This window comes from Pseudomonas sp. PH1b (assembly GCF_000633395.1).
Lineage (GTDB): Bacteria > Pseudomonadota > Gammaproteobacteria > Pseudomonadales > Pseudomonadaceae > Aquipseudomonas.
This window is the reverse complement of the sequence record NZ_AYMU01000009.1, coordinates 226,048-283,718: the sequence shown is the minus strand read 5'-3', so window position 1 is coordinate 283,718 and position 57,671 is coordinate 226,048. Positions and strand designations below refer to the sequence as shown.

Annotated in this window: 43 protein-coding genes and 1 pseudogene (1 of these 44 running past the window's edge); 24 read left to right on the top strand and 20 right to left on the bottom strand. The window is 58.7% G+C overall.

Annotated features, from left to right (window positions below):
- The 7 genes from nusB to U873_RS0116760 all read left to right on the top strand — a co-directional run.
- Window positions 1-331, top strand: partial view of a transcription antitermination factor NusB gene (gene nusB / locus U873_RS0116790; protein WP_025129362.1) — the 3' portion only. 170 nt of this gene lie to the left of the window's left edge; only the last 331 of its 501 coding nucleotides appear in the window; the start codon falls outside the window, past its left edge; it ends in the stop codon at window positions 329-331.
- 18 nt (window positions 332-349) lie between these two features.
- Entirely contained in the window at window positions 350-1,315 is a 966-nt protein-coding gene (gene thiL / locus U873_RS0116785) for a thiamine-phosphate kinase (RefSeq protein ID WP_025129361.1), read from the top strand.
- Window positions 1,312-1,815 carry a phosphatidylglycerophosphatase A gene (locus U873_RS0116780; protein ID WP_025129360.1) on the top strand — a complete coding sequence of 168 codons (504 nt, stop codon included), beginning with the start codon at window positions 1,312-1,314 and terminating at the stop codon, window positions 1,813-1,815. The genes thiL and U873_RS0116780 overlap by 4 nt, the downstream gene beginning before the upstream one ends.
- A 10-nt stretch (window positions 1,816-1,825) precedes the next feature.
- Window positions 1,826-2,584 carry an ABC transporter substrate-binding protein gene (locus U873_RS0116775; RefSeq protein ID WP_025129359.1) on the top strand — a complete coding sequence of 253 codons (759 nt, stop codon included), beginning with the start codon at window positions 1,826-1,828 and terminating at the stop codon, window positions 2,582-2,584.
- 113 nt (window positions 2,585-2,697) lie between these two features.
- Complete coding sequence (gene ribA / locus U873_RS0116770; RefSeq protein ID WP_025129358.1) at window positions 2,698-3,315, top strand: GTP cyclohydrolase II; 618 nt, start codon at window positions 2,698-2,700, stop codon at window positions 3,313-3,315.
- Window positions 3,312-3,731 carry a hypothetical protein gene (locus tag U873_RS0116765; RefSeq protein ID WP_025129357.1) on the top strand — a complete coding sequence of 140 codons (420 nt, stop codon included), beginning with the start codon at window positions 3,312-3,314 and terminating at the stop codon, window positions 3,729-3,731. Before ribA ends, U873_RS0116765 begins: the two co-directional genes overlap by 4 nt.
- On the top strand, window positions 3,731-4,528 hold the full coding sequence (locus U873_RS0116760) for a cobalamin-binding protein (RefSeq protein ID WP_025129356.1): 798 nt from the start codon (window positions 3,731-3,733) through the stop codon (window positions 4,526-4,528). Before U873_RS0116765 ends, U873_RS0116760 begins: the two co-directional genes overlap by 1 nt.
- A gap of 71 nt (window positions 4,529-4,599) precedes the next feature.
- Here U873_RS0116760 and U873_RS34400 read toward each other — a convergent pair.
- The 9 genes and pseudogenes from U873_RS34400 to U873_RS0116710 all read right to left on the bottom strand — a co-directional run bounded on the left by U873_RS34400 (window position 4,600) and on the right by U873_RS0116710 (window position 17,424).
- Window positions 4,600-6,498: pseudogene (locus tag U873_RS34400) on the bottom strand (TonB-dependent receptor domain-containing protein).
- 121 nt (window positions 6,499-6,619) lie between these two features.
- Window positions 6,620-8,521 carry a 1-deoxy-D-xylulose-5-phosphate synthase gene (gene dxs / locus U873_RS0116750; protein ID WP_025129355.1) on the bottom strand — a complete coding sequence of 634 codons (1,902 nt, stop codon included), beginning with the start codon at window positions 8,519-8,521 and terminating at the stop codon, window positions 6,620-6,622.
- Window positions 8,522-8,633: 112 nt separating this feature from the next.
- Window positions 8,634-9,521, bottom strand: a complete 888-nt coding sequence (gene ispA, locus U873_RS0116745; RefSeq protein ID WP_025129354.1) for a (2E,6E)-farnesyl diphosphate synthase — start codon at window positions 9,519-9,521, stop codon at window positions 8,634-8,636.
- Complete coding sequence (locus tag U873_RS0116740; RefSeq protein WP_025129353.1) at window positions 9,518-9,760, bottom strand: exodeoxyribonuclease VII small subunit; 243 nt, start codon at window positions 9,758-9,760, stop codon at window positions 9,518-9,520. The genes ispA and U873_RS0116740 overlap by 4 nt, the downstream gene beginning before the upstream one ends.
- A gap of 376 nt (window positions 9,761-10,136) precedes the next feature.
- Window positions 10,137-11,420 (bottom strand): MFS transporter, encoded by a 1,284-nt coding sequence (locus tag U873_RS0116730; protein WP_025129352.1) that lies wholly within the window; start codon window positions 11,418-11,420, stop codon window positions 10,137-10,139.
- A 21-nt stretch (window positions 11,421-11,441) separates the two neighbouring features.
- On the bottom strand, window positions 11,442-12,380 hold the full coding sequence (locus U873_RS0116725; RefSeq protein ID WP_025129351.1) for a LysR substrate-binding domain-containing protein: 939 nt from the start codon (window positions 12,378-12,380) through the stop codon (window positions 11,442-11,444).
- Between the two features lie 78 nt (window positions 12,381-12,458).
- Complete coding sequence (locus U873_RS0116720) at window positions 12,459-14,468, bottom strand: CocE/NonD family hydrolase (protein WP_025129350.1); 2,010 nt, start codon at window positions 14,466-14,468, stop codon at window positions 12,459-12,461.
- Between the two features lie 59 nt (window positions 14,469-14,527).
- Window positions 14,528-15,829 (bottom strand): OprD family porin, encoded by a 1,302-nt coding sequence (locus U873_RS0116715; RefSeq protein WP_025129349.1) that lies wholly within the window; start codon window positions 15,827-15,829, stop codon window positions 14,528-14,530.
- Window positions 15,826-17,424, bottom strand: a complete 1,599-nt coding sequence (locus tag U873_RS0116710) for a BCCT family transporter (protein WP_025129348.1) — start codon at window positions 17,422-17,424, stop codon at window positions 15,826-15,828. Before U873_RS0116710 ends, U873_RS0116715 begins: the two co-directional genes overlap by 4 nt.
- Window positions 17,425-18,041: 617 nt before the next feature.
- On the opposite strand from U873_RS0116710, the gene U873_RS0116705 reads away from it, so the two are divergent.
- The 7 genes from U873_RS0116705 (at window position 18,042) to nirK (ending at window position 29,697) form a co-directional block, all read left to right on the top strand.
- Window positions 18,042-18,833, top strand: coding sequence for a YfaP family protein (locus tag U873_RS0116705; protein WP_025129347.1), 792 nt, complete (start codon window positions 18,042-18,044; stop codon window positions 18,831-18,833).
- A 37-nt stretch (window positions 18,834-18,870) separates the two neighbouring features.
- Complete coding sequence (locus U873_RS0116700; RefSeq protein WP_025129346.1) at window positions 18,871-20,583, top strand: DUF2138 domain-containing protein; 1,713 nt, start codon at window positions 18,871-18,873, stop codon at window positions 20,581-20,583.
- The gene (locus U873_RS0116695) at window positions 20,568-21,227 is read left to right on the top strand and encodes a DUF1175 domain-containing protein (protein WP_025129345.1); all 660 of its coding nucleotides are present in this window, start codon (window positions 20,568-20,570) and stop codon (window positions 21,225-21,227) included. Before U873_RS0116700 ends, U873_RS0116695 begins: the two co-directional genes overlap by 16 nt.
- A 155-nt stretch (window positions 21,228-21,382) precedes the next feature.
- Window positions 21,383-25,945 carry an alpha-2-macroglobulin gene (locus U873_RS0116685; protein WP_043274582.1) on the top strand — a complete coding sequence of 1,521 codons (4,563 nt, stop codon included), beginning with the start codon at window positions 21,383-21,385 and terminating at the stop codon, window positions 25,943-25,945.
- Between the two features lies 1 nt (window position 25,946).
- Window positions 25,947-27,590 (top strand): DUF2300 domain-containing protein, encoded by a 1,644-nt coding sequence (locus U873_RS0116680; RefSeq protein WP_025129344.1) that lies wholly within the window; start codon window positions 25,947-25,949, stop codon window positions 27,588-27,590.
- Between the two features lie 3 nt (window positions 27,591-27,593).
- Window positions 27,594-28,412 carry a YfaP family protein gene (locus U873_RS0116675; RefSeq protein WP_025129343.1) on the top strand — a complete coding sequence of 273 codons (819 nt, stop codon included), beginning with the start codon at window positions 27,594-27,596 and terminating at the stop codon, window positions 28,410-28,412.
- 193 nt (window positions 28,413-28,605) lie between these two features.
- A complete protein-coding gene (gene nirK, locus U873_RS0116665; protein WP_025129342.1) occupies window positions 28,606-29,697 on the top strand; it encodes a copper-containing nitrite reductase in 1,092 nt (363 codons plus the stop codon).
- 276 nt (window positions 29,698-29,973) lie between these two features.
- Here nirK and U873_RS0116660 read toward each other — a convergent pair whose 3' ends face one another.
- The 4 genes from U873_RS0116660 to U873_RS36695 all read right to left on the bottom strand — a co-directional run bounded on the left by U873_RS0116660 (window position 29,974) and on the right by U873_RS36695 (window position 31,683).
- Window positions 29,974-30,423 carry a DUF3828 domain-containing protein gene (locus U873_RS0116660; protein ID WP_025129341.1) on the bottom strand — a complete coding sequence of 150 codons (450 nt, stop codon included), beginning with the start codon at window positions 30,421-30,423 and terminating at the stop codon, window positions 29,974-29,976.
- Window positions 30,424-30,434: 11 nt separating this feature from the next.
- Window positions 30,435-30,806: a hypothetical protein gene (locus tag U873_RS0116655; protein WP_025129340.1), complete on the bottom strand. Its 372-nt coding sequence runs from the start codon at window positions 30,804-30,806 to the stop codon at window positions 30,435-30,437.
- Between the two features lie 425 nt (window positions 30,807-31,231).
- On the bottom strand, window positions 31,232-31,390 hold the full coding sequence (locus tag U873_RS37585; RefSeq protein ID WP_115658618.1) for a diguanylate cyclase domain-containing protein: 159 nt from the start codon (window positions 31,388-31,390) through the stop codon (window positions 31,232-31,234).
- Entirely contained in the window at window positions 31,363-31,683 is a 321-nt protein-coding gene (locus tag U873_RS36695) for a hypothetical protein (protein ID WP_157838095.1), read from the bottom strand. Before U873_RS36695 ends, U873_RS37585 begins: the two co-directional genes overlap by 28 nt.
- Before the next feature lie 1,223 nt (window positions 31,684-32,906).
- On the opposite strand from U873_RS36695, the gene U873_RS0116645 reads away from it, so the two are divergent.
- The 10 genes from U873_RS0116645 (at window position 32,907) to U873_RS0116605 (ending at window position 48,998) form a co-directional block, all read left to right on the top strand.
- The gene (locus tag U873_RS0116645) at window positions 32,907-33,965 is read left to right on the top strand and encodes a glycosyltransferase family 2 protein (RefSeq protein ID WP_081818674.1); all 1,059 of its coding nucleotides are present in this window, start codon (window positions 32,907-32,909) and stop codon (window positions 33,963-33,965) included.
- Between the two features lie 771 nt (window positions 33,966-34,736).
- Window positions 34,737-35,555: an ABC transporter permease gene (locus U873_RS0116640; RefSeq protein ID WP_025129337.1), complete on the top strand. Its 819-nt coding sequence runs from the start codon at window positions 34,737-34,739 to the stop codon at window positions 35,553-35,555.
- Window positions 35,545-36,894 (top strand): ABC transporter ATP-binding protein, encoded by a 1,350-nt coding sequence (locus U873_RS35275; RefSeq protein WP_081818673.1) that lies wholly within the window; start codon window positions 35,545-35,547, stop codon window positions 36,892-36,894. The genes U873_RS0116640 and U873_RS35275 overlap by 11 nt, the downstream gene beginning before the upstream one ends.
- Window positions 36,887-41,794, top strand: coding sequence for a glycoside hydrolase family 99-like domain-containing protein (locus U873_RS35270; RefSeq protein WP_081818672.1), 4,908 nt, complete (start codon window positions 36,887-36,889; stop codon window positions 41,792-41,794). The genes U873_RS35275 and U873_RS35270 overlap by 8 nt, the downstream gene beginning before the upstream one ends.
- Complete coding sequence (locus U873_RS0116630) at window positions 41,791-42,732, top strand: NAD-dependent epimerase/dehydratase family protein (RefSeq protein ID WP_081818671.1); 942 nt, start codon at window positions 41,791-41,793, stop codon at window positions 42,730-42,732. The genes U873_RS35270 and U873_RS0116630 overlap by 4 nt, the downstream gene beginning before the upstream one ends.
- Window positions 42,733-42,752: 20 nt before the next feature.
- Window positions 42,753-44,309: a hypothetical protein gene (locus tag U873_RS36690; protein WP_157838094.1), complete on the top strand. Its 1,557-nt coding sequence runs from the start codon at window positions 42,753-42,755 to the stop codon at window positions 44,307-44,309.
- A gap of 276 nt (window positions 44,310-44,585) precedes the next feature.
- Window positions 44,586-46,010, top strand: a complete 1,425-nt coding sequence (locus tag U873_RS0116620) for a UbiA family prenyltransferase (RefSeq protein ID WP_029978450.1) — start codon at window positions 44,586-44,588, stop codon at window positions 46,008-46,010.
- Window positions 46,007-47,323, top strand: coding sequence for an FAD-binding oxidoreductase (locus tag U873_RS0116615; RefSeq protein ID WP_025129332.1), 1,317 nt, complete (start codon window positions 46,007-46,009; stop codon window positions 47,321-47,323). Before U873_RS0116620 ends, U873_RS0116615 begins: the two co-directional genes overlap by 4 nt.
- Window positions 47,320-48,060 (top strand): SDR family oxidoreductase, encoded by a 741-nt coding sequence (locus U873_RS0116610; protein ID WP_025129331.1) that lies wholly within the window; start codon window positions 47,320-47,322, stop codon window positions 48,058-48,060. The genes U873_RS0116615 and U873_RS0116610 overlap by 4 nt, the downstream gene beginning before the upstream one ends.
- Window positions 48,057-48,998, top strand: coding sequence for a lysylphosphatidylglycerol synthase transmembrane domain-containing protein (locus U873_RS0116605; RefSeq protein WP_025129330.1), 942 nt, complete (start codon window positions 48,057-48,059; stop codon window positions 48,996-48,998). The genes U873_RS0116610 and U873_RS0116605 overlap by 4 nt, the downstream gene beginning before the upstream one ends.
- A gap of 151 nt (window positions 48,999-49,149) precedes the next feature.
- Here U873_RS0116605 and cysC read toward each other — a convergent pair whose 3' ends face one another.
- The 7 genes from cysC to U873_RS0116570 all read right to left on the bottom strand — a co-directional run bounded on the left by cysC (window position 49,150) and on the right by U873_RS0116570 (window position 57,639).
- Entirely contained in the window at window positions 49,150-51,033 is a 1,884-nt protein-coding gene (cysC, locus tag U873_RS0116600) for an adenylyl-sulfate kinase (protein WP_025129329.1), read from the bottom strand.
- 29 nt (window positions 51,034-51,062) lie between these two features.
- Entirely contained in the window at window positions 51,063-52,484 is a 1,422-nt protein-coding gene (locus U873_RS0116595; protein ID WP_025129328.1) for an FAD/NAD(P)-binding protein, read from the bottom strand.
- Entirely contained in the window at window positions 52,484-53,878 is a 1,395-nt protein-coding gene (cysD, locus tag U873_RS0116590) for a sulfate adenylyltransferase subunit CysD (protein ID WP_256244368.1), read from the bottom strand. Before cysD ends, U873_RS0116595 begins: the two co-directional genes overlap by 1 nt.
- A gap of 691 nt (window positions 53,879-54,569) precedes the next feature.
- The gene (gene ppa / locus U873_RS0116585) at window positions 54,570-55,097 is read right to left on the bottom strand and encodes an inorganic diphosphatase (protein ID WP_011063696.1); all 528 of its coding nucleotides are present in this window, start codon (window positions 55,095-55,097) and stop codon (window positions 54,570-54,572) included.
- Between the two features lie 238 nt (window positions 55,098-55,335).
- On the bottom strand, window positions 55,336-56,148 hold the full coding sequence (locus U873_RS0116580; RefSeq protein WP_025129326.1) for a zinc-dependent peptidase: 813 nt from the start codon (window positions 56,146-56,148) through the stop codon (window positions 55,336-55,338).
- 4 nt (window positions 56,149-56,152) lie between these two features.
- Window positions 56,153-56,809 carry a DedA family protein gene (locus tag U873_RS0116575; protein WP_025129325.1) on the bottom strand — a complete coding sequence of 219 codons (657 nt, stop codon included), beginning with the start codon at window positions 56,807-56,809 and terminating at the stop codon, window positions 56,153-56,155.
- Between the two features lie 371 nt (window positions 56,810-57,180).
- Window positions 57,181-57,639 (bottom strand): N-acetyltransferase, encoded by a 459-nt coding sequence (locus U873_RS0116570; RefSeq protein WP_025129324.1) that lies wholly within the window; start codon window positions 57,637-57,639, stop codon window positions 57,181-57,183.
- Window positions 57,640-57,671: the final 32 nt, after the last annotated feature.

The window sequence follows — 57,671 nt, the reverse complement described above, 5'->3', positions numbered from 1 at the left end:
GGTCGACAACGATTTCACCGACGTCGACGGTGCCTACTTCCGTGAAATCCTGCACGGGGTTCCGGCCAACAAGAACGAGATCGACAACGCCCTCGTGCCTTGCCTGGACCTGGCCATCGACGAACTGGACCCGGTTGAGCTGGCGGTTCTGCGCCTGTCCACCTGGGAGCTGCTCAAGCGCGTCGACGTGCCGTACCGCGTGGTGATCAACGAGGGTATCGAACTGGCCAAGGTCTTCGGTTCCACCGATGGCCACAAGTTCGTCAACGGTGTGCTCGACAAACTGGCCCCGCGCCTGCGTGAAGCTGAAGTGAAGGCGTTCAAGCGCTGATCCGCGCTTGCAGCTGCCATGGGCGAGTTTGAGCTGATCCGCAACTTCTTCGCTGCCGCGCCCTGTGCGCAAGGCGGCGAGGGTGTTGCCCTGGGGATCGGCGACGACTGTGCCTTGCTGGCTGTTCCTCCCGGGGAGCAGTTGGCCGTTTCCACCGACACCCTGGTGGCCGGCGTGCATTTCGCCGACCCCTGCGACCCCTTTCTTCTTGGCCAACGTTCCCTGGCGGTGGCCGTCAGCGACCTGGCCGCCATGGGCGCCACGCCCCTGGCCTTTACCCTTGCCCTGACCCTGCCGACGATCAGTGCCGATTGGCTGCAGGCCTACGCCCGTGGTTTGAACGCCATGGCCCAGAGCTGTGGCGTGCGCCTGATTGGTGGCGATACCACTCGCGGCCCGCTAACCCTGACCCTGACCGTGTTCGGGCGTGTCCCGGCAGGGCAGGCCTTGACCCGTAGCGGTGCTCGGGCGGGCGACCTGCTGTGTGTCGGCGGCGAGCTGGGCAATGCCGCCGGTGCCTTGCCCCTGGTGCTGGGGCAGCGCGATGCCGAACCGGCGGTGGCCGATCCCCTGCTGGCCCATTACTGGTCGCCGCAGCCGCAGCTGGCCATGGGCCAGGCCCTGCGCGGCAAGGCCAGTGCGGCCCTGGATATCTCCGACGGCCTGCTGGCCGACTGCGGGCACATCGCTGCTGCGTCGGCAGTCGCCTTGCAGGTGGACGTCGAGCAGTTGCCCCTGTCGCCAGCCTTGCTGAGCTTCCTCGGCCGGCAAGAGGCTCGCACCGCGGCCTTGAGTGGTGGCGACGACTATGTACTGGCCTTCACCTTGCCCCCGGCCGAGCTGGCGCCCTTGTTGGCGGCGGGCTGGCCGGTGCATGTGGTGGGACGGGTCGTGGCCGGGCAGGGGGTTACCCTGCGGGATGCCGACGGGCAGGACATCACCCCCGGTACCCGGGGTTATCAACACTTTGCGGAGACACCGTGACAGATCATCCCAAACAGGTCCCGGCGGAGTTCGTCCCGCCGTCGGTCTGGCGCAATCCCTGGCATTTCCTCGCGTTCGGCTTTGGCTCCGGCACCTTGCCCAAGGCACCGGGCACCTGGGGTTCGCTGGTTGCGCTACCCTTTATCCCGCTGTGGCAGATGCTGCCGGACTGGGGCTACTGGCTGATGCTCGGCGTGACCATGCTGTTCGGCTTCTGGCTGTGCGGCAAGGTCGCCGACGATCTGCGGGTGCATGATCACGAAGGCATCGTCTGGGACGAAATGGTCGGCATGTGGATCACCCTGTGGCTGGTGCCCGAGGGCTGGTACTGGCTGCTGGCGGGGTTCCTGGTGTTTCGCTTCTTCGACATTCTCAAGCCGTGGCCGATCCGCTGGGTCGACCGGCAAGTCCACGGAGGGGTCGGCATCATGCTCGACGACGTATTGGCCGGGGTGTTTGCCTGGTTGTCGATGCAAGGCCTGGTGTGGTGTTTTAGCTGAGGAGACAGGCATGGGTGTCAGCCGCGGGCTGCTGGTATTGCTGGTTTTCTGGAACGCTCTTGGCGCCCAGGCCGGCGAGCAGCCGCTACTGCCCCAGCAGATCCGCATTGCCAGTGAAGAGTGGAGCCAGTACACCGAAGCCGATGGCGAAGGCCTGGCCTGGGACATCCTGCGGGAGGTCTTCGAGGTGCAGGGCGTCCGGGTCGAGCGCAGCAGCATGCCCTACACCCGCTCGGTCGGCCTGGTACAGCGCGGTGAAGTGGACGCCCAGGTCGGGGCTTATCGTGACGAGTCCCCCGGGGTGCTCTACCCGCAATGGAACTACGACACCGACCATATCTACTCATTGGGCCTGGCGAGCAATCCCGAGCTGACCCTGGCAACCCTGGGCAGTTACCGGCTGGTCTGGGTGCGTGGCTACAAATACCAGGACTACCTGCCCAATGTTCAGCGCTACAACGAGATCCGGCGCCGGGTCGGCATCCTGCCGATGTTGCTGTACAGCCGTGCCGACTACTACATCGATGCCCGGACCGAGATCGACTACGTGCTCGGCCAGGCCCGGGACCCGGCCCAGTTCAAGCGTACCCACCTGACCGAGCTGCCACTGTACCTGGGGTTCGCCGACACGCCCCGGGGCCGTGCCCTGCTTTCCCTGTACGACCAGCGCATGGAACAGTTGGTGAAAAGCGGCAGCCTGCGCCCGATCTTTCTGCGCTGGAAGCAGCCCTATCCGTTTGACGGAGAGCCGCAACCGGCGGTCCGTTGATCAAACTTATCGATCTTTATCTCCGATAATTCAGCCTAAGCACCCAGTGGAGGCTGCTGTTACAATGCCGCCTCTACGAATCTTGAGCCCTCATACAGATCAGGAGCACAACAGTGCCCGTCGTTTTTGTTGCCGCTTGCAAGCTGCCTACGCCTTTTGCGCAATTCACCATGCATGGTTTTCTCGATGAAGCCACCGGCCGCGAGCACGTCGTGCTCAGCCTCGGCGATATTGCCGACGGCGCGCCGGTGCTCGGCCGTCTGCACTCCGAATGCCTGACCGGCGATGCCTTGTTCAGCCAGCGCTGCGACTGCGGTTCGCAACTGGAAGCGGCCATGCAGGCCGTGGCCCGAGAAGGGCGCGGCGTCATTCTTTACCTGCGCCAGGAAGGCCGCGGCATCGGCTTGCTGAACAAGGTCCGGGCCTATGAGCTGCAAGATGGCGGCGCCGATACCGTGGAAGCCAATGAGCGCCTGGGCTTTGCCGCCGACCAGCGTGACTACGCCATGTGCCTGCCGATGCTCGAGCACCTGGGGGTCAGGTCCCTGCGCCTGATGACCAACAACCCGCGCAAGGTCAGGGCCTTGACCGAGATGGGCATCCAGGTGGCCGAGCGCGTGCCGCTGCACACCGGGCATAACCCTCACAACAAGCTCTACCTGGCGACCAAGGCCAGCAAGCTCGACCACATGATGGGCAACGAGCATCAGGGCGAGGTCGACCGCGCGTGACTCGGGGTCAAGTACGGCGGCGCCTGACCGTCAGCTGGTGGCAATACCTGGCGTTGGCCTTGCTGCCTTTGTTCGTGATCAATGCGGTGTTCGGTAAGGGCGAAGCGATCATGCCGGTGCTGGCGATGCCGTTCTTTATCGCCGGCACGGCCTCGATGTTCGTCAGCCTGCGTTTCTTCAACGGCTACAAGCATGCCTTGATCGCCACCGGTAAAGCCCTCGACACCCCTGAAGAGCCGGCTGCCTGGATCACCCTGGCAGCTCGGCGTCGCGCGGCTTTCCTGGCAGCCTCGTTGCCGGCCTGGATCGGTGCCCTGGCGGTATTCGTCGGCCTGGAAGCCGTGCCGCTCATGCTGCTGGCGCTGTCCAGCGCAGTGCTGTTCTACCTTTACCGTATCCCGCGTCAACTCGCCTGATGCTGCGTTGGCTGGCGCTCCTGTGCCTGCTGGCCAGCGTGCCCGCCCTGGCGGCACCGCGGGTGATTAGCCTGGCGCCATCGCTCTCGGAAATCGTTGTGGAGTTAGGCGCCGCCGAGCTGCTGGTCGGCGTGCTGGATGCCGGCGAGCGCCCGCCACAGATCGCCGGTCTGCCTTCGGTGGGACGCTATGGCCAATTGGATATGGAGCGGCTGCTCAGTCTCAAGCCCGACTTGCTGCTGCTCTGGCCGGGCAGTGTGGGCCCGGCCCAGCGCGAACAGCTGTCACGCCTGGGGATTGCCATCTACGTCGCCGAACCCCATGACCTTCAGCAACTGATTGCGCAGATCGCCGAGCTCGGCGAGCGTCTGGGGCGGCCTGCAGCTGGGCAGCAACTAGCGACGCAGTTGAGTCGGCAATTGAGTCGGTTGCGCGCGCGCTATCACCGCGAGCCCCCCTTGGCCGTGTTCTATCAAGTCTGGGACCAGCCGCTGTACACCGTGGGCGGTGGGCAGATCATCAGTGACGCCTTGAGCGTCTGCGGTGCCCGCAACGTGTTTGCCGAGCAGCCATTGCCGGCGCCTCAGGTCAGTATCGAGTCGGTGTTGCAGCGCAATCCGCAGGCGATCCTCGCCACCGCCCAGGGGCAGCTGGATGCCTGGAAAGCCTGGCCGCAGATTGCGGCAGTGCAGCAGGGGCGGTTGTTGCTGGTAAACGACAAGGGCCTGGAACGGCCCAGCGGGCAGATGATCGCGGCAACCGCCAAGTTGTGTGCGCTGCTCGCGCCTGAGCGCTGAGCCCCTTCGCCGGCGAGCCGGCTCCTACGGGGTCGGTGTAGGAGCTGGCTTGCCAGCGAAGGCGGCGGACCTTACAGCTCAGGCGTCCAGGTCACGCCGAGCATCCAGGTGCGGCCTTCTTCGCGGTAGTTGTGGTTGTTCTGAAAGCCTGGGTCCAAGTGGCTGTACCGCGTGCGGGCATAGGTCTTGTCCAGGGCATTGTCGACTTTCAGCGACAGCTCCACCTCGGAGGTCAGTGTCCAGCTGCTGCGCAGGCCCAGCAGTCCATACCCACCCAGGCGCTTTTTGTTGTCCCTCTCCCCGTAACTGCTGCTTACGGCCTGCCAGCTAGCCCCCAGGGCGAGGCGATCGAAGCGCCGATCCAGGTCGAGGCTCAGGGTTCGGCGCGCTCGTTGTTGTAGGGTTTTCCCGGTCTTGCGATCACGGGGATCGATCATCGCCAGCCCCAGATTGCTCTGCCAGCCGAACAGTTCCTGTTTCAACGTCGCTTCAAAACCATTGATGCGAGCAGAGGCGATGTTCTCCGGGTGCCGTACTTCATTGTTGTAGAGAATCGCCTGGTCGATGTCGGTGCGATACAGCGAGGTTTCCAGGCGGCTGCTTGCCGTCAGCTGGCTGCGCCATTGCAGCTCATAACTCTTGGAGTGTTCGGGCTTGAGGTTGGGGTTGCCGTTCTCCGGGTAATACAGGTCCGTGAAGGTGGGGGCGCGGAAGCCTTCGCTGTAGGACAGCAGTACATCATTGTCCGGGTTCAGCGGCAGGGTGAAGGTGCCGCTCCAGGTGTTCTGGCTGCCATATTGCTGGTTCTGGTCGCGGCGCAGCCCCAGCTCAGTGGAGAAGCTGTCGCCCTGGAAGCGATGCTGGATAAAGGCCGCTCGGTTCCAGCGGCTGTCCTCATCGTAGGCGGTGCTGGCATTGACCCGGTCCTCGTACCAGTCGGCACCCAGGATCAGGCTGTTGTGCTCGTCCAGAGTCAGGTCATTTTGCCAGTTCAGCGAATCCCGGTAGGTATTGAACGCGGCACGTTCGTCGCTGAGCTTGTCGTGCTTGAAGTCACGATTCTCGGCGTGGCCGATTTCCACGCGCGATTGCCAGTGCTCGTTGAGCCGCGCATCAATAAAGCTGCTGACACTGCTGACTGTGAAGTCGGTATAGGGCTGCTGTTCTACGCTCCGCCCGGTGGCCATGACATAACGCCCGAAAGGACTGTCGTATTCGCTGCGCCCGCGGTTGTCCAGCAGGTTCAGGCCCGCCTCCACATCCTCATTGAAGGAGTGGCTCAGGCTCAGGCTCAGAGACTGATTGCGGTAGGCGTCATGGTCCTTGTCACTGGGATAGGACTCCCGGGTCGAATCGATCCCGGCAGTTTCATCCAGGCTGGCACCAAGGCTGAAGCGGGTACGCTCATCACCGCCGGAAAGGCCGAGGCTGCGCTCCTAGGTCTGGTTACTGCCGAATCCCACATGCATGCGCCCTTGCAGCCCTTGCTGGGCGCCGCGGCGGGTGAAGATCTGGATCACCCCGCCAATCGCGTCGCTGCCATAGATCACCGAGCGTGAGCCGCGCAGCACTTCCACCCGTTCGATCTGCTGGACATTCAGGTATTGCAGGTTGCTGTCGCCGGACGATGAGCTGCTGATGCGCTGGCCATCCACCAGCACCAGGCTCTGGGCCGATCCGGTGCCGCGCAGGTAGATGCCCGGCAGGCTGCCGCGGCCACCGCTGCGTGCGATCTGCACGCCGGGCACCCGTTGCAGCAGGTCGGTGAGGCTGCTGGGTTGCAGGCGGTCGATGTCTTCCCGGGTGAACACCGTGTTGGCGGCGCTGCTGTCGTTGCGCGCTTCGACCTGGCGGTTGGCGCTGATCAGCATCTCGGGCAGTTTCAGCGCCTGATCACGGTCGGGGGTGTCGGCAAAGAGTTCAGCGCAGGGCAGAAGGCAAAGCGGCAGGGCCAGGCGAGCAAGTTTCATGGCTATTCCGTTAGCGCGGCTCGGCCTTCGCCGCAAGGTATGAGAGGCCGGGAAAGGGACGGCTGGAAAGCACCGCCCGCATGGCGGGCGTGCAGCAGCGGCTACAGCTAGCCGCTGTGGGTCAGGCCAGGCCCAGCAGCTGTAGGCGCTGGCGTACCGAGGCTTCGATGCCGGCTTCGTCGAGGCCGCATTCGGCAAGCATCTGCGCTGGCTTGGCGTGTTCGACGTAGGCGTCTGGCAGGCCCAGGTGCAGGATCGGCTTGAGGAGGCCTTCGCGAGCCAGGAACTCGCTGACCGCGCCGCCGGCGCCGCCCATGATGGCGTTCTCTTCGACGGTCACCAGCAGTTCGTGGCTGGCGGCAATCTCGCGCACCAGGGCTTCGTCCAGGGGTTTGACGAAGCGCATGTCGACCACGGTGGCATCGAGTTTCTCGGCCACTTGCAGGGCTTCGGCCAATTGCACGCCAAACACCAGCAGCGCCACTTGCCGGCCCTGGCGACGGATCACGCCCTTGCCGATCTCGATCGGCTCCAGGTCTTTGTCGATCGGTGCATTGGGACCGGTGCCGCGCGGGTAGCGCACGGCGGCCGGGCCGTTGTACAGGTGGCCGGTGCTGAGCATCTTGCGCAGTTCGTTCTCGTCGCTCGGGGTCATCACCAGCATGCCGGGGATGCAACGCAGGTAGGACAGGTCGAAGCTGCCGGCGTGGGTCGGACCGTCTTCACCCACCAGGCCGGCGCGGTCGATGGCAAACAGCACGTCGAGGTTCTGCACCGCGACATCGTGGATCAGCTGGTCATAGCCACGCTGGAGGAAGGTCGAATAGATCGCCACCACCGGCTTGGCGCCCTCGCAGGCCATGCCGGCCGCCAGGGTCACCGCGTGCTGCTCGGCGATCGCCACGTCGAAGTAGCGCAGCGGGAAGCGCTCGCTGAAGGCCACCAGGTCCGAGCCTTCCTTCATCGCCGGGGTGATGCCCACCAGGCGCGGGTCGGCAGCGGCCATGTCGCACAGCCATTCGCCGAATACCCCGGAATACTTCGGTCCGCCGGCCTTCTTCGGTGCGGCCGCCGGAGCGTCCAGGGGTTCGAGCTTGGTGATGGCGTGGTAGCCGATCGGGTCGACCTCCGCCGGAGCGAAGCCCTTGCCCTTCTTGGTCACCACGTGCAGGAACTGCGGGCCTTTAAGGTCACGCATGTTGCGCAGGGTGGCGATCAGGGTCGGCAGGTCGTGGCCGTCGATGGGGCCGATGTAGTTCCAGCCCAGCTCTTCAAACAGGGTGCCGGGGACCAGCATGCCCTTGGCATATTCTTCGGTGCGACGGGCGATCTCCCAGGCTCCAGGCAGGCGCGACAGTACTTTCTTGCTGCCTTCGCGCATGCTGGCGTAGGTACGGCTGGAGAGGATCTTGGCCAGGTAGTTGGACAGGCCGCCGACATTGCGCGAGATCGACATGTCGTTGTCGTTGAGGATCACCAGCATGTTGGCGTCCACTTCCGGCGCGTGGTTCAGGGCCTCGAAGGCCATGCCCGCGGTCAGGGCGCCGTCGCCGATCACCGCGATGGCCTTGCGCTCGCTGTGCTGCAGGCGGGCGGCAATCGCCATGCCCAGGGCGGCACTGATGGACGTGCTGGAGTGGCCGACGCCAAAGGTGTCGTACTCGCTCTCGGAGCGCCGAGGGAAGGCGGCCAGGCCGTCCTTCTGGCGCAAGGTGGCCATTTGCTCGCGGCGCCCGGTGAGGATCTTGTGCGGATACGCCTGGTGACCCACGTCCCACACCAGCCGGTCGTCCGGGGTGTCGAACACGTAATGCAACGCGATGGTCAGCTCGATGACCCCGAGGCCGGCACCGAAGTGCCCACCGGTCTGGCCGACCGTGTAGAGCAATTCCAGGCGCAACTCATCGGCCAGGGTTTCCAGCTCGGCTTCACCTAACCGGCGCAGGCCGTCCGGCGTCTGGGCACGGTCGAGCAGCGGCGTGGTCGGGCGTTTGCGGGGAATCTCATGAAACGTCGTGGGCATCAGGCGAATCGTTATAGGTATAGAAAGAGGCGGCAGTTTACCTTATGCATCGCAAGCTGCCCACGCAGAGCGCCGAACTTGGCCGATATGCGGTCTGTCGCGGGACCGCCGATCAGCTGCGGCGCTCGACGATATACCGCGCCAGCTCGCGCAGCGGCTCTGCCGCTGCGTCAAACGGCCGCAGGGCATGCAGCGCCTGGTCTCGCAGCTCCAGGGCGTAGTCCTTGGCAGCCTCCAGGCCCAGCAGGGCCGGGTAGGTAGGCTTGTCCCTGGCAATGTCGGCTCCCTGGCGCTTGCCCAGGGTCGCGGTATCGCTCTCGACGTCGAGGATGTCGTCCTGCACCTGGAACGCCAGGCCGATGGCCCGGGCATAGGTCTGCAAGGATTTCAGCTCGTCCTTCTCGGCCAGGCCGCTGGCCAGGGCACCGAGGATGACGCTGGCTTCGATCAAGGCACCGGTCTTGTGCCGGTGCATGTACTCCAGGGCTTGCTGATCGAGCTTGAGGCCTACCGAGCCCAGGTCGATGGCCTGACCGCCGACCATGCCCGCCGGGCCTGCGGCCTGGGCCAGGGTGGTGACCATGCGCAGGCGGATCTCGGCACTGGCGTCGCTCAGGCTCGGGTCCAGCAGGGCGCTGAAGGCCAGGCTCTGCAGGCCGTCGCCGGCGAGGATCGCGCAGGCCTCATCGAAGGCTTTGTGGGTGGTGGGCTGGCCACGACGCAGATCGTCATCGTCCATGGCCGGCAAGTCGTCGTGCACCAGGGAGTAAGCGTGAATCAGCTCCACCGCACAGGCGGCGCCATTGGCCTGTTCCGGCTGGCCACCGAGGGCCTCGCAGGCGGCATAGGCCAGTAGCGGGCGCACGCGCTTGCCGCCATTCATCACGCTGTAGCGCATGGCTTCATAGAGGCGGGCAAGCTCGGGGCTCGGGGCGCTGAACAGGGATTGCATGGCTGCGTCGACGCGGGCCTGGCTGGCGGCCTGATAGGCGCTGATCATTCTGCTTGTTCCGCGTCGAAAGGCTGTTCCGCCAGCTCGCCATCGCGTTCCAGCAGGATCTGCACTTTCTGTTCGGCCTGGGCCAGGGCGGCCTGGCAGTCGCGAGTCAGGCCGATGCCTTGTTCGAAGGCGGTCAACGAGTCTTCCAGCGACAGCTCGCCGTTCTCCAGACGCTCGACCAGGGTTTGCAGGTCGGCGAGGGATTGTTCGAAATCTAAGGCAGCTTTTTTGCGGGCCATGGTGGCTATCCCGGTTGACGTTAAACCGGCGCGACACTAGCAGACACCGGGGTTTCGGGCAAATGAGCGGTGCCCTCCGAGAACGCCCGGGGCCCTGGAAAAACCCATGTCTCGCGGCTACCGGCAGGGTTTGGCCGCCAAGGCAATGGCCAGGTTGATGATGAGCGGGGCCAGAGCCTGCGGGATGGCGGCATCCTGGTGCAGGGCGGCGCACTGAAAGTGCGCTGCACCGGCTCGTCATAACGGCGCCGGGCGTCTGGTGGCCAGCTTGGGCGGGCTCCAGAAACCTCGGAGCCTGAGGTTCACGCCTCTGCTCCGAAAAGGACGCCGCAGGAGATTCCCAGCGGCCTGACGCCCAGCCCCACTCGGATCTTGCTCAACGCGCCTGTTCTTCCAGGGACGCTTCGCTGATCACTAACTCCTCGGGCACTTCGTCGACCCGTGGGTCCAGGGTGGCGGCCAGCACACTGATCGGATGCTCGGGCATGGCCACGTGCTGCAAGGGCGCGCCCTCGACCAGAAACTCCCCGGTGACTCGACTTGGTTGTACCCGCCAGGCCAACAGCAGGGCGCACAGGGAAAACACCAGGTAAAAGGCGTTGTGGCCGTAAAGCTTCATCAGTGCCCCGCACAGCAGCGGCCCGAGGCAGGCGCCCACGCCATGGGTGGCCAGGAGCATGGCGCTCAGGGCCACGCGCTGGGGCTGCTCGATGTTGTCGTTGGCCAGGGCCACCGCCAGCGGATAGAGGGTGAACAGCAGCAGGCCGCTGAGAAAACCGAACAACAGCAATACGCTGAACGACAGGTCGAGCAGCCCCCACAAAGGGATCGCCACCAGGCACAGGGTCAAGGCGCAGGCACGAATCAGCCGCGAACGGTCGATGCGGTCCGACAGCCAGCCGATCGGCCACTGGCCGCAGAGCCCGGCAAGGATCGCCACGGCGACGAAGGTGCCGGCCTGGGCCGCATCCAGGCCGCTCAGGGTAATGAACACCGGTGCCAGGGCGTAGAAGGAGCCGACCATCAGGCCGGTGATGAATACCGTGCTCAAGGCTTGCGGCACCCGCCGCCAGAAAAAACCGATCTGCAACGGAGCCGCCACCAGCTTGGCCGGGTGCAGGCGTCGGGTCAGGGCCACTGGCAGCAGGCAGGCGGCAAAGCACAGGGCGACGATCAGCAGCGGCTTGAAGTCCAGTTCCGGGCGCCAGATCAATACGCTCTGGCCGAGGATCAGGCCCAGGGAAACCGCCACCATGTAGCCGGCGAATACTGCGCCGCGCTGGTTGTTGTCCGCCTGCTCGTTGAGCCAGCTCTCGATCACCATGTACTGGTTCATCATCACCAGGCCGGTGATGAAGCGCAGTACCAGCCACAGCCACAGGTCTTCGAACAGCACATGCAGCAGGACAATCATGGTGGCCGCACCGGCACAAGCCACGTAGGAGCGGATGTGGCCGACGGCGGCGATCATCTGGTGGCCGAACTTGGCGCCACAGACCATGCCGGCGTAGTAGGCGGCGGTCAGGCCGCCGATCCACAGTTCGTCGACACCGTCACTGGCCAGGCGCAGGCCGATAAAACTGAAGAACAACCCGTTGCCGGTCAGCATCAGGATGGTGGCGCAATACAGCGCGGGAAAGGTCAGCAGAGTCAGGTTCATGAGGTCGTCAGGTACGTTCGGTCAGGGACCGGCTTCATTGGCAGGGGAGGTGTGGTCCAGCAGCCACTGGCGAAAGCGCCGGACGGCCGGTGGCGGATTGCGATGGTGCGGTTGCATCAGGTTCAGCCGCCCGCGGCTGGGCATGCGATCGGGCAGCGCCCGTTGCAGGCGCCCGGCGGCGAGTTCCCCCTGCAGCAGGCTTTCCCAGCCCAGGGCCACGCCCTGGCCCATGACTGCCGACTGCATCAGCAGCTGGTAGCTGTTGGTGCGCAGGGCGTGTCGCGGCGAATGGTAGGTGGCGCCCACCGCGCTGAACCAGTCGGCCCAGGTCAGCCAGTCGTGATAGTGGTCTTCGACGATCAGCAGGCGGTGTTCTTCCAGCAGGTGCTGCGAGTCGCGGATCGGTCCCTTGCGGCTCAGGTAGTCCGGGCTGCACACGCTGATCACCTGTTCGCTGGCAAACACCGGGGTCAGCTCCAGCCCCAGGGGCGCCGGCAGTTCGTCGAGGTGATAGAACAGCCCCAGGTCGTACTCGCTGACGTCCAGGTGCAAGGGGCTTTCGCTGCACAGGATGCGGATGTCCAGGTCCGGGAACAGGTGCTGGAAATGCGGCAGCAGGCGCGCCAGCCAGATCGAGCTGATGGTCGGGGTGCTGGCCAGGGTCAGTTGGCGTTCGGCGCCGCGTCGGCGCAGCTCGGCAGACTCGCGATCCAGTTCCCGCAGCAGGCGCTGGATGGTGCGAAAATAGCGCTCGCCGGCCGGGGTCAGGCTGATGCCCAGGCTGTGGCGGTGGAACAGCGGGCGCGCGAGGTTTTCCTCCAGCCGCTTGATCTGGCGGCTCACCGCGCTCTGGGTCAGGTTCAGTTCCTGGGCGGCCCGGGTAAAGCTCAGGTGGCGGGCCACCGCCTCGAAAGGCTGCAGGCAGTTGAGGGGCGGGAGATCGACGTTTCGACGTGACATAGGGGTACCCGACTGCAGGGGGCGGGCGCTGTCTTCAGCCGCCCGCCATGTCTCAGAGATAGGGCATCCTGCCACGCTTTACAGGGTGGATCGGGCGATCCGTCGCTGCCACTGGCGCTGATGGGTCTGCTGGCCATCGCAACGCGCCACCTGTTCGGCCTCCAGGTAGAACCACTGGGCGTCGGCGTGCAGGTGCAGCCGGCTGTCCACCTCTACCGACCATGCGTCGCGGCCGACGCGGTAGCTCCACTGGATGTCTGCCCGGGTCGACAGTGGGTCCCAGGGCAGCGTGCGGTATTGCTCGGTGCAACGCTGGTCGACCCACAGGCCGTGATCGAGGAAACGCATGGCGCCCAGGTCATCGTCGATGCGCACACAGACTTCGCCGCTGCCCACATCTTCGCTGAGGGTGCGCTTGGGCGCCGCTGCGCGGATGATTTCCAGGTTGGCCGGTGGCGCGCTCTGCGGCGCCTCGAACGGGCACTCCACCGCCTCGCCGGTAAACACCGGCAGTTGCACGCTCTGCAGCTCGGGCAGCAGGGTCAGGGTGGCCAGCTCGCGGCTGGGCCACAGCAGGGGGAAGCTTGCGGTGCTCAGGGCCAGGCGCAGGCGATAGCCGGCGGGCAGGCGGTAGCCGACATGATCCAGGCTCAGGCGGACCTGCAAGGGTTCGCCGGGCACTGGCGGGTTGGCCACGGCGAAGTCGTCCCGCAGGTTGAGGTTCAGGGTGCCATAGGTGATCTGCGCCACTTGGCCATCCGGTGCCACGGCGTTCAGCCGGGCGACGATCTGCCCGCAAGGCTTGTCCGACTTCAGCCGCAGGTCCAGGCGCACATCCCCCAGCAGGGCCAGTGGCGCGTCCAGCGGCGGGCTGTCGAAGCACAGCGAGTGGGCGTCATCCCGGCGCTGGTCGGTGGGGCCGTCCGGGCCGAACCAGATGGCACAGTATTCGCCCTGGTGCAGGCCGGTGGTCAGGGGCGAGCAGATGCTGCGCTCCTGGCCCAGGGCCTGTTCGCCGGCCAGCAGCCCAGAGTCGCCGAGGCTGAAGTCCTGCCATTGCACCTGGGGATCGGGCCAGCCTGCGGTCTGCACCCAGGTGCCCGGGCGCTCGGCGTAGCTGCCCTTGGGCGCGACCGCGTCTTGCAGGTAGAAAGCACAGGCCGGTTCGTCCATCACGCCATTGTCGATGCCCTTGAGCCAGTGGTCCCACCAGCGCTTGGCCTCTTGCAGGAACCCGATGGCCGGGTTGGGCACGGCGAAGTGCGGGTACTTGTGGATCCAGGGGCCGAGCATGGCCTTCTTGGGAGCGCTCAGGTGCTGCATCAGCCGCGGCACGGTGTTCTTGTAGGCATCACCCCAACCGCCAACGCAGTACACCGCCGCCTTGATTGCCGCGTAGTCCTCGCACACCGAGCCCTGGCGCCAGTAAGCGTCGCGGGTCTGATGCTGCAGCCAGGTTTCGGCGAGCATCGGCATGGCGTCCAGGCGCTGCTGCCAGAGGGCTTGCCAGTCATCCACCAGCAGCGGGTCCGGTGCTGCGGCGCTGAAGTTGAGCATGGTTGCGGCCCAGCCCTGGTTCTCCATCAGCAGATTGCCGCCCTTGTAATGGATATCGTCGGCGTAGCGATCATCGGTGGAGCACAGGGTGATGATGGCTTTCAGCGCCGCAGGCTGGCGAGCCGCCACCTGCAGGCTGTTGAAGCCGCCCCAGGAAATGCCCATCATCCCCAGGTTGCCGTCGCACCAGGGCTGGGCGCAGAGCCAGTCCAGCACTTGGAGGGCGTCCTCCTGTTCCTGGGGCAGGTATTCGTCGGCCATCAGGCCCTGGGATTCACCGTTGCCGCGCATGTCCACCCGCACACAGGCATAGCCCTGGCCGGCCATCCACGGATGGCTCAGTGCATCGCGTACCGCAGTACCGTCGCGCTTGCGGTAGGGCAGGTACTCGAGGATCGCCGGATAGGGTTTTGCATCACGGGCGTCGGCCGGCAGCCAGATGCGCGCCGCCAGGTGGGTGCCGTCCCGCAGAGGGATCAGGCAGTGCTCGATCTCGCGGATCGGGTGGGGGAAATCGTGGATAACGTCCATTCGACACTCCAGTCGATAAAAGGCCACCGCCCGGATTGGCCGGGCGGCGAGCGGGGCGATCAAAGCAGGCTGAAGGGGTATTCGGTGATCAGGCGGATGTGATCGACGTTGCCGTCCGAGGTCCCGCGGATGCGATGGGTGCCCTGGCGCAGGGTCAGGGACAGGTCCTTGGCCGGGCCGGTCTGTAGCACGTAGCGCACGTCGATATCCCGTTCCCAGTGCTTTTCGTTGTCGGCGTAGTAGCGGTAGGGGCTGCCTACCGGCACCCGTCGACCGTCGACGTGGCTGCCGCGGATGTAGCGGGTGTTGAGCGACAGGCCGGGCATGCCGAGCGGCGCGAAGTCGAGCTTGTAGCCCAGGCTCCAGGAGCGCTCGCCCGGGCCGTTGAAGTCGGCGATCAGCGAGGAGTTGGCCAGGTAGATCGAGTCGTGGAAGCCGCCCCCGCCCAGGGCCAGGTAGTCGAACGGCTGGTTTCCGTGAATGCGCTGGTGGGCCAGGGTGAAGGTCTGCGGCCCGCTCTTGAGGGCCAGCGCCGCCGACCAGGCAGTGGTCGCGATATCCCCGGCCAGGGCCTGGCCGTCATCCAGGGAACGGTAGAGGTTGAGGTCCAGGTTCAAGCTGCGGTACGCCTCGGCATCCAATGGCTGGTCGAGGTTGAGATTGACGTAGTGCTGGCGCCACAGGTCTTCGTAGCGTGCGCTGTAGAGGCTCAGGCCGATTTGTGGATGCACCTGGTAGGTGCCGCCGAGATAGTCCACGTCGCCGCCTTCGACTCCGGCATAGCCGGCGTAGAAGCCGCCGCGATGGCCAGTCTGGTTGAAGTCCCTGGCGGCGGTGAAATGGCCGCCCTCCACCAGCAGGCCCTCGGCCTCGCGGCTGGTGAAGGCGAAACCGCTGGCGGTGGCCGGCATGATGCGGCTGTCCGCCAGGGCCAGCACCGGGTTCTGCGGGCGCAGGTCGCCGTACTTGAGCTCGGTATTGGACCAGCGCATTTTCAGCGCTGCGCCGGCGGTGGCCGACTCATCGCGGCTGTGGCCAGCCCCGTCGCTGACCAGCAACTGGGTGCGCGCCCGCCCACCGCCACTGTCGAGTTTGGTGGCGAAGTAGGCGTGGGCGTCCAGGCCAAAGCCCAGGGGGCCCGGGGTGTAGCCGGAGCGGTAGTCCAACTGCAGGCCCTGGGCCCATTCGCGGCCATCCTTGTCGCGGTCGCGATAGTCGTTGTTGCGGTAGTAGTTGCGCACCAGAGCGTTGATCCGGCTGTCTTCGATAAAACCCCGGGCTGCCTCCTGGCCGGCACCTGCCAGCAACGGGCAGCACAGTGCCAGGCCCGCGCTCTGCAGGGCGAGATGACGGATTTTCATGGGGTCGGCTCCAGGGCCGGATGAGCCGGAGTCGAGAGGGCGGCCGGGGGCGGCGTCGACGGCTCTTGCATGGCCGTCGGCTGGGCCAGCAGGGCGGGATTCTTCAGCCAGATGATCAGCGCGCTGCTGGCCAGCAGGACGATGAGCATACCGGGCAGGCCACCGAGGTTGGAGAGCATCTTGACCCCGTCGATGCCGACGAAGGCCACCATGACCCAGGACACGCTGCCGATGATCACGCCCCAGACCACCTTGAGCAGCGGGCTGCCGTCCAGGTCCGAGTCGGCGGTGACGCCGCGGCTGCACAGGTTGCCGATCACGTCGGTGCTGGAGTCGGCCGCAGTGACGAAGGAGATGAAGGCGATGAACAGCAGGAAGGCGATCATCAGGCCAGAGGCCGGCAGTTGCTGGAACATCTGGTACAGCACGTGCTCCACCCCCTGCTCATTGAGCACGCGGTTGAGCGCGCCGGAACCCTGGGCGTCGAAGTACAGGCTGCAGCCAGAGAAGATGCAGATCCACAGGGCGGTGAACAGGGCCGGGTAGAGCATGTTGGTGTGGATGAACTCGCGCACCGTGTAGCCCCGGCCGATCTTGCCGAGGAACAGCGCGCTCACCGGGGCCCAGGCAAACCATACTGACCAGTAGAACACCGTCCAGCTCTGGGGCCAGTTGTCGCCGCTGGCGGCACCGGTGAACAGGCTACGGCTGAAGAAGGTCTGCAGGTACAGGCCGATGGACTCGACGCCGAGGCTGAGCATGTACAGGGTCGGCCCGCTGACCAGCACGAACAGCCCCAGGGCCAGCATGATCCAGGTATTGAAGGTCGAGAGCTTGACGATGCCTTTCTGCAGGCCGCTGGCGGCCGAGGCGACGAAGGTGATGACGATCACCGCGATGATCAGGGCCAGGCGCAGGGGCGTGGTCTCGCCGCCGATGTACTGGCTCAGGCCGCCGGACAGGGTCAGCGCGCCGGTGCCCAGGGACGAGGCCATGCCGGCCACCAGGGCAAACATCGCCAGGGTGTCGATCAGCCCGGCATAGCGCTTGACCCGCTCGGCGCCGATCAGCGGCTGGAGCATGGCTCCGATGGAGAAGTTGCTGCGCAGGTTGTAGAACACCAGGGCGAACACCAGCGACGGCACCAGGTAGATGGCATAGGGCGTCAGGGTCCAGTGCAGGAACATGGTGGACATGGCGAAGCTGGTGGCTTCGGGGCTACCGGGCGCGATCTTCAGGCTGCTGGGCGGGCCATACAGGTGATAGAGCGGCTCGGCGGTGGTCCAGAACAGTACGCCGACCGCCAGGGTGGTGCACAGCGCCACCATGAACCAGCGCCATTTGCTCAGCAGTGGCTGGGCGTCTTCACCGCCGATGCGCACTCGCCCCAGGGGCGAGAAGTAGACGATCGCGGTCAGTACCACCAGCAAGAACGAACTGGCGCTGAACAACCAGGAGAAGTTGTCGAGGATCATCCGATTGAGGGTTTTGCTCACGGCCAGGAAGGCCTGCAGATCAAGGTAGCTGGCAATCACTGCGGCCAGCAGAATCAGAAAGGTGGGCCAGAAGACCAGCGGCCGTAACGGATACTTCATGAGTGAGGCGCTCCCGTTGATTATATTTTTTATGGCCAGGCGAGGCGTCACAGCACTGAGCGGTGGGTCGGTCAGCGTCATGTGCAATCCTGCGGCGTCCCTAGATAAGCGTTTCCGGGCGCGGCGAAGCAATCGATGAATAGGTATGGGGTCATTCCCTGGGGGAATGTGCAGCGTGCCAGACGCCGGCTCGGACGCTTCGTTCCGCCCCTGCTCATTGCCGCCAAAGAGGCATTCCAGAGAGCTTGCCAGGGCTCTTTCGAGCGCCTGTGCAAGGGCATTGGCAACGCGCTGGCAAGTTTGGGCTGATGGGCTGTTTTCCGGCGGATGGGGACTCGAACCAGGGCCTCTTGATGGGGGCAGGAGCGGGGCGGCAACCGCCGCTTGCAGGCTAGGGGGGCTGGTCGATGATATCGCCATAATGGCACTTTGCGCGTGGGTTTCAGGAGCGTGCCAATTCCCTCGCAAAAACCCTGTTGGCCAATTGTGCAACCGTCGCCAAGTCGCTAATCTGCGGCCTTTCCAACGCCCATTTCGCCGGGCGATTTTTCACGTGTTTGCAGCCGCGCCGAGGATCTGGCGCCAGGGTTTCCCCCATGCATGGCAGGACGCAGTACATGCGCGCATTCTTCTCTTTTCTGCTGCCCCTGCTGATGGCCGGGACGGCGTTCGCCGAACCCTCCGCCGAGCTGCAGGAGCCCCTGGCCGGCTGGCGCTATTCCGGACTGCTCGACCGCACCGAACAGGACCGGGTGGCCTACCCGACGCCACCGATCGACCGCGGCATCCAGCGCAACCGCACCATGATAGAGGGCCAGCTCAAGGCCATCGGTCATCTGCGCCAGCCCCACAGCCTGTCGGTCAACGGCAATCCGTTGAACCTCTACACCGACGAACAGGGCCGCTTCGGCCGGCCCTATGCCTTTGGCGCCGGTTCCAACAGCGTTGAAGTGCGCAGCTCCGAAGGCAAGTCTCTCAAGCGCGTGCAGTTCTACGAGGCCAATCAGAACAAGACACCGCCGCGGATCCGCGTGGTGCTGGGCTGGGACGATCCCAAGGCCGAGCTGGACATGCACATCATTACCCCCGACGGCCAGCACGCTTTCTTCGGCCATCCCGGCCTGACCAATGGCGGCGGCCTGGACCCGGACGGGGTCGACGGGCCGGGCCCGGAAATGTTCACCATGACCGCGCCGCTGCGGGGCACCTATCTGATCTACGTCAACTACTGGGGCAACTACGGCAGTGGCGGGTACAACTTCGACGAAGGCAGCAATCAGAATGAGGTGATCACCTCGCAGATCAACCTGATCCTTAACGAAAACACCGTCGATGAGAAACGCGAGACCTTTATCGTGCCCATGCGGGCCATCGGCGACCTGTTGCTGGTCAAGTCTTTCAACTATTGAACATCCCGCACCACGGATGAATTGGGCTTTGTGAATCATGAGCGAAAACACAGCATCCCCGGTGGCCGGCGTCCCCGGCACTGAACAACCCGGCAGCAAGCGCCGCTGGCCGGTCCTGGTCATGGGCCTGTGCCTGGTGGCTGCAGCGATCACGGTGGTGGGGTGCAAGCCCAAGACCCCGGTGGCGGAACTGGCTGGCGACAAACTGGGCCTGAGCCGTCCCGATGGGCTGCTGGAGACCCATTCCCTGGCGCAGTTGCCCAAGGACCTGCTGGCGGTGCCGTTTCTCAAGGAAACCCTGACCGAGGACTTCGTCTTTTATTACCAGACCCACGCCGACCGCCTGGGCCTGATTGGCAGCCTGCGGCGGATCATCTACGAGCATGACCTGAAACTGCAGGACAGCCTGATCGAGCAACTGTTCGACCAGCCTGCGGATGTGGCGCTGTGGCGCGGCCTGGATGGGCGCCTCAAGGACTTCCTGCTGGTGATGGACCGTGGCGGCCTGGCCAAGCTGCTGGAACCTCTGGCCAAGGTGGCCCTGGATGATACCCAGTTGAGCAAACTGGCGGAGCTCAAGGTCGGCGGCGACGCCGTGGCGCTCTATCAACTGAACTACAACGCTGGCAAATCCCTGCTGTTCGCTTCCCACGGCGACAAGCTGGTGGTGCTGTCCAACCCGGCCAAGCTGTATGACCCGAGCACCGGGGCTGATGACGAGCATGGCGCGGTGTCCACCACCGCGCTGGAAGCCTTGCTCAATGGCGACAAGCTGTTCCCCGAGGCCTTTGGCCTTGAGGCGCGCAAACCCGAGGTGCAGCAACGGCTGGCGGTCAATGCCAGTGTCCTGGCCATGGGTTACCAGCGCTTTATCCCCAGCTTCGCCGGCCTGCGCTTCGACATGGATGACAAGGGTTGGCACAGCTACCTGGCCATGGAAGAGCAGGACGACCAGCCGGACCTCGACTTCAAGCCGATCTGGCAGGCCATGCCCATGGGCGCCAGCGCCTGCGTGGCCTTGCCATTGGCGGCGGAGCAGCAGAAGCCGTTGCTGGTCAAGCTGGGTGCCGAAGAAGCGGTGGCCAGCACCCTGACCGAGCACATGGCCGGGACCGCCGGCCTGTGCTGGTATGCCGACTCGCGGCTGTACACGCCGTTGCTGGTGGCCAGCCTCAAGGACAAGGACAACGCCAAGCTCGACGCCGATCTGGGCAAGCTGTTCGGTTCCATGGTCGGCACCCGGGAAAGCAAGGTGGCGGAGCGCATCTTCCCGGTGGTCGAGCAGCAGAACGGCGACGTGCACCAGTGGCAGCGCCAGGTCAGTTCCAACTTCGGCCAGTACCCGGCCAAGGAAGCCAAGGACCCGCAAACCATCACCGGCCGCGCCTTCATGCAGGTCAGCCTGGCCCGCCATGGCTCGACCCTGGTGTTCTCCCTGGATGACAAGCTGGTGAACAAGGCCCTGGGCACCCTGGACAAGCGCTTCCCGCCCCTGGCGGACGTGGTGCCCAAGGATGCACTGATGCCGGTGTACCTGGGCCCGCAGTCCCTGGCCCAGCTGATCCAGCAGGAAACCTTCGACAGCCTGCCCCAGGACATGGAGCCGGTGTTCAACAACGCCGCGCAAACCTACCTGGTGCCCAAGCTGCGCACCCTCGGCGGTTATGGCAAGTACGCCCTGACCCTGCCCGAAGGCAGCAAGCCCGACGGTCACTGGCAATGGCTGCCCCTGCAATGGCGTGCCCTGTGAGTGCAGTGCGCAAAAGCCTGACCTGCCTCGGCCTGCTGGCCCTGTTGCTGAGCGGTACCGTGGGCGCGACCCAGGCTCCGCCCCTGGACGTGCAGCAGTCCCAGGTGTTCCGTGCCTGGTTCGTGCGCATCGCCCAGGAGCAGTTGAGCCAGGGCCCGAGCCCCCGCTGGTATCAGCAGGACTGCGCGGGCCTGGTGCGTTTTGCCGCCAACGAAGCGCTCAAGGTTCACGACAACAAATGGCTGCGGGCCAACGGCCTGAGCAATCGCTACCTGCCGCCGGAGCTGCAACTGAGCGAAGGTCAGCGCGGCCTGGCCCAGCAGTGGCAGCAGGGCGGCGGCCAGACCGGGCCCTACGTCAATGCGATCAAGCTGATCCAGTTCAACAGCCACCTGGTGAGCCGTGACCTGGGCCAGGCGCGCCCCGGTGACCTGTTGTTCTTCGACCAGGGCGACGACCAGCACCTGATGATCTGGATGGGCCGCAACATCGCCTATCACACCGGCACCACCACTCCCACCGACAACGGCATGCGCTCGGCTAGCGTGCAGCAACTGATGACATGGAAGGACACTCGATGGATACCCGACTCAGCCAACCCCAACTTCATCGGCATCTATCGCCTGAACTTCCTCACCCAATGAACGAATCCCATGCAAGCTGCGTGAAGACTGCTGCGTTCGCCAATACTGCGTTGAAAACGGGCTCGGAATGCTCATTTACAGCCAGTAAACTGCGCTTCCTCGCCGGTTTTCGCCTTGTCTTGCCTTCCCTCGCGACGTCTTCACGCGGCTTGCCTATGTCCCGTTTTCTGTTTCGCCTGACCCTGGCCTTGACCCTGCTCACCCCCGTGACCCTGGTCAACGCCGAAGACTCGGTGCCGTCCAGCGACTATGCGGCGGTCTCCGGCGAGAGTTTCTTCCTCCTGGCCGACAGCAGTTTCGCCAGTGACGAACAGGCCATGGTGCGCCTCGAGGCCCCGGGCCGCGACTACCGGCGCTTTCGCATGGAGCCCTATGGCGGTGCGGACATCCGGGTGTACCGGATCGACCAGCCGCTGGACTTTCTCAAGCGCCAGAAGAACCTGCACCGGGTGGTCAGCGACGGCCAGTTCAAGGGCGAGGGCCTGTCCAACACCCTGGCTTACCTGTGGGACAACTGGTACCGCAAATCCCGCCGGGTGATGCAGCGCGCCTTCTCCTACGAGTCGCGCAAGCAGGTTACCGAGGAGGTGCCGGAACTGAAGGTGGGCAACTCCATGCTGGCGCCGACGCCGTATGACGCCCAGCCGCAATTCGCCCTGATCCCGGGGCTGCCCCTGGTGACCCAGTTCCGCTATCCGCTGTGGCAGGCCAAGCCGATCCAGCCGCCGGCCGGGGTGGATCTGTCGGGCTCTTCCAGCCAGTTCATCAACGTTGCTCCGGGCAACGTCTATATCCCCCTGGGACAGTTGAAGCCGGGCCTTTACCTGGTGGAGGCCCTGGTGGGCAAGTACCGCGCCACCACCATGGTGTTCGTTTCCAACACCGTGGCGGTGAGCAAGATCGCCGGCGACGAGCTGCTGGTCTGGGCCGCGGGCAAGCATGAAGGCAACTCGGTGCCCAAGGTCAATGTGCTGTGGACCGATGGCCTCGGCGTGATGAACAGCGGCGCCACCGACGAGCAGGGCCTGGTGCGCCTGAAACACGTCAGCCCCGAGCGTTCCTACGTGATCGGTGAAGACCAGGAAGGCGGAGTGTTCGTCTCCGAGAACTTCTACTACGACAGCGAAATCTACGACACCAAGCTCTACGCCTTTACCGACCGGCCGCTGTACCGTCCGGGGGACTGGGTGTCGCTGAAGATCGTCGGTCGCGAGTTCAAAAATGCCCGGGACTCGGTGCAGCCCGGTGCCGGCACGGTGAATGTCAGCGTGCTCGATGCCGCAGGCACCGCGTTGCAGAACCTGACCCTGAACCTGGACTCCAAGTCCGGTACCCAGGGCCGCTTCCAACTGCCGGACAACGCCGTGGCCGGCGGTTATGAGCTGCGTTTCGGCTACAAGGACCAGGTCTACAGCAGCGCCTTTCGCGTGGCCGAGTACATCAAGCCACATTTCGAGATTTCCCTGGCCCTGGCCAAGACCGACTTCAAGACCGGCGAACCGGTGAAGGGCAACCTGGTGCTGCTCTACCCGGACGGCAAGCCGGTGGCCAACGCGCGTCTGCAACTGAGCCTGCGGGCCCAGCAACTGTCCATGGTGGACAACGAGCTGCAGTACATGGGGCAGTTCCCGGTGGAACTGACCAGCGCCGAGCTGACCACCGATTCCAAGGGCAGCGCCACCCTCGACCTGCCGGCGGCGGACAAACCGAGCCGTTACATGCTCACCGTGTTCGCCAGCGACGGCGCCGCGTATCGGGTCAAGACCACCAAGGAAATCCTCATCGAGCGTGGCGCCGCGAGCTTCAGCCTCAGTGCCCCGCAACGCTTCAGCGCCGCCGGTGACAAGGTGCAGTTCAGCTACGCCAACCAGAACTCCAGCGAGCAGAGCAAGAACGTCAAGCCGAGCCGCTACAGCTGGGTGCGCCTGGAGGACCAGTCCACCGGCGATGGCAAGCTGGCCGCCGGCGACAGCGGTTTTGCCCTGGCCTTCGAGCGCCCGGGTACCTACAACCTGACCTTGAAGGACGAGCATGACCGAGTGCTCGGCGGCACCAGCCACTCGGTCACTGGCGATGGCGTGAAAGCCGTGCCGGGCACCGTGGAAATTGTCCTCGACAAGCTCGAGTACAAGGCCGGCGACGAAGCCCTGGCGCTGATCACCTTCCCGGAACCGGTCAACGACGCGCTGTTGTCCCTTGAGCGGGACAAGGTCGAGGCCACTGCACTGCTGTCCAAGGGCGGCGACTGGCTGAAAGTGGAAAAGCTCAGCCCCACCCAGTACCGCGCACGAGTGCCGGTGAAAGACGGCTTTGCGCCGAACCTGACCTTCTCCGTGCTCTACACCAAAGGGGGCGAGTACAGCTTCCAGAACGCCGGCATCAAGGTACTGACGCCGCAGATCGATGTGGCCATCAGCACCGACAAGGAGAAATACCAGCCCGGCGACATGGTCACCGTGGACCTGTCCACCCAGTTCGCCGGCAAGCCGATACCGGCCCACCTGACGGTCAGCGTGGTGGACGAAATGGTCTACGCCCTGCAGCCGGAAGTGGCCCCGAGCATCGATCAGTTCTTCTATCACCCACGGCGCAACAATGTGCGCACCAGCGCCAGCCTGTCGTTCATCAGCTACGACGTGGCCCTGCCGGGCAGCCCCACGGCTCCGGGCAAGGCCAACCGCAGCGAGCGTGGAGTCAAGGTGCTGGAGCGCCCGCGCCGTGAAGATGTCGATACCGCTGCCTGGCAGCCGGAACTGGTGACCGATGGCAGCGGCAAGGCGCGTTTCACCTTTCGCATGCCGGACTCCCTGACCCGCTGGCGCATCACCGCCCGGGCCATCGCCGACGATGGCCAGGTGGGGCAGAAGAAGCAGTTCGTGCGTTCCGACAAGGCCCTGTACCTGAAATGGAGCGGTCCGACCCGTTTCCGCAGTGGCGACAAGCCGGACCTGGGGGTGTTTGCCTTCAGTCAGTCCGAGCAGCCGGCCAAGGCCGAGTTGGTGATCCATTACGCCGGCGAATCCCAGCGCCTGCCTTTGACCCTCAACAGCGGCATCAACTATGTGGCCCTGCCGGACATTGCCCCGGGCAATGGCGAGTGGACCGCCGAGCTGATGCAGGGCGGCAAGACCGTGGATGCCCTGGCGGTGCGCCTGGTGAGCAGTGCTGGCGGCTGGCAGGCGGTGCAGACCCAGAGCCTGGACGTGGTCAGCACCAGCACGCCGCTGGGCCTGCCTGCGGATGCCGGCGAGATCCGCCTGCGCCTGGACGACAGCCCGCAGGCGCTGTTCCGTTCGGCCCTGGATGATTTGCTGGAATACCCCTACGGCGGCGTCGAGCAGACTGCCAGCCAGTTGTTGCCGCTGAGCGTGGCCTACCCGGCACTGGCCAGCAATCCGCAGATCCGCGACCGCTTGCGCCTGATGATGCAGAACAGCCGCCTGCGCCTGGTGCACATGGCCGGGCCGGAAGCGGCGTTCACCTGGTGGGGCGAGGATGCCGAGCCGGATGCCTTCCTCACTGCCTATGCCTATTACGCCGACTGGAACGCGAGCAAGGTCATGGACCTGAACCTGCCGCCGGAGCACTGGCAGCGGGTGCTCGAGGTCTACGCCAAGCAGGCCGGCAATACGCCGTTACTGCAGCGGGCGCTGATCCTGTCCTTTGCCCGTGAAATGAAGCTGCCGATCAATACCCTGGTCAGCGGCCTGATGGACGATCTGGCCAAGGCCGGTGCCGGCCCGGACGCCAGCATGGACGACAGCAGCAGTGTCAGCCTGGTGATGGACGATCCGCAATCGGCCCTGGGCCTGGCCAGCGCTCGGGTGCTGACGGCCGCCCTGGCGCGGGAGGCCAAGGTCACCCCGCCGCCGGCGTTTGTCGCGCAACTGGATGCCGCCCAGCAACAGGTCGAGGTCAGTTCCCAGCCCTTTACCCAGGCCTTGAGCCTGTCGTTGAAACCTTTCGACGGAGCGGCGGCACGAGCCTTGCTGCAACGCCTGCTGCCTTCGCAGTCGACCCTGGAGCGGGCCCTGGCCCTGACCTGGCTGCAGCGCAGTGTGGCGCAGTCGGCACCGGCCGTGGCTCTGAACCCGGGGCAGGGCTGGCAACCGCAGCAGGGCGCCAGCGGTGAAAGCTACTGGCAGTGGCAAGGGCCGCAGGTGCCAAGCGTGCTGACGCTCAATAGCGTGCCGGAGCGTCCGCTGCGGGCTTCGCTGAGCTACCTGAGCAAGCAGGAACCGGGCACGCCGGCACCGGTGAACATTAGCCGTCGCCTGCTGCGCCTGGTGCCAGGGGATGAGGCGTTCACCTTCAAGCTGGAACCGGTGGGCAACAAGCCGATTGCCAGCGACGGGCTGTACCTGGATGAGGTGATCATCGCCAACCAGGGCAATCGGCCGCTGCTGTACGGCATGCTCGAAGTGCCGCTGCCGCCGGGTGCCGATGTTGAGCGCACCACCTGGGGGATCAAGCTGGCCGGGCCTGCGGGCACCGAGGCGGCCTCCCTGGAAAAGGCTCGCTTCGAGCCGGGGCAGATGAGCTACGCGGTACCGCTGGAAGCGCTGAACGACAGCAGCGAAGTGCGCCTGCGCCACCTGATCCGCTTCTCGCAGAAAGGCCAGTTCAACCTGCCGCCGGCGCGCTTCTACCAGGTGTATGCGCCTGAGCACCAGGCTCAGGAACGTACCCCGGCCCTGGGTCAGGTCACGGTCAAATAACATGACGCGGCGTTGGGCCTGGTTGTGCCTGTGTTTGCTTCCTGGGCTGGTGATGGCCCAGGAGGAGCCGTTGCGCCTGGCCTGGAAAGCCGCCCCGGACAGCGAGCTGATGAGCCTGAGCAAGACTCAGGTGCTGGCTCGCGAGCCGTTGCCGGCGGATCTGCAGGCGCCCTTGGGCAGTGTCTGGAAACTCTTCGTCTATGCCTGGCTGGTGGACACCGGTGCCCAGGAGCCGGCCTATGCCTGCCAGGGCAAGTCCAAGGAAGAGGTCTACTGCTGCTCGGTGGGCGCCAGCATCGCCCGGGACCAGGCGCTGGTACGTTCCTGCGGTTTGTATTTCGAGCCCCAGCGCTTGCAACTGTCTGCGGCTGACTGGCGCCATTACTGGCAAGCCCGCAACGCTCCCGGCTGGCTGCAGGACCTGAACCAGCTGCAACCCCAGACTCGGGTCCCGGTGGTGGAGTTGCTGCAGGTGCTGGCGCTGTTGCCGGCCCGGGACACCGCCCGGCGCGTGCTGCTGGACGTGGTGCTCAATGCTGGCGACGGCGCTGTCGTGGGCGCCTTGGGCGGGCGTTTGCGGGTCAAGACCTGGAGCTGGCTGGCGGAACAGGACCCACAGTCGCGCCAGGGTGGCTTTGCCGGCTGGCTGGTGGACGGTACACCGCTGTGGGTGGGCGGGCGCGGCACCAGCCAGCGGGTGTTGAAGGACTACGCCCAGGCCCTGAACCAGGTGCTGCCGGACAACCCGCCTGTGGATAAAGGCCGCTGTGTGGAGGTCAGCCTGTTTTCCCGCTATCCGCTGAAAAGCGTCAGCCAGAACGGCCAACTTGCCAAGCCGGGTGCCTTGCAAGGGGATTACCGGGTGGAGTTTGCCAACGGCAACCAGCTGGATATCCACAGCGCTGGCGAACTCTTTCTGCAGCGTGACCCCGCGGCCCAGCGGCTGGTGGCGCGCCTGGACCGTGAGGAATACGTAGCGCGGGTGCTGCAACGCGAGGCCAGCAGCGAGCCGGTAGAGGCGGCCAAGGCCCTGGCCGTGGCGATTCGCACCTACTTGCTGCAGAACGCCGGACGCAGCGGCGAATGCCTGAGCATCGACGACAGCAGCAACCGTCAGCGGGTCGCGCCGCGTCCGGCCACCGCCGAGGCCCGGGCCATTGCCGCCTGGACCAGCGACCTGGTGCTGGCCGGCACCCAAGTCACCTACCACTCGGACCTGATTGCCCCGGACAAGCTGTCCTGGCAGCAAGCAGTGGAACAGGCCGGTTCGGGCCAGCGTTATGACGCCATCCTGCTGCATGCCTATCCACGGGCCAGCCTCAGCCGCTGGGACAACCCGGTGGCCTCCTGCGAACCCTTGCCCGCGGCCCAGGACTGGTTGCTGAAGCAGCGGCCGCGCTGGCGCCGGCCGTTGCAGCAGGAGGTCGGCTATAACGAAATCAGCCAGTTCGCCGTCTGCCGCCTGAGCTTTGGCCGGCCCTATGTCGACCGCGAACGGCAACGCATCTATGTGCGGGGCGTGCTCTCGCTGCAAGACCGTCTCGACCTGACTCACGAATACCTGCACCTGGCCTTTGAAGCTCATCCCAACGGCCAGGATGAAACCTACATCGAAGGGCTCGCCCGTCATCTTTTATTGGAATAGGCCATGAAATTTCCTGCTCCCCCGGTCCTCCTGTTCCTTTGTGGAATGTTCAGCTTGCCCATGGCCCTGGCCGAGGGCGGCATCCAGCTCGACACCCCCAAGGGGGGGTGGCGCACCCGTGCTATCGATGGCGAACAGTACATTCAGGAGGTCAACTACCCGGCCTCCTCGGTGAATACCCCCCAGGGCCAGGCCGATACCGCGCGCATTCGCGGGCAGATCAAGGGCGCCCCCAAGGCCAGCAAGGAGCCGGGCAAGCTGATCGTCAACGGCGTCAGCATGCCGCTCAAGTTCGATGAACAAGGCAGCTTCGACCGGCCCTACTCCTTCCCCAACGGCAGCAACAGCGTCGAAGTGCGCAGCCCGGACGGCCAGCAGCGCAAGCGCGTGCAGTTTCTCAACAGCGGCGGTGGCGTGACCCCGCCCAAGTTGCGCGTGCTGCTGTCCTGGGACAGCGACAACACTGACCTCGACCTGCACCTGGTGACCCCGGACGGCGCGCACATCTGGTACGGCGACCGGGTGGCACCCAATGGCGCGACCCTGGACGTGGACGTGACCACGGGCTACGGGCCTGAAATCTTCTCCATGCCGGCACCGCTCAAGGGCCAGTACCTGGTGTACGTGAACTACTACGGCGGCGGTTATCGCAGCGATGACGACGAGGATGGCGGCCAGGAAAACGCCGTGCAGCCGCTGACCACGGCCCAGGTGACGGTGATCACCGAGGAAGGCACGGTGGACGAGAAGAGCGAGTCGTTCATCGTGCCGATGCGCGCGCCAGGGGAACTGACCTTGGTGCGCAGCTTCAGCTACCCATGAAGGGGGCGCGCCTCGGACTCCTAGGCCGAGCTGCCGGGCGATCCGGTGACACGGTATTGGAGGACATTGAGGCGTACATGATCGGGGTCAAGGATTTGCCCATGAGGCGCAGCCGTTTATTGCCCTGAGGCAATACGATTTGCCTTCGCTTGCTTTGCAATGAATCACCTTCATTGGCATGGAAACGCAAAGCATGGGAGCTCTTCAATCGTGGTTGAAATGGTGTGTGGTGGCCGGCGGCTGTGCATCCGGTCTGGCGTTGGCGGGTGGTGCCGACGGGCTGCAGCGGGTCAAGGTGGAACTGGTGACCCCTCCCCAGGTGCACGCCCATGAGCAGAGTGTCACCGGGCCGCCGAAGGTGATGCAGTTCCACATGAGTGTGGAAGAGAAAAAAATGGTGGTGGACGAGCAGGGCACCACCCTCCAGGCCATGACCTTCAACGGCTCGATGCCCGGCCCGACCCTGGTGGTGCATGAGGGAGACTACGTCGAGCTGACCCTGAGCAACCCCGCCAGCAACAGCATGCCCCACAACATCGACTTCCATGCGGCTACCGGTGCGCTGGGCGGGGCAGCCTTGACCCAGGTGGTGCCGGGGCAGGAAGTGGTGCTGCGCTTCAAGGCCGACCGCAGCGGTACTTTTGTCTATCACTGTGCACCTTCCGGAATGGTGCCTTGGCACGTGGTGTCGGGCATGAGCGGTACCTTGATGGTGCTGCCTCGCGAGGGTCTGAAGGACCCTGCCGGCAAACCCCTGCACTATGACCGCGCCTACACCATCGGCGAGTTCGACCTGTACATTCCCAAAGACAAGGACGGGCATTACAAGGACTACCCGACCCTCGCCTCAAGCTATCAGGACACCCGTGAAGTGATGCGCACGCTGACCCCGAGCCATGTGGTGTTCAATGGTCGGGTGGGTGCCTTGACCGGTGCCAATGCGCTGACCGCCAAGGTCGGTGAAAGCGTACTGTTCATTCATTCCCAGGCCAATCGCGACAGCCGTCCGCACCTGATCGGCGGTCACGGCGACTGGGTCTGGACCACCGGCAAGTTCGCCAACGCGCCCCAGCGCAACCTGGAGACCTGGTTCATCCCGGGCGGTTCGGCCCTGGCGGCGCTCTATACCTTCAAGCAGCCGGGCACCTATGTGTACCTCAACCACAACCTGATCGAGGCCATGGAGCTGGGGGCCCTGGCCCAGGTCAAGGTCGAGGGGCAGTGGGACGATGACCTGATGACTCAGGTAAAGGCTCCAGGCCCGATAACGCCAGCCAAGCAATAGAGGACGAAACCCGCCACGCCGGGCCTGGGCACAGCAGGGTTGGCGTGGCGGATCGATAATCGCGGCGCGGCCGGGGAGGGGGCTGCAACAGCGCGCAGCGGTACTGCTGCAGGTATTCGGCGATCAGGCACGAGCTACCTTGCGAGGCACCCTGCCGATGGGCCTGCGCACCAAGGTCGTCGCAGCCCTCGGTGCTGAACGCCGGCATCCCTGGCTGGTTCTTCTCGGCGGCCTGCGCCCATGCCACGGCTGGCGCCGTGGCGGGGAAGCAAGGGATCAGTCGCTCTGGTCGGCAGTGGAAATCACTTCGTCGATCTTCCAGCAGCCCTTGTCCTTGATCATCCTTACGTCGACGACCTGGGTGGTATCGGGTGTGTTGCCCAGGGTGACCTGCTCCTTGGCGGTGGAGCCCTGGACCTGGGGGTCGCTGACCTTGATCTGGGTCAGCCACTCATCCATGTAGTCCTGAGCCTTGATGAAATAGTCCTCTTCCAGCCCATCAGGGCTGGCCATCTGCTTTTTGATCTTGGTGATCAGCGAGTCCGATACGTACTTCTTCATCTCCGGCAGGTTGTCAGTCAGCGGGTCCTTGTCTTCGCTGAAAGTTTGCAGGTACCAACTGTAAAAGGCCTGGGTTGCAGGCTTGGGCGAACTGGCGCAATCGGCCAGGGCGACCGACTGGTGCAGCGCGACGGCCGCCAGCAGCGAGCAGAAAAGCATTCTCATGGGGGAACCCCTTACGGATGGCGATAGATTTTGTAGTCAGGTTTCTTAACCCGATAGGAGTGCCCCGGGTAAAAACCATGCAACTGTTTGAAGTCTGACACCCAGAGTGTGCCGTTGAACATCGCCATGTGCCCGTGGGGATGGCCGGGGATGGGTTGGATGATGACCACATCGCCTGCTGCGGGCGTCTGGCCGGCCGGTTGTTCGATAAAACCGGCGGAGGTCAATGATGAGCCGAAGTCCTTGGCCGAGTGCTTCCTGTGCAGAATCACGCCACCCCCACCGGCTTCGATCGCCTGCCGGGTATAGGCGGCGCAGCGCCCGGTGCTGCCCGCATGGGCGTGGCTGTTCAAGTGACTGATAGCGGCTTCTTTATTCCACATTCCCTGTCATCCGTGAGTCCTGGAGAGAGGGGATTTTATTCGGGCTTTGGTCGTGCCGGGAATACTGGCTAAGTGCCTTGTTGTGGGGGGTGGAGAATGGGGATAGTTATAGAACAGCTCTATGAAAGCAGTGGAGGGGGAGTCAGAAGCGGAGCATTGCATCTGTGTTGCATAAACGCGACCCAGCTCAGCTGCACTTCAGCTTGCTCCTGGAGGTCGACTGTAGCCGATTTCTCTCTTGGCCCTTAGTCTCATGCCGCGTTTCATCGGTCAGGGGCAGCAAGTGGGATAAATCATGCCCAACTGCTTTGCTGGTCACTACTCCGATGCTGGCGCTGAGCAGTCCAAGTCCAGGAGCTACAGGCTGGAAGAGTCCTAACCAATCCTTTCTGTAATTTGCATTGCGATTTGTTCACTCGCGGCCATCAGCAGACAGGCAAATTCTTCACCGCTAATCTAATACTGGTAAATACATCTTTTCTGCGCAGGCTTTCTGTGAAAATCAGGCTGAAGGTAGCCAGTGCCTTATCGTCGGTCTGGTGGCCCCAGGTATCATTCAAGCGTTGAAGCGATCCAGGTCGCACAGCGGCAGGGCCGCTGACTCACCCAGACGCGGGCACTCCAAAAGCATGTGCCCGCCATTGGCCATGAAGGCGCGGCGGTTGCCGATCCTGGTTGCAGTCTTGATGTGCAACTCCACCTGCTCCTTAACTATGTACAAGGTCACATAGGCGAGACCAATCACACACAGCATCGACTCATAGCATGAGGGAGAAGAATGGCACTCCTGCCCATGGCCCTTGAGTGCGTCGCCTAGCTTTTGGCCCTGATCGATTTCGGTGCACAGGCCGTAGAGCCCGGCATGTAACAGGGGCAAGATCAGTTCGGCATATAGGCACCCTCCGGGCTGCGGCTGTTGCGCCAGAACTCCTGCATCGTCAACACGTCATAACCAGCCGTCAGAGTTGAATAGGCAGAGGCTTGTACCGTCATCGGCTAGTAGAAGGGAGGAAGCAGGTAATGGAGTCAACCAAATGGTGGTACCGGCGAGCATGCTCGACACATGGGGCGCGCCCGTTGAAGACCCGCATCGCTGTCCAGTGAGCAGCTGGACCACGTTGCCAATCATCTAGGGGGCGAAACCGGCTTCTTGGTGACGCAGACTCACCAGTACAGTCAGCAACATCATAATGACCAGATACGCCATTGGGCGCTTTTATTGGGAGGGGCTCTCGACGGCCAGCCGGATCAGTAGCAGTCCAGTCGACGATTTGCTAACAAGGGCTGAAATTGTAGTGGGGACTTTTGAGTCGTGTTGCTGCAATGCTGGGTTTTTGAACGCTATTGAAAAGTGGCGCGTGGTCTAGACTGAATCAGTTTGTAATTTATCGACTTGATGGAATACTCTGAACGTTTTGGTTGCTCGATAGTCGCACATCATGAGTGGCAGTCTCACAAATGGGTCTTAGGTGTGAATCCCGAATCCATTTTTTGACTCAAGTACAGTAACGGTATTTCAACGCCGTCTATGCCGTTTCTGTATGAGGTATGCTGCTGTAAAGTACGTAAACCAGCAGCTTGAGGGAAATGAATACCATGATCATCCATGATTACAAGGCTACGTCATTGTTTTATATGTGAGTTTTTTCTGTCTGTGTGATAACGGGAGTTCTGGTGTTGTTGATGCGCCGCTTTTTTGGCTCCCGCGTATCAGGCACCGGTATAACTACTGAGGCCAAAGGTGGTGAAGGTGGAAAATAGCGTGCATTTCATCGCTAACTGAAGGCAGCAGGCGACGATTTGTGCTGTATGTTCGGGGTTGTGGGAGGGGCTTGGTCGTGGCTGTTGGAGTAGAAACCTACCACGCGCGATTGGGACTGAGTATCAGTGACGCCGCTTTTCTTGCTGATCTGAACGCCGGCCTACCGCTATCATTGCCGGATATCAAGTGTAAAGGTAAACTTGCGTAGAGTTGTAAACTGCGGTGGTTTTTGAGCGTCTTAGAACGGTCGCACCCTTTGATTCTGGCACCACGGACGGTGTTTTGGGGGCTGGGGTCTACGTATTGTACGTCGATTTTTTCACAGTAAAGGCCGATGGATGCGTCAATTTAATCAGGCTGGTATAGATGTGACTTCAAGCAGTGATATGTTTGACTCTCAATTGATCAGCAAACTAAATTCTTCGGGTGCACTGTCCAGTGATGAAGCCGACGGCTTGAGTGGTGTGGGTGCTTTTTTGCCGAAGGTGGCCATTTTATTGTGCACCTACCACGGGCAGCATTATCTGGCTGAACAGTTGAATTCGTTTGAGGCTCAATCTCACTCAAATTGGGAGGTATGGGCTTCTGATGATGGCTCTGAAGATGATACATACGCGATTCTTGAAAATTATCAAAAAAAATGGCCTAAGGGGAGCTTGTTCGTTTGTTCCGGACCTTCAGAGGGTTTTGCAGCCAATTTTCTCTCACTAACGTGCAAAGATAATATTGAAGCGGACTTCTACGCTTATTCTGATCAAGATGATATTTGGGAGAGGGACAAGCTGACCCGAGCTGTACAGTGGCTGCAGACAGTGCCCGCAGATGTCCCTGCCTTATATTGCTCTCGCACCAGATTGGTGGATGAAAAAAACAATGAAATTGGCGTGTCACCACTTTTTCTAAAAAAACCTAGTTTTGCTAATGCCCTGATGCAAAACATCGGTGGTGGCAACACTATGGTATTTAACAACGCTGCACGCGACCTACTTCGAGAAACCGGAGAAAACAGTCCAATTATTACTCATGACTGGTGGGCGTATATCGTGGTGACAGGCTGCGCTGGCCAAGTATTTTATGATCATGAACCAACCTTGCGCTATCGTCAGCACAATGGAAACTTGATTGGTACGAACTCCAACTGGGCGGCTCGTCTTAAGCGTATTCGTATGCTTTTTGAGGGGAGTTTCAAGAAGTGGAATGACAGCAATATCGCCGCCTTACATACTCTTGAGCACAGGCTCACACCAGAAAATAAAAAAATTTTCCAGGAGTTTTCCGCAGCGCGGAAAATGAACCTGATTCCACGCCTTATTCAGCTTAAGCGAACAGGTGTTTATCGTCAGACTTTGCTCGGTAATATTGGGCTAGTCGCAGCTGCGATCTTCGGGAAAATCTGAATTCATGATAATTTCGGCTATCGGAAACGCTATCTTTTTCGGCAACTTCTTTGTCTTTAGTCGGTTGCCCTCTTGATAAACGAGAGTATTGTGTATAGAAACGACCTAGAGAGCTATTTTAAGTCGCCCAAAGACTCTAGCGCTATAGATTATTCGGTTTTCGGCGTTGTTGGTTTCAATATTTTAATTATGTCTGAGTTTATGGGCCAACAGGTTTGTGCCGCTCTCGATTCTTTTGCTGAAGTTTACTTGCCTGGATTCACCGTTACCTTGAGTGAGGCGGTTGTCAAATGAGATTTGTCCAGGTTTGTATGCTAGATATAAGAATGCTTGCGATGGATGTGCTAGTTTATTTGAGTGCTTCAATTGATCGCTGCTCGCGGTGTTCTGTAATTGTGAGATGTGGTATCTCGCATAAATGCTCGTGGCCTGAGAATTAAGTTGATTTGTAATTTGCTTTACGGACTAAAAAACAAAGAAGGCTTTTATATGGTCGCTGTTAGTGAAGGGTGTTTAATGTGATAAAACCTAAATTCAAGTCTTTCGGATTTTGGTTGATCTCAGGAACGTGCTAGCGACGAGAGTTCAAAGTTTTGATTTGTTTTTTAGATGTTCATTTTTGAGGTGTCCGGCTATTACTCTGTTGAGTATACGTGATGGTTTTTGGAGTCGCTCAGTGCTTGACTATAATTTGCTAACTGGAAAAGTTCTCGCATGGCCTGCCAAGGACTTGCATGGTTTAATCTTTGGGCGAGCTGAGGTGTGTGTGTGATGTTGAATTTTTCAATCTCTCCAAAGGAAATGATTGTAAGTTTTTGGCGAAATCGTCGATTAATAAAAGAGCTTGTAAAGCGCGAAGTGGTAGGCCGCTATCGGGGGTCTATTATGGGTTTGTTATGGTCGTTTTTTAATCCGATATTTATGTTGGCTGTTTATACTTTTGTCTTTAGTTTTGTGTTTAAAGCGCGCTGGAGTGTCGGGAGCGATTCTAAGGCTGAGTTTGCGTTGGTGCTTTTTGCGGGCTTGATGATATTTAATATTTTTTCTGACTGTGTCAATCGCTCGCCATCTTTAATTGTCTCTAATGTGAATTATGTCAAGAAGGTCATTTTTCCTCTAGAGATTCTTCCTTGGGTCACAATGGGCGCTGCATTGTTTCATGCATTGATTAGTTTTATTGTTTGGTTAGTTGTTTATATTGTTTTTTTTGGAATTCCACATGTGGCTCTTATAAGCCTTCCGTTAGTCATCGTTCCTCTCGTTTTATTTATTATGGGGGTTTCTTGGTGGTTGGCATCGTTGGGCGTGTTTTTAAGAGATATCGCGCACTTTATTGGTGTTGTTACAATGACAATGATGTTTCTTTCGCCGATATTTTATCCCGCGACTGCGTTACCGGATGAATATCGTCCATATCTTTTTATGAATCCGTTGACACCCACAATTGAACAAGTGCGTCAGGTTATGTTTTGGGGGCAGATGCCGGATTACGAACAGTTGTCAATTTATACTCTCGCAGCCGCAGTTGTCGCATGGGCTGGTTTTGCCTGGTTCCAGAAGACTAGAAAGGGTTTTGCCGATGTCCTCTGAGTTAGCTATCAAAGTAGATAATCTGAGCAAGTGTTATCAAATTTACGAAAAGCCACGTGATCGGCTTTTGCAGATGCTTGCAGGGGGGCGTAGGAAGTTCTATCGAGAGTTTTGGGCGGTTAAGGAGGTTTCCTTTGAAATAAGGAAAGGGGAAACTGTCGGAATTGTTGGTCGCAACGGTAGCGGCAAGTCAACATTACTGCAAATGATTTGTGGTACATTGAATCCAACTGGCGGCAGTATTCAGGCCAATGGTCGAATTGCAGCTCTCCTAGAATTGGGGTCCGGATTTAATCCTGAGTTTACAGGGCGAGAAAATGTTTATCTAAATGCTGCTGTTTTAGGTTTAACGAAAGAATATATAGAGTCACGGCTTGACGATATATTAGGCTTTGCCGAGATTGGTGAGTTTATCGATCAGCCAGTTAAAACCTATTCTAGTGGCATGTTGGTGCGACTGGCTTTCTCTGTGGCTATTAATGTTGATCCGCAAATTTTGATAGTCGATGAAGCTCTGTCTGTAGGCGATGAGCTATTTCAGCGTAAATGTTTTTCTCGTATTGAGGCAATAAAAGAAGGTGGTGCAACTATTCTTTTTGTTTCTCATTCGGGGGCGACAGTCATTGATCTATGTGATCGAGCTATACTAATTGATTCTGGAGAGTTACTCAGTATTGGTAGCCCAAAGATTATTGTGGGGCGCTATCAAAAGCTGCTTTATGCTTCTGTAGAGACACGAGAGATCATTCGTAAGCAGGTACGTGATAGTTTGCTCATCGACGGGCCGCTTGCTCATGCGCCGGAGATAAAAAATCTTCTTTTGAGTGAAGAAGGCTCTGCGTTGAGAGAGAGCTTTGACCCCAGTCTTCGACCTACAAGTACAATTGAGTACGCTAGTAATGGAGCCATTATTGAGTCTCCCGTTATTCTGTCGCCATCAGGTGAGCGATTTAATAATTTAATTAGAAATAATACTTATCGGTATACTTATAGTGTTTCATTTAGTCGTGCTGTAACGAATGTTCGATTTGGTATGCTGATTAAAACTATGACGGGTATCGAGGTAGGTGGCGCGCACACTGCAAATCAGGTTTCTGCTGGTGTCTCTATGGTCGAACAAGGGCAAATTTTTAGAGTCGAATTTGAGTTTAGTTGCCGTTTGAATCCGGGTGTATATTTTTTAAATGCAGGTGTAACTGGTTGTATTGATGGAGTAGATACTTATCTTCATCGTCTTCTTGATGTCGAAATGTTTCGTGTTCTGCCAGACTCTGCGAATTTGGCAACGGCAATAGTCGACTTTGGTTGCATCCCGAAATTGAGTGCCTGCAATGAATAGGAAAAAACTAATTGTCGTTTTGGGTATGCACCGTAGTGGTACTAGCGCGATTACCCGTAGCCTGCGGCTTCTTGGTGTAGGATTAGGAGATAACCTGTATCCTGCATCCTCTGATAACCCAAAGGGATTTTGGGAGGATCGAGATTGCCTCGAAATTAATGAAGCATTATTGAAGTGTTTAGGTTCTTCTTACGATCACCTCGACTTCGCTTGGGAAGACATTAAAGATAATGATGAAATTAATAGTTTGCGAATCAAGGCAGCTCAAGTAATTTCTCAAAAATTCATTGAGAGTGGCGATATTTGGGGGTTCAAAGATCCCCGTACATGTCGACTGCTTTTCTTTTGGCAAGAAGTTTTTAAAATAGTTGGCTGTGATACTCGATATGTAATTGCTTTGAGAAACCCTGCAAGTGTTATTGAGTCTCTTGAGAGTCGAAATGCCTTGCCTGCGGAAAAGTCATATATGCTTTGGTTGCAGCACACTCTACCGTGTGTATTGCAGACTCAGAACGAAAAGCGAGTATTGGTTGAGTATGATAAGCTCATGGACTCACCATATTCGCAAATGTGCCGTATTGCTTCGACGCTAGAATTATCGATCCCCAACCGGGAGTCTCCGCTCGTTGCTGAGTTTGAGCAAGAGTTTCTAGATCAGAGCTTGCGTCATACGCACTACACTTTGGCTGAGTTGCGTCTTGACAGTCGGGCAGTCGAGTTGGTTTCGGTCGTCTATGAATTGCTCAGTGGTATCTCTGATGGCAAGCAAGGGATTGCACAAGACGTGATTGATAAGTTGGTTTTTTTGAATGGTAAATTTAAAGATTTTTCGCCTCTATTGGATTATGTGAACAGCCTGGAGGCAACTCGTGCTGAGTTGTGGGCTAACATAGCTAATAAAGAAGTGCAGAATAATGAGCTCAATGAGGCTTTGGTTTTACAGTCTCAAAAAATTGATGAGCTCGGCGACGCTCTTGCTTTGAGTAATGAGCGCCTTGTTGGCTTGAATAATAGCCTTATGGTATGTGGCGAACGACTTGCTGAGCCTGATGGACGGCTTGTTGGTTTAAGCGAAAGCTTTACGGTTTGCAGTGAGCAACTTTCTGAGCGTAATGAGCAAGTTGTAGATTTAAGCAAAAAGCTAGTGATATGTAGTGAGCAGCTTGTCCAGCGTGATAAACTAATTGTTGAGCTAAATGAAAAATTTTTAGCTTGTAACGAACAGTTGGCTAAGCATGATGAGCTGATTTTCGAATTGAACGAAAATCTTGCAGTTCGAAGTGAACAGCTTGTGAAATGTGATGAAGAAATAGCTTGCTTAAATAAGAGTATTTCACTGTGTCATAAACAGTTTGTAACGTGTGGCGAGAAAAATCACATCCTTAATGAGCGCTTAATTTCTTGTAACGACGAGCTTGCAGAGCGTGAATTACAAATCTTAGCGCTGAATGCCAAAGTGAATGAGCAACTTCAACTTGCTAAAGCTCATTCTCAGCGTGTTCTGGACCTCCAGCGTGAGATTCAGCAAATTCTTTTCAGTAAATCTTGGAGTCTTACCAAACCATTGCGTTTGGCACGCAGAAAACTACTCGATGCACCGCTTCGAGAGAGCCGTAAACAGTTGAGCAACATATCTCGTTCTGTCTGGCATATATTGCCGTTATCCAGTTACTCGAAAGCTCGGTTCAAGCATTCTTTGTTCTCGCGATATCCCTATTTTTTCGGATGGAGTCAAGCCTATCGCAGTTGGTATGGCATGAATGGACCGGAGATAGAAAGTGCCGAGAGCAATGCCATTGACGCTCCGGCTTTGGCTTTGGAGGAGGCTCAGAGCAGTGGTCAGTACGTATCACTGCTCAGAGCTTCAGCTCCAGTCAATCTGCCTGTTCGGTTAATCGCTTTTTATCTACCGCAGTTTCACCCAATCGACGAAAATAATGAGTGGTGGGGAGAAGGTTTTACGGAGTGGACCAATGTAAAACCGGCTCGGCCTCTATTCACTGGTCATTACCAACCGCACATTCCCGGTGAGTTGGGCTATTACAGCCTGCTCGACCGAGAGGTACAACAGCGCCAAATTGAGCTTGCGAAGTTATATGGAGTAGGCGGCTTCTGTTTTTACTACTATTGGTTTGGTGGCAAACGATTGTTGGAACAACCAATTGAGAACTACTTAGCAGATGCTAGTCTTGATCATCCGTTTTGTCTCTGCTGGGCCAATGAGAACTGGAGCAGGCGCTGGGATGGGCAGGATAGTGAGATACTGATTGCACAGCAGCACTCTCCTGAGGATGATCTTGCATTTGCGGCTGATGTTGCGCGTTATCTAAAAGATCCGCGATATATCTGTATTGATGGCAAACCACTGTTGGTTATCTATCGTCCAAGCTTATTGCCATCGGCTTTGGAGACGAGTGAGCGTTGGCGTAAATGGTTTCGCGAGCATGGTATTGGCGAAATTTACTTAGCCTATACCCAGTCATTCGAAGCAGTCGATCCAGCCAAATATGGTTTTGATGCTGCCATCGAGTTTCCCCCGAATAATTCCGCCCCACCGAACATAACTTCTGAAGTGCAGCCGCTAGAATCAACTTTTAGCGGGACGGTATACGATTGGAAAGTATTTCCTGCACGAGCTAGAGAGTATAAAAAGAGTTCCTACCGTTTGTTCCGTAGTGTCTGCCCATCATGGGATAACACTGCCCGACGTAAGCGTGGCGCCACGATATTTTTAAATAGTTCGCCCGAGTCTTATCAGGGCTGGCTGGAGAGTGCCATCTCGGAGACCTGTCAAAGCACGGCCTCACCGGACGAGCGTTTGGTGTTTGTTAACGCTTGGAATGAGTGGGCGGAGGGTGCGCATCTCGAGCCTGATCAAAAGTTTGGTTATGCTTGGTTGGACGCGACGCGGAAAGCCTTGACCAAAGAACCCGCTGGTCAGCATCGTGAGCGCATGGTCGTGGTTTCTCACGATGCCCATCCTCATGGGGCTCAGTTCCTTGCGCTTGGCATGGTCCGTTCGCTGGCAAACGACTTGAAGTTTGATATACATACAGTTCTGCTAGGCGATGGTCGTTTGAAGGGGCAGTTCGCGCATCTTTCCTCGGTTCACGAGCTATTTCCTGGCGCTGATTTTGTGAGTCGATCCGCTGCACTCGCGCGACAGCTAGCCGAAAGCGGTGTCCGTCATGCGATTGTCAACACCACAGTGTCCGGGCTTTTTGTCAGTGATTTGGCCAAACAAGGAATAACTTGCGTCTGTCTGATTCATGAAATGCCAGGCGTTATTCAGTCCAACAATCTAGGCAAGCATGCTCGGAGCATTGCTGATGGCGCTCACCGTGTAGTTTTCCCTGCACGGATCGTTGAAGAAGGTTTTGAGAACTTTGCCACAGTTGAACCTGGGCAGGGCACCATTCGGCCACAGGGGTTGTGGCGGCGTAACCAGTACCGCTTCCGCAAGGAGCAGATTCGAGCAGAGGTTCGTTCTCGTCTCGGGGTTGTAAACGATACCCCATTGATCCTCGCCGTGGGCTATGCCGACCGGCGTAAGGGGGTCGACTTGTTTGTCCATGCTGCTATAGCCACTCTCTCCCAAAAACCGGATGCCTTGTTCGTCTGGATCGGGCACTGGGACGAAGAGCTTCGCCGCGAGGTTGATATATTGATTAAAGGCCGGACGGGATCATTCAGGTTCCTTGGCTATGAACCTGAGACCGCTAGTTACCATGCGGCGGCCGATGTATATGCGTTGGCATCGCGTGAAGATCCTTTTCCAAACGTGGTTCTCGAGTCGTTTGATGCCGGTGTGCCGGTAGTAGCTTTCGCAGAGACTGGTGGTGGTGCTCAACTGGTCTCGCATATAGGTGGTACGGTAGTACCCGCCGAAAATACTCAGGCCTTCGGTCAGGCGATTGTGGAGTTGCTGAATCAACCTGATGTAGCACGTGATCTGGGGGAGGAGGCGAGCGCCTTAGTGGATCGGGAATATGCTTTTCGCAGCTATCTGTTCGATCTTTGTGGCTATGCCGGCATCCGTCTCCCAAAAATCTCGGTTGTAGTTCCCAACTACAACTATGCCCGATATATCCGTCAGCGCCTGGACTCAATTGTGCAGCAGACGCTACCCATCTATGAACTGATCATTCTCGACGATGCCTCCACAGATAACGGTGTTGAAGAGATCCGCCAATGGCTGGATGAAAATACTGTCGAATGTCGGTTGATAGTCAACCAGCATAATTCCGGTTGTGTATTTGATCAGTGGGCCAAGGGGATTGCATTGGCTAATGGCGATTTCGTCTGGATCGCTGAAGCCGATGATCTCAGTTCGCCAGAGTTTCTCGAGACGGTTCTAGCGCCAATGGAGCGAGATCCGCAGGTGAGCCTTAGCTACTGTGAAAGCCAACAGATCGATGGGCGTGGGCAGCGCCTTTCGGAAAATTATCACGCTTATCTTACTGATATTTGCGATCAGCGCTGGAAGCTGCCCTATATCGCCGAAGGTAAAGATGAGATCATTCGTCATTTGGCAATCAAGAATACTATTCCGAATGTAAGTGGCGTGCTCTTCAGGCGTGAAAGCCTCTCCAGAGTTTTCACTGAGCATTTCGAGGCTATTTGCTCGCTGAGTAAGGCCGGTGACTGGCTGGCCTATGTCAAGATTCTGCAGGAGGGTAAGATTGCGTTCAATCCACGGCCACTGAACCTGCATCGTCGTCATGCTGGTAGCGTGATTGGTGGGAGCAGTGCTGCTAGGTTAGTTGACGAGATTGTAGCAGTCCAAAGAAGTGTGGCTGTTGATTACTGCCTGCCTGAAGAGACGGTTCTTCAGGCGGCGAACTATATTGACGAGTTGAACACACAGTTCAACTTAGATAAACGAGCATCTAACCGATGAGCGTGGAAACATTGAATAGCAATGATCTGATCAATCAGCGATGCCTTGTCATGGGGGGGGGCGGCTTTATCGGAACTAACCTTTGCCGCGCCTTACGTGGTCGAGTTCGTCGCTTGAAATCCTTTTCCAAGCACCCTACTAATATAGAGGGATGTGAGTTGATCCAGGGTGACTTTCTAAATACTGCCGATATTATTCGAGCTGTTGAAGATGTGGATATCGTATTCCATCTAATTAGCACAAGTACTCCCGCCAGTTCCAATGCCGACCCGATACTGGATGCTCAACAGAATATTCTGCAAACTTTGCAGTTACTTGATGCCTGCTGCTCCGCACAAGTCAAGCGAATCATTTTCATATCGTCAGGGGGGACGGTGTACGGTGATGCGAAAGTTATCCCGACCCCGGAGAACTATCCTGAGCATCCGATTTGTGCTTATGGTGTCAGTAAATTAGCCATTGAGAAGTATCTCCATCTTTACGAGAGATTGCACGGTATTGTGGCGATTAATCTTAGGGTATCCAATCCTTATGGTCCCTATCAATATGCTCAGAAGAAGCAAGGTGTCATCGGCGCATTTATATCTAAGTTTCTGGCTAGTCAGCCCATAGAGATTTGGGGGGATGGGTCAGTAGTCAGAGACTATGTTTACATCGAAGATGTGGTTGAAGCTATGATCAACGCGAGCGTCTACAATGGTGGCTTTCGCACCTTTAATATTGGTAGTGGTATAGGGACGAGTCTCCGAAGCATCATCAATGTGATCTCTGAACACACTAATCAGGAGCTTAATATTGTTTACAAAGATTCCCGCACTATAGATGTGTCGAGGAGTGTAGTGGACTGTTCATTGGCACAAAGGGAGTTGCGCTGGTCGGCAAACCATGATCTGAAAAGTGGTATTGGCAAGACGCTCTCCTGGTTTAGAATACTATGAATGACTCTTTGGTGAGAACTGTGAACAAACTAGTAGCAAAAAAAGCCAAGGCCATGGTTTCAGGTCTAATAGTCTTAGTTGTGTTGTCTGCACTTGCGCTTCTTTACTATGATAGAAATAAAATTTATTCGGTAGATGACTCATTTATCACCTATCGTTACGCTTTTAATTTGATGCAAGGCGACGGACTGGTATTTAACCTAAATGAAAAATACTATGGCACAACTGCGGCGGGGTATGCTGTTGTGTTGGCTGGAGCAAATAAACTTGCAGCTTTCTTCGATAATGGGCTGAGTACGCAGAATGTTTCAGTGATGTTGTCCGCATTGGCTCTTCTCCTTATCTCATTCTGCGCATACCGGATGGCCTTCAGACGAAATGGATATTTGATTCTTTCTCTGCTGGCGGCAATTACATTCGCTATTGGGGTTTTTGTAACTGTACCTTTTAATGAAGTCGCCGGGCATGAAACTTATGCGTTTCTTGCTGGAGCACTACTAGGAACGCTGCTCGCGAGCCAAGGCAGAATGCTTGCAGCGGGGATCATCATTGCAATAGCCACGACATTTCGTCCTGATGCGGTTCTTTTTGCGCCGATTATTTGCCTTGCCTATATCATTTTTAATCAGGTCAGCCTGCGAAAAGTTTTTGTGAATAAACAGCTTGTGCTATTTTCAGGTGGTTTTTTTACAATTATCCTACCGTGGCTAATATTTCTTCAAAGTTATTTCGGACGTCCTTTTCCTGGAACTATGGATGCGAAAAAAGCACAGATTCTGATGGGGTATTGGCCAACATATGATATAAAAACGCTGTTGCAATATGTTCTTAGTAATCTGAACCTAACGGTGGGTTTTGTTCTGATGGTAGGTGTCGCCTGCTTTGTAGTAGGCCTGTTTTTAATCAGGAAAAACGATCAACTTGAATCAGAGGCGAGACAAAGTCTATTTGTTGGCAGTTGCTGGCTCGTGTTTTTGTTATTGAGCGTTAGCTTTTACTTGTCAATCAACGTTACCTTCTGGCACTGGTATGGAATTCCTGCAGTATTTGCTCTAGCTGTTATCGCCTATTCTGGGTATGTTGCTTACCTGCCTGAGGGGAACGATACTGGTACGTCGGCGTCTGTCGCTGTAACGTTACTGGTTTTAATTGCTTGTGCCCTTCTGCTAACCAATTATGGAGTCGCCAAGTACTGGGCAGCCAACAAAAATATCAACCCACATATTAGTGCTTATTTTGAAACGGCTGATTACCTGAAAAAGATAGAGCCAGAAGGTGCTGTTATTGAGATGGCCGAACCAGGCTCGTTTGCTATGCGTCTCGGCTCCAAGTTTACGATCGTCGATGAATTAGGGTTGATTACTCCAGGGGTTGCGAAGGCATATCTCAAAGGGGATCCTGGCTATGCTACAAGAGAGTATAAGCCTAAGTATATTGTCTGTAGTTGGCTCGGTACTTACAGTGCTTGTTCTAAGCCGGAAATTATTGAAAAATACACTTTGGTTGGGGAGTTCGACAAAGGTTTTTGGGGGCCATTCTTAAAGCAGGGAGCTAAGCTGTACCGCGTTAGCGAATGACTTTTATGTATTATGTAAAGATTGCTAGTGCGATGATCATTTTTTACTAGCTGAGAGGGCGCTGACTCGCAAGAGCATCTTGACGAGTCAGAAGCCTGTATACGGTAATCAAGGTCAGTGAGTTTTAATTAGCAGCGCGTAGCGGTTGATAATTGTTTTTTTGAGCTTGCGCTGAAGAATGCTTGTGAAGTATAAGCAAGTTATAGTTGGTGGGCCCTATGATTCAAATTTTCCAGGTGCTCCATATTTTATTTAATCAAAATAATTGAAGGCGAAATGAATCATATACCTTTGGTTGTTGACCTCGACGGTACTCTTTTACGCTCAGATCTTTTGCTTGAAACCGGAATGGCTTTTGTTCGTGCTCAGCCACTGCGTTTTCTTAAGCCTTTTATCTGGCTGGCCAAAGGTAAATCCGCGCTGAAGGAAGGGCTTGCCCATGCGACCAACATCGATGTTAGTGTGTTGCCCTATGACTCTGCAGTCATTGAGTTGATCGAGTCCGAGCGCCGTAATGGACGTTCCATTGTGTTGGCTACTGCTAGTCACCATAGTTTGGCCGAGCGCATTGCCGAACATCTCCTGCTATTCGATCGTGTCTTGGCCAGCAATGCCGAGTGTAATCTTTCTGCCCACAACAAGCGTGATCTGTTGGTTGAGTGCTATGGCGAAGGTGGTTTCGACTACGTTGGTAATTCCCATGACGATATGCCGGTGTGGGATGCGGCTCGGCAGGCCTATATTGTCAATCCAGAGGCCGGAGTGGAGCGCCGTGCGAGGGTACGAGGCAATGTTGAGCGGGTGATCTGCTCTAATCAGGCCGGTTTCAAGGATTGGATGAAGGCACTGCGCCTGCATCAATGGATGAAGAATGCTCTGATTTTTGTACCATTACTGGCGGCGCATCAATTAGCTAATCCTCTGCTGCTCTGGCAGGGGGCTTTGGCCTTCCTTTTCTTCGGTCTGTGTGCCTCCAGCGTATATTTGCTCAACGATCTGTTGGATCTTGCCGATGATCGGCATCATCATTCAAAACGGCACCGCCCTTTTGCTGCTGGCCGTCTATCGATTAGGTCAGGTTTGCTCGTCTTTCCCATTTTACTGATAGGCGCTTTTGTTGGTGCTTTGTTGTTCCTGCCTTGGCAGTTTTCAGGCGTTCTGGCTGCGTATTACATTTTGACACTGGCGTATTCGCTGTCACTGAAGCGGCAGATGGCCGTTGATGTGATTGCCTTGGCGATGCTCTACACAGTACGGATCATCGCTGGCGCAGCTGCATTCAGTCTGAGTCTGACCTTTTGGATGCTGGCCTTTTCGATGTTCATATTTCTTAGTTTGGCGCTAGTTAAGCGCTATGCCGAGTTACGCGAGGCTCGACGTAAGGGGCACACCGAGAAAACTCGAGGTCGGGGCTACTATCCTGACGATCTGGAAATGATTTCGTCGTTGGGTGCGGCCTCCGGTTATCTGGCGGTAATGGTTTTGGCGCTTTACATCCATGACCAAGCCACTGTCGCTATGTACAAGTATCCCCAGGCGATCTGGCTGGCCTGCCCGTTACTGCTGTTCTGGATTACTCGCATTTGGATGCTCACCCATCGCGGCCAAATGCATGATGATCCCGTGGTCTTCGCTATTCGTGATCGTACTAGTCTAGTGATTGGAGTGTTGTTCGGTCTAGTGTTCTGGGTAGCAACATGAGTAGCGCTCTCTATTCCTGGGGGCGCTACCCCCATGTGCAGCAAACTGGACACGCTTGTCACTGGCGGTCCCAGTTGGCTGCACGGCTTGATGATGTGGTTCTTGAGCACGGCACTACTTTGCCATTTGGCAACGGCCGGAGTTACGGTGACAGCTGTCTAGCTGTGAGTAATCATGTTGTACAGATGCGTTCGTTAGACCGTTTTATCAAGGCTGATTGGGAAAATGGGGTGCTGCTGGCCGAGTCCGGGGTGACTCTAGGCGAGATCCTGTCAATTGCCATTCCACAGGGTTGGTTCCTCCCAGTGACGCCCGGAACTCAGTTCGTGACCCTAGGCGGTGCTATTGCCAATGATGTCCACGGCAAGAATCATCACTTGCGTGGTACCTTTGGCAACCATGTGCTCCGCTTCGGGCTGTTGCGCCATAATCAGGAGGCCCTAGTCTGTTCTCTTGGCGAAAACCCTGCACTGTTTGCCGCCACTATAGGCGGCCTCGGATTGACCGGAATAATCGATTGGGCGGAGATCCGCCTGTTACCTATTCGTTCCAGTCAAATCGATAGTACTGTTGTACGCTTTGGCGGATTGAGTGAGTTTTTCGCCCTATCAGCTGAGCTGGATCACCAGCATGAATACAGCGTGGCATGGATTGACTGTTTGGCTAAAGGCAATAATACCGGGCGCGGGGTGTTTATCGTTGGCGACCATGCGCAGTATGGTCAGCAAGAAGTTGATCAACGTCTGAAGCTGCGAGTTCCTCTAACACCTCCGCTTTCGCTAATCAACAATCTGTCTCTGCGATTCTTCAATGAAATCTATTGGCGGGTACATCCGGCCAAGCGTACCCGACAGCGAAGCAGCTACGAGCCATTCTTTTATCCGCTTGACCGCATCTTGCACTGGAACCTTATCTATGGACGCAAGGGCTTCCAACAATATCAGTGCGTTATTCCCGATGCCGTAGCCGAGTTGGCTATACGCGAGTTGCTGGGGGCCATATCCGCGTCGGGTCAGGGGTCTTTCCTTGCAGTGCTCAAGCGCTGTGGCGATATTGCCTCGCCAGGCTTGCTATCCTTTCCGCTACCAGGCACCTCGCTGGCCTTGGATTTTCCGCAGAAAGCTAATCTTGGTCGGGCGCTGTTCTCGCGTCTGGACGCCATTGTGCGTGAGGCCGGTGGTCGTCTGTATCCCGCCAAGGATGCTCACATGACTGGCAGCGACTTTCGTCAGGCTTACCCTGCCTGGGAGCAGTTGGAGGCTCTGCGCGACCCAGTCCTGAATTCTCTCTTCTGGAAACGAGTAATCGTATGAAACGAGTCCTGATTATTGGTGCGACATCGGCCATTGCCACTGCCTGCGCTCGTTTGTGGGCTGAGCAGGGTAGCGAGTTTTTTCTGGTCGCGCGTAATATGGAAAAATTACAGCAGACTGCTGCCGATCTCAGGGCGCGTGGGGCCAAAGATGTAGCTTTGCATTGCATGGATGCCACTGACCTGACTGCCCACCCGGGAATGCTAGAGAGTTGCCTAACTGCGATACAGCAAATCGATGTCGCGTTGATTGCCCATGGCACGCTGCCTAACCAGGCGGCCTGTGAGCGAGATATCACTATTGCTATGCAAGAGTTCGCCAACAACGGCACTTCTGTCATCGCATTGTTGACCCTACTGGCTAACCAGCTGGAGAATCAACGTTGCGGTACCCTGGCGGTGATTTCTTCGGTGGCCGGCGACCGTGGACGTCCCTCCAATTATCTGTATGGTACGGCCAAGGCGGCGGTTTCAACTTTCTGCGAAGGCTTGCGTGCACGCCTATTCAAGGTCGGTGTGCACGTGATGACTATCAAACCAGGCTTTGTTGATACCCCAATGACTCAAGGGCTGCCGCTGCCGGCGGCATTAGTGGCCAAGCCTGAACAGGTCGCCGTGCGCATCATTACTGGTATAGAGCGCAAGAAATCGACCCTATACACCCCAGGTTTCTGGGCATTGATTATGCTGATCATCTGTAGTATTCCACAGCCTATTTTCAAGAGGCTGAATTTGTGACCGGGGCATTGCACTTGTCCGGCTGGCGCTATCGCGCCGTCATCCTCTCCGTAGTGTTCTCCGCGCTTGGTTATCTGGGGTTTTCTCTGTGGGGCGGCTGGCAGGAGGTCAGTAATGCTGTAAGTAAGGTAGGGATTGTCGGTATCTGTATAGCGTTACTGATGTCTCTACTTAACTATGGGTTGCGCTTTTTGCGCTGGCAATCCTATCTCAAAGTGCTGGGATATAAGGTGCCCTGGCGGTCTAGCCTAAAAATCTACTTGGCAGGCTTTGCTCTTACCACCACACCCGGTAAGGCCGGCGAAGCCCTGCGCGGTGTCTTACTCAAGCGTTGGGGGGTACCTTACCTACAGAGTTTTGCCGCTTTCTTTAGTGAGCGTCTGTCAGATCTGTTTGCTGTGGTGTTGCTGACGCTATTTGGTCTGACCTTGTATCCAGAGGCTCGCTCGATGATTGTAGTTGGAGCCGCCCTGGTTGTGGTGGGCTTCCTGTTGCTCTCTCATCGTGGGCTGATCGAGTATTTGGCCAAACTGATTCCCGAACATAGCAGCACAAAACTACTTGGCTTTGTGCGGCATCTGTTTCATGTCTTGCTGGAGGCCCAGTACTGCCATAGGCCTGGTATTCTGATTGGCGCTACGCTTCTGAGCGTACTTGCCTGGAGCGCTGAAGCGCTTGCCTTTCACTGGATCTTACAATGGATGGGCGCTGATATACCGCTAGCCTTCGCAGTATTTGTTTATGCCCTCGCCATGCTGGCAGGTGCGCTCAGTTTCATGCCAGGAGGTCTGGGTGGAGCTGAGGCGGTCATGGTGGCCCTGTTGGTTTGGGTGGGTATGTCGAGTGCCGATGCCATTGCAGCGACTGTGCTGATTCGATTAGTAACTTTGTGGTTCGCAGTGGGGATTGGTGGACTGATGTTGTCTCGGAGCAAATAGGTCTCTGTGCTTCTGTTTCACTCCCTCCCCGGTGTCAATCCTTGGTAAATTGGCTCATGGCGTTGATGATTTTATCAAGAAATGGAAAGTTGGCAGTTGGTACTGAAAGTCGCCAAATTAGGGCTTTTTAAAAGCAGTCCGACGCACCGCCTTATTTTTCTTGTGCCAAGTAATCTATTAGCTGTGATAGGGCAGTCTCCAGCTCGTTCTGATCAGCGTTAATCCGAAGTGTAGGCTTGAAGGGTGCCTCATACGGGCTGTTTATGCCCGTCATGTTCGGCAGCAGCCCACTCCGCGCTTTTTTGTAGAGGCCTTTGGGGTCGCGTTGCTCACAGACATCGAGTGGAGTATCGACAAACACTTCGATGAAGTTTGCTTCGCCGATCAATTGTCGCGCCATCTCGCGTTCGGCCCTGAAGGGGCTGATAAAGGCCGTCATCACGACAAGCCCTGCATCCATCATCAGCTTGGCGACTTCGGCCACACGCCGAATGTTCTCTACTCGGTCGGCGTCGGTAAAGCCCAGGTCCTTGTTGAGGCCCTGGCGAATGTTGTCGCCATCCAGTATGTAGGTGCGTTTGCCCTGGGCGTGGAGTTCCTGCTCCAGCGCGTTGGCAAGAGTTGACTTGCCGGAGCCCGACAGGCCGGTAAACCAGATGACCTTGCCTTTGTGATCGTTGAGTCGTTCGCGATCTTCGCGGGTGATGCTCAATGCCTGGCGATGTACATTCTGCGCCCGGCGCAGGTCATGACGAATCATGCCGACGGCCACGGTGGCATGGCTGTAGGTATCGATCAGGATGAAGCCTCCCAGTGTCTGCGACTCGGCGTAGGGTGCGAACACCAGTGGCTGGTTCAATGCCAGGTTGGCCACGGCGATATCGTTGAGCCCGAGTTGACGACAGGCCTCATGGGCTTGAGTGTTCACATTCACTCGGTATTTCAGTGTGGTAATGCTGGCATTGGCCCACTGGTTGGCCAGCTTTATTTCGTAGGTCCGGCCGATGAGCCCGGCCTCGTTAACCATCCAGACGAGGGAGGCCTCGAACTGGTCTGTCATCTGCAATGGCTTATCTGCCAGGGCAATCACATCGCCCCGGGCGGCCGTTATCTCTTGGTCCATCACCAGAGTCACGGCATCACCGGCCTTGGCCTTGGTCAGGTCGCCATCGGCAGTAACGAGCCGAGCCACATTGGCGGTTTGCCCCGAGGCGGTAACGCGAATCTTGTCGCCCATTGCAATCTCGCCGGATACAAGCGTGCCGCTGAGGCCGTAAAAGCCTGCATCAGGACGGTTGATCCATTGCACCGGGAATACCACTTTGGCGTCGCTGGCGCGCTGGACTTCAAGGGCCTCAAGGCAAGCGATCAGGGTTGGGCCAGTGTGCCAGGGGGTACGGGCCGATCTTGTGGTGAGGTTGTCCCCTTTGAGGGCCGATATGGGAATCGCCGTGACACTCTCAAACCCCAAAGCCAGTGTCGTGGCCTGGAAATCGGTCTGGATGGCACGGAACACTCGTTGATCATGGTTCACCAGGTCCATTTTGTTGATGGCCAGGACCAGATGGCGGATGCCCAACAATGACACCAGGCAGGCATGCCGGCGCGTTTGTGTGCCTATGCCTTGTGTGGCATCCACCACTAGCACGGCAACATCGGCATTGGATGCCCCGCTCACCATGTTTGGGGTGTATTGCTCGTGTCCGGGCGCGTCCGCCGCGATAAAGGAGCGGCGTGCAGTGGAAAAGAAGCGGTAGGCCACGTCGATGGTCATGCCACGCGTTCTTTCGGCGGTCAGCCCGTCTACCAGCAAGGCGTAGTCGATATCATCGCCCTGGGTGCCATGGCGTGCGGAGTCGGATCGCAGAGTGTTGAGCTGATCATCGGTGACCTGCTGCAACTCCCACAGTAAGCGCCCGACCAGGGTGCTCTTGCCATCGTCCTCATTTCCGCAGGTGATCAAGCGCAGTGGTTCTTGATGCCAAGGCTGCTGAGGGCTTTCGCAGGGCAGTGTCTGGGAGGCGGATCGGGCCATGAGGGCGCGAGAAGTTGTCTTTGGCATGTTCAGACGGGCTCGGCTTGGGGTGGGAGGGTGGAGCGGGTTGTCAGTTGTCGGACCAGCTGTTGAGCAAGTTGTTGCGTGTGCACGCGAAGTTCCGGGACCGCGATGGCTTCCCAATGGCGGGCCTTGAGCATGGGGCCGACGTACCAGAGACCCAGGGTGGTGCCACCTTGCGAGCATAACGGCTGATACTGATCGTTGATTTGCACACCCAAGCCACAGGTATCGGGTAGCAGGAGCCCGTCGTGGAGCAACTGTTGCAGCAAGGGAGAGGAGTTGGGACCGATGGTCATGCGCGGGCCGGTGCAGTTGATGATGGCGGTGACATTCAAGGTTTGTATTGGGTGGCGGCCACGGGGCATCAGCGCGACCTGCAGCTCTTCGTGGCCGGTCCTGTGCACCGCCGTCAGGCGCCCGGCCAGGACCTGTACATCGCCGGTTTCCAGCAGGACCTGCAGGCGGTCTGCCGAGATGGGGGCCAGGCGATGGCGATGGATGTCCCAGAAGGCCATGCCGTGACGCAGGAAGCGCTGGCGTTCAGTCAGGGGCATGGCTTGCCAGAGCCGTGCGGTGTGGGGACGAAGCTGGTTGAGTACATCACGCCAATCACTGCCTGCATGCGCTTGTCGAGCAATTTCCTGGCGCAGGTGTTGCAGCAAAGCACGAGTACGCAGGGGGGCGTTGCCGACGTAGCTCGGATACTGGCCGGGCGGTGGTGGAACGGGGTTGAGCCGGTGGGCATGGGGTAGCAGCCCGCGACGGGATATCATCCAGACCTTGCGCGGCAGAGCCTGTCGGGTGAGTTGGAAGAGTGCATCCACGGCGGTGTGGCCGGTGCCGAGGATCAGGACGGGGGCATTGTCTGGCAGTTGATCCATGCGCTGGAAATCCCAGGGGGCTATCACTCTTTCGCATTCGCCGGGTGGCAGCGGCAAGGGAAACTCCGGCGCCTGATGCCCCGGAGCCAGAACCACGTGCTGTGCCGTCAGGTACTGGCCCGATGCAAGCCTGATCTTGAATCCGGCCCGACCCGGCAGGGTCTTCATTTCGTCGGCCTGGTCCTGCACAACGTGGAGTCGGCCAGGCTGGGTCGCCATTGCCCGTTGCAGGTTGAACTCCAGGTAGCGTCCGTAAAGGCGGCGGGAAACGAAACTGCCAGGGTTGATCGATGGATCGATGTGCTGGCAGAACTCCAGGAAATGGGAGGGGGCATCGGCAAATGCGCTCATGTTGCCGGCTGGCACATTCAGCAGCAGGTTGTCATCGTCGCTGCGGTAGGCCAGGCCGCGTGCCGGTCTTGAGGCTGGATCAAGCAGTGTGATGGAAATGTCTTGCCCGACAGTGGAGCGCAGCAAGTGGATCGCGGTCAGTGCGCCACTGAAGCCTGCGCCCACAATCAGTATCGAACTCGAGTGCTGGATCATCAGAAGTAACCTTCCCGCTTTTGCCGCTCCATGGTGTCGGCGCCGTTGCTATCCACTTTCCGGGCATGCCGTTCGGACCAGCGGCTGAGCATGAGTTCCTGGATGATGGCTTCTGGCGTTTGCGCTTCCGACTCCACTGCGCCGGTGAGCGGATAGCAGCCCAGGGTGCGAAAGCGCACCGTCTTTATCTGGATCTTTTCGTTTGGCAATAGGCGGCAGCGTTCATCATCGACCGCCATGATCATGTCGGGGCGCACCACCACGGGACGAGGCTGGGCAAAGTACAAGGGAGCAACGGCAATGTTTTCCTGGTGGATGTATTGCCAGATGTTCAGCTCGGTCCAGTTGGATAGCGGAAATACCCGAATATTCGCGGCAGGATCCTTGCGGCTGTTGTAGAGGTTCCACACCTCCGGGCGCTGGTTCTGTGGGTCCCATTGGTGGGTGGCAGAGCGCAGTGAAAATACACGCTCCTTGGAACGGGACGGATCTTCATCGCGTCGAGCGCCGCTCAGGGCAACATCGAACTGATAGTGGTCCAGCGCTTGCGTGAGGCCTTCAGTCTTGGTGATCTGAGTATGCAGGGTCGAGCCATGGTCGAAGGGATTGATCTGTTTCTCGAGCGCTTGCGGATTGCTGTACACCAACAGCTCCATAGCGCTTTTTCGTGCGACCAGATCGCGGAACAGGTACGTCTCCTGGAACTTCCAGTGGGTATCGATATGCAGCAAGGGCAGCGGCGGCGGTGATGGATAGAATGCCTTGCGCAGCAAGTGCAGCATCACATCGCTATCCTTGCCGGCGGAGTACAGCATCACCGGTTTTCCGGCCTCGGCCACCGCTTCACGGATGATATGAATACTCTCGGCCTCCAGGCGCTTGAGTTGTGGAGTACAGGTCCTGTTTGTGGGGCGGCCAGGCTCCAGGGTTGGGAGAGCAGCCGGCTGGTAGGCGTGCCGGCATAGCTGGATGTCCTGGCTGCTGGCCATTGAGCGCATCACACCGACCAGCTCGCCATGGGGGAAGACGGCGATGGGCTTGCCTATGTGTTTCTGCAGGGCGACCAGTGCAGCTTTAATTGCGTCAGCGTCCAGTGCATGCAGCGCAATCCAGAAGCGAGCGCCGCGTGCGTCGTTGGCGTGCAGGACTTGCTGGCCACCGGGCAAGGGGCTGACTTGTGCAAGCAGTACGCGGTCACGCCGCTTGCGCGCCTGGTTGATGGCCCAGCTCAGCACTACTCGATTCGTCGATTGGTCGCGCTCATCCCGTAGTTCGTGCTCTGACAATGCTTTGGGTAGCAGGTGCAGCGCGTGCAGGCGGCGTTCCGCGGTGCGTTTGGTATCAGCTTCGCCCATGGCCTTGAAGTGTTCGAAGGCGAGTTCGGTATCCCACACGTGCCCACTATTGAGACTCGGCAATTCAAGAGCAGTGCTTGTCGTAAAATGCTTCATCTTCAATTTTGACCTGTTTTTTTTACCTTGAAGATTAATCTAGACGTATTTTCACCCAAGTAAAGCAATATGCGACAACTTGGGTTGAGTGTGATTTTTGGGGGCGGAGATCGAAGTTCTGTGTGGCGGGGCAGGCAAACACTGGAGGGAGGCGGGAAACACCCCCGGATTGGGTGATTCAAGGGCTCTGCAAGCATGCCTGGGTGACTGGCATGTTTCTCGCTCGGTGGGATTGTTTCAGGCATTAAAAAGCCGGCTTGTGGCCGGCTTCTCGGGGACTGGCTTGGTTCATTTTTGGTAAACCGCACCAGCCTTCAAAACGTACACCCAGCTCTTGCGGCTGGCTGTGGGACTTGGCGAGAAAATCATCTGCCGCGTCGGGCGATCTGACCGCAGGGAGGGTCGATGCGCAAATGTGGGGCGCAGCATACGCATATTCGTCGGGAATTCCCAGTGCGAAGCGCGACCCAGAGGCCTTGAAGCAGCAGAAAGTGCGGGGAATTTGTTGCTGGATGCGTGAGGTTCGCCGGCAAGCCGGCTCCTACGGTAGAGGGTGAAAGCTGCGGGAATAAAAAAGCCCCGATCACTCGGGGCTTTCTCTTGAGGCGTGTTGCTTGAAGCTTGCCGCTGCTTCTTAGCCTTTATAGGCTGCAACCGACTTCAGGATCTCGGCACGGGCTGCATCAGCGTTGCCCCAACCGTCGATCTTCACCCACTTGCCTTTCTCGAGATCCTTGTAGTTCTCGAAGAAGTGCTTGATCTGCTCCAGCAGCAGGGCTGGCAGGTCGGTGTATTCCTTCACGTCGACGTACAGCTGGGACAGCTTGTCGTGTGGTACCGCGATCACTTTGGCGTCGCCGCCGCCGTCGTCGGTCATGTTCAGGATGCCCACTGGACGAGCACGGATCACCGAGCCTGGCGCTACTGGGTATGGGGTCACGACCAGCACGTCGAGGGGGTCGCCGTCGTCGGCCAGGGTATTGGGGATGAAGCCGTAGTTGGCCGGGTAGAACATCGGGGTGGCCATGAAACGGTCAACGAACAGGCAATCGCTGTCTTTGTCGATTTCGTACTTGATCGGCGCATGGTTGGCCGGGATTTCGATAGCGACGTAGATGTCGTTCGGCAGGTCTTTGCCCGCCGGAATCTTGCTGTAGCTCATTGGGCGTTGCCCCCGTTAGTTGACCAAATGACTTGGCCGGATTGACCAAAAAGTGGCGGCGATTATAGACACACTCCGCTACCGATGCCACGTGCCAAGGGTCGTAGAACCTTGGGCGTACTGTCTCGCAGGCCTGCCCGGGCTCGCCGGGCGACCGGCGGTTTGCCGCTGCTCGGTGAGCGCGGGAGTTGTCGTTTAATCCACCATCAGATGAACAACGTAATAACCCGGCAAGACATTAGTGGTGCGTTTGATAGACCGGATCTTCCGCTTGAAGTTGCTGCAGCCTGGCCAATGGATTCTGCCGATAAAACAGCTGCAACTGTTCATAGACTTTCGGATAGGCCGCCACTAGCAAGTCCGGGGCACTGAAGAAGTATTCGCTGGTGACGGCAAAGAACTCCGCCGGATTTTCTGCGGCGTAGGGATCAATGGCGGTGTGCGCGTCCGGATTGATGTCGAGCTGGCGGTTGAGGTCGTCGTAGGCGTCCTGCATCACCTGGGCCCAATCGCTGACCCGCATGTCGCTGTGCAGTGGCGGCAGGCCATTGGCGTCGCCGTTGAGCATGTCCAGCTTGTGGGCCAGCTCATGGATCACCAGGTTGTAGGCTTCCCAACCACCGCTGGCCAGGACCCCGGGCCAGGCCAGGATGATCGGCCCCTGCTGCCAGGCTTCGCCGCTGTGTTCGCCGTCCCATTCGTGTTCGATGCCGCTGGCATCGCGATGGCGCTGGGGGCTGAGGAAGTCGTCGGGGTAAAGAATGATTTCGTGGAAGCCCTGGTACCAGTTGAGGTCGTCCAGGTGCAGCAGCGGCAGTTGCGCCTGGGCCGCCAGCAACAGGCGCTGTTCCTGATGCAGTTCGACCCCGGGCAGGGTGGTCAGGTGCTTGTCGTCGAGAAACAGCACGCTGGCTTCGCGCAGCCACTGGTCCTCGGCGGCGCTGATGCCGTCGAGGAAGGGCAGGTGTTGGCGCACCCGCTGCCAGGTTTCATCGCTGACCGGATGCTTGGCCAGCCGGCGCTTGCGGCGCCATGCACTGAGGGACCACATGGTGCTAGCGAGTTTCAGGTTTTTCGGCGTTATGGCCAAAACGGCTGCGCAGGACGCCAATGATCATCGGCACCAGGGACAGCAGGATGATGGCCACTATCAGCAGCGAGAGGTTTTTCTTGATGAAAGGCACGTTGCCGAAGAAGTAGCCCAGGGTTACCAGGCCGCCAACCCAGAGGATGGTGCCGGCCACGCTGAAAGCGAAGAACCGTGGATAGGGCATGCGGGCCACGCCGGCAACGAAGGGCGCAAAGGTGCGGATGATTGGCAGGAAGCGCGCCAGGGTGACGGTCTTGCCACCGTGTTTTTCATAGAAATCGTGGGTCTTTTGCAGATAGTCGCGGCGGAAGATCTTCGAGTCGGGATTGCTGAACAGCCGTTCTCCCGCTGTTCGGCCGATTACGTAGTTGGTGCTGTCGCCGAGGATCGCCGCGAGCATCAGCAGCCCTCCGAGCAGGACTGGGTCCATGCCGCCGCCTGCGGCCACCGCGCCGGCGATGAACAGCAGCGAATCACCCGGCAGGAAGGGCATTACCACCAGGCCGGTTTCACAGAAAATCACCAGAAACAGGATGGCGTAGATCCAGGGCCCGTAGTTGGTCACCAGCATGTCGAGATAAACATCGAGATGGAGGATTAGGTCGATCGGGTTGAAATCCATTGGGGCACCTGTGGTGACAGCCTGGCTCGGCAGGCCTGTGCAATGACTCGGAGAAAAGGACTACAGGGGGGTGTAGCTTTTCTTATGATCCGAAAAGGTCGGCATTATAAAGGGTGGTAAGTGAAATGCGTGTTCAGATTGTAGCGGGGCGTTTCGGCTTGAAAGCTGTTCAGCGAGAGGACAGGTCCGCGCCGCTCACGACGGGACAAGCTGCTGTCCGGCCGTGCACTGAACACGGGCTCGATGCAGGCCTGATCCCCGGTTCCAGAGGGGTGTGAGTGCTAGGTGGTCGCGCGCCCAGGGGCTTGGAGCGTGAAGGTGTCTGAGTCACGGGCAATGACAAAGCGGCCCGGGGGCCGCTGCTTGTCGGGTCAGTCTTCGCTGATGGGCAGTACGTAGTTCTTGAATTCGCTGTCCTCGCGAAACCCCATGGATTCATAGGTTTTCTTTGCCACCTCATTGTTGCTGCTGGTGGATACCCGCAAACGTACAGCGTTGGTTTCCTTGGCCATCTTCTTGGCAGTACGCATCAGATTGTCGGCCACCAGTTGGCGCCGGGCGTCTTCAGCGACGTAGATGTCGTTGAGGATCCACACACGCTTGAGGGACAGGGAAGAGAAGCTCGGGTAGAGCTGGCAGAAGCCCAGCAACTTGTTGCTGTCGTCATCGGCCAGGGCCAGGTAGATCACCGATTCCTTGCGCCGCAGGCGTTTCTCCAGGAAGGAGCGGGAGGAGTCCGGGTAGGGCAGGGCGCCATAGAATTCGCGGTATTTGACGAATAAAGGGGTCAACAGATCCAGGTGCTCGAGGGTTGCTTGAGTAATCCGCATGGTGGCTCTCAACTTCAAGTGGATGTGACGGC

Bases quoted from the DNA above. Each gene is read 5' to 3' on its own strand.
- U873_RS0116700 (WP_025129346.1), top strand. From the start codon at position 18,871: ATGAGCGAAAACACAGCATCCCCGGTGGCCGGCGTCCCCGGCACTGAA.
- U873_RS0116705 (WP_025129347.1), top strand. From the start codon at position 18,042: ATGCGCGCATTCTTCTCTTTTCTGCTGCCCCTGCTGATGGCCGGGACG.
- ispA (WP_025129354.1), bottom strand. From the start codon at position 9,521: ATGATCAGCGCCTATCAGGCCGCCAGCCAGGCCCGCGTCGACGCAGCC.
- U873_RS0116685 (WP_043274582.1), top strand. From the start codon at position 21,383: ATGTCCCGTTTTCTGTTTCGCCTGACCCTGGCCTTGACCCTGCTCACC.
- U873_RS0116695 (WP_025129345.1), top strand. From the start codon at position 20,568: ATGGCGTGCCCTGTGAGTGCAGTGCGCAAAAGCCTGACCTGCCTCGGC.
- nirK (WP_025129342.1), top strand. From the start codon at position 28,606: ATGGGAGCTCTTCAATCGTGGTTGAAATGGTGTGTGGTGGCCGGCGGC.
- U873_RS0116760 (WP_025129356.1), top strand. From the start codon at position 3,731: ATGCTGCGTTGGCTGGCGCTCCTGTGCCTGCTGGCCAGCGTGCCCGCC.
- U873_RS0116640 (WP_025129337.1), top strand. From the start codon at position 34,737: ATGTTGAATTTTTCAATCTCTCCAAAGGAAATGATTGTAAGTTTTTGG.
- U873_RS0116645 (WP_081818674.1), top strand. From the start codon at position 32,907: ATGCGTCAATTTAATCAGGCTGGTATAGATGTGACTTCAAGCAGTGAT.
- ppa (WP_011063696.1), bottom strand. From the start codon at position 55,097: ATGAGCTACAGCAAGATTCCGGCGGGCAAAGACCTGCCGAACGACATC.
- U873_RS0116730 (WP_025129352.1), bottom strand. From the start codon at position 11,420: ATGAACCTGACTCTGCTGACCTTTCCCGCGCTGTATTGCGCCACCATC.
- U873_RS0116775 (WP_025129359.1), top strand. From the start codon at position 1,826: ATGGGTGTCAGCCGCGGGCTGCTGGTATTGCTGGTTTTCTGGAACGCT.
- U873_RS0116595 (WP_025129328.1), bottom strand. From the start codon at position 52,484: ATGATCCAGCACTCGAGTTCGATACTGATTGTGGGCGCAGGCTTCAGT.
- U873_RS0116630 (WP_081818671.1), top strand. From the start codon at position 41,791: ATGAGCGTGGAAACATTGAATAGCAATGATCTGATCAATCAGCGATGC.
- U873_RS0116580 (WP_025129326.1), bottom strand. From the start codon at position 56,148: ATGTGGTCCCTCAGTGCATGGCGCCGCAAGCGCCGGCTGGCCAAGCAT.
- U873_RS0116715 (WP_025129349.1), bottom strand. From the start codon at position 15,829: ATGAAAATCCGTCATCTCGCCCTGCAGAGCGCGGGCCTGGCACTGTGC.
- U873_RS0116680 (WP_025129344.1), top strand. From the start codon at position 25,947: ATGACGCGGCGTTGGGCCTGGTTGTGCCTGTGTTTGCTTCCTGGGCTG.
- U873_RS0116615 (WP_025129332.1), top strand. From the start codon at position 46,007: ATGAGTAGCGCTCTCTATTCCTGGGGGCGCTACCCCCATGTGCAGCAA.
- U873_RS0116740 (WP_025129353.1), bottom strand. From the start codon at position 9,760: ATGGCCCGCAAAAAAGCTGCCTTAGATTTCGAACAATCCCTCGCCGAC.
- U873_RS0116660 (WP_025129341.1), bottom strand. From the start codon at position 30,423: ATGAGAATGCTTTTCTGCTCGCTGCTGGCGGCCGTCGCGCTGCACCAG.
- dxs (WP_025129355.1), bottom strand. From the start codon at position 8,521: ATGCCCACGACGTTTCATGAGATTCCCCGCAAACGCCCGACCACGCCG.
- U873_RS35270 (WP_081818672.1), top strand. From the start codon at position 36,887: ATGAATAGGAAAAAACTAATTGTCGTTTTGGGTATGCACCGTAGTGGT.
- U873_RS0116675 (WP_025129343.1), top strand. From the start codon at position 27,594: ATGAAATTTCCTGCTCCCCCGGTCCTCCTGTTCCTTTGTGGAATGTTC.
- U873_RS0116570 (WP_025129324.1), bottom strand. From the start codon at position 57,639: ATGCGGATTACTCAAGCAACCCTCGAGCACCTGGATCTGTTGACCCCT.
- U873_RS0116610 (WP_025129331.1), top strand. From the start codon at position 47,320: ATGAAACGAGTCCTGATTATTGGTGCGACATCGGCCATTGCCACTGCC.
- U873_RS0116575 (WP_025129325.1), bottom strand. From the start codon at position 56,809: ATGGATTTCAACCCGATCGACCTAATCCTCCATCTCGATGTTTATCTC.
- U873_RS0116655 (WP_025129340.1), bottom strand. From the start codon at position 30,806: ATGTGGAATAAAGAAGCCGCTATCAGTCACTTGAACAGCCACGCCCAT.
- U873_RS0116725 (WP_025129351.1), bottom strand. From the start codon at position 12,380: ATGTCACGTCGAAACGTCGATCTCCCGCCCCTCAACTGCCTGCAGCCT.
- U873_RS0116720 (WP_025129350.1), bottom strand. From the start codon at position 14,468: ATGGACGTTATCCACGATTTCCCCCACCCGATCCGCGAGATCGAGCAC.
- U873_RS0116710 (WP_025129348.1), bottom strand. From the start codon at position 17,424: ATGAAGTATCCGTTACGGCCGCTGGTCTTCTGGCCCACCTTTCTGATT.
- cysC (WP_025129329.1), bottom strand. From the start codon at position 51,033: ATGGCCCGATCCGCCTCCCAGACACTGCCCTGCGAAAGCCCTCAGCAG.
- U873_RS35275 (WP_081818673.1), top strand. From the start codon at position 35,545: ATGTCCTCTGAGTTAGCTATCAAAGTAGATAATCTGAGCAAGTGTTAT.
- thiL (WP_025129361.1), top strand. From the start codon at position 350: ATGGGCGAGTTTGAGCTGATCCGCAACTTCTTCGCTGCCGCGCCCTGT.
- U873_RS0116620 (WP_029978450.1), top strand. From the start codon at position 44,586: ATGAATCATATACCTTTGGTTGTTGACCTCGACGGTACTCTTTTACGC.